Genomic DNA, 55,526 nt, shown 5'->3' with positions numbered 1-55,526 from the left:
CAAAAGACCCCGATCCAGATACGCTCGGACAACAAGAGGTTTGTACTAATTGAAGGCCTTCACCGACTAGAGGCCATTCGCGCCTTGGGCGGTGATACGGTCGAGGCCTATCTGGTACGTGCCAGACTACACTAATTGCCTATTGGAATTGGCGTTCGACAAAGCCTCAGAAAATGTCAGCAGACGTTGACTTTTTTCATCCCAAAGATGCAAGCGTGCACAATGAAAGCTCTCATATAGAGTAATACGCTGGCAATTTTCCAACTCAGAATGGTCGCGCAAAACCTCGTTTAGCCGATAAAACGGTATGCGGCTGGCCAGGTGGTGAACATGGTGTACGCCGATATTAGCAGAGAACCACCGAAGGATGCCTGGTAGGGCATAGTGAGAACTTCCATAGAATGCGGCGTTCTGAAGGTTCCACCCCTCTTCCCGTTCCCAGGTCGTGTGTTCAAACTGGTGTTGAATATAGAAAAGCCAAATACCAATCGATGATGCGACAATCATGGTTGGTAGGAAAACATACGCTAAAACCTCAATGCCTCCGGCCCAAAAAACTAGGGCCAATATCCCTGCAATTGCAGCGTTTGTTCCCATCGCACTTGCCCAGTACAGCCAGCCCGAACGCATGAAACCAAGAGGTAAACGGTTTTGAATAAAGAACGTATAGATCGGCGCAACACCGAACAGGAAGACGGGGTTCCGGGTCAGACGATACGCGGCACGCCCGAACCACTTCCGCTTCAGGTATTCTTCAGTGGTCAATGTAGGGATGTCACCCATACCACGCCGATCAAGGTTACCGGTTGAGGCGTGGTGAATCGCATGGCTTTGTCGCCAAACGTCATAGGGTGTCAGGGCAAGTACACCTAGAACCCGGCCGGTCCAATTGCAAACAGTGCGACTTCTAAAGAAAGATCCATGACCGCAATCATGCATAATGATGAAGATACGCACCAGAAATGCGGCATTCAGGATGGCCAGTAATATTGCGATCCAGACACTAATAGATAAAGCCATCCACGCTAGAGCCCATAGCGCGAATAAGGGGACAACGGTGATCGCAATTTCATAAACACTGCGCTTTGCATCGGGCACACGGTATTGCGCGAGCGCCCGCGTCCAGTCTTTTGGTTGCAACTTACTTGTTCTCCAACGGCGTATAGTAGCCCAGTGTGCAAACGGGCACCCAGAAAGGGTGCCCGTAAAAGGTCAGGCGAGTGCCAGATTGGCGGCGCTGTCGCGCCCGTCACGGCCGGCTTCTACGTCAAAAGTAACCTTCTGACCGTCTTTCAATTCGCTTAGGCCGGAACGTTCAAGTGCTGAGATATGTACGAACACGTCGCGCTTGCCATCTTCAGGCTCGATAAAGCCAAAACCTTTGGTTGAGTTGAACCATTTTACTGTGCCATTTGCCATGGTGGAAGTCTCCTAAATCTTGCCGCCCGCATTATCGCGGCGACTCGGCGTGGTCGGTCTGAATCGAAAGACTGAACGCCGGATTTAGGAGACAGCAGGTCGAAAAAGAAAAACGTAAGCCTCGTGTATATGGACTTCGACTACGCACGATACAAGCCTTGATGCTTTGGCGGACAACAGAGAATTTGAGCCCGCCTAGCTTAGAACTAGGCAAGTAGAGGTGAAACCGTTGCTCTTCGGTCCAAACTTGAAGGTGGCTTGGGTCAGCGGCACAGAAGACTAACGATCATTTTTGGGAAATTATCCTGCTGCATACGAGACAGCGATAAGCGTCCGTCTTGGTGCCTTGGCGAAACTTTGCAAAATCCGCTTTCTGCGCATTGCGGACCTTCGCGCACGGCATAACACCCAACATTAGAGAGTGCATCATCCCAGAACTTTTAGATCTTTTGGTGCGAGCCGACTTTTCTCCGGCAATGTCCCAAATTTAATTCCTTCGATTTCGAGTTTGTCTCGTATCGCTACAAGTTCACCCAGTTTGTACTCAGATTGCTCAGGAACAACGTATAGTACTTGAGGAACCTTTCTCAAAAGAAGTGCTGCTCTTGCCAGTTGGTCAATCAAGTAGCCAGGATCAATTCTATTCCTCGGGCCTTTGATCTCAATCGCCGCAAAAGGCTCCGAGCCTTTGTATACGATTAAGTCTGTGGCAAGAGGCTCGAACGTTCTGCCTTCTCGAACAGTCAAATTTTCCACATTGAAGATGTCACTAGTGTTCTGTTTGAAAAGCATTTTTGCGTTTACTTCGAAGTCTCGGGCTCTTCGCTGGCCGCCAAAACCACCTCTAGCAATCACGACCGCAGGCTTCTCCGCCAATCGAACTTCATCAAGAATAGACTTAGTTTCCGCCTGAGATAACTCCCCTGAAAGAACGGCATCAGCTATCTCTTTGGATTTCCTAGGGTCATACCGATCTATCCTTGAAAGCAAAATAACTTGCATCATGGCCAGCCAGTCGGGCTCACCAGTCTCATAGTCAAAACAATACTCTTGGCCACAAATCTCTAGGACCTGTCCCAGGGGTATCAACTCTGAAACAGTTGCACCGCAGTGATCGCATACGCCATTATGCAAAGCATCTTTCAGCTCAGGCAATTCCACCGTTCTTTGAAACTTGCATTCTCTTGCACTCATAACCGAACCAAAATTCCACTCTTCCGAACAAAAGGTTAGTTTGGTGATGAAAGAGATCAAGATATCGCGACTTTGCCTTTTGCGTGACAACGGTTGAATATAACCAACCAACAATGCATCCTTGGTAATGAAGCAGTTGTTCGATCAGTATGAGGTGTTCAGCCAAACGAACGCGCGATGCTGCGAAACATCCGGGCGACTTGGCCAGGAAGCTCACTTTCGTCATCTTGGGCAAAAACCGCATACGCTGCGAAGGCGAACCGAGGGGCTTCCTTTATCAAGCTTAGTTGACCACTCCTAAGTTCCGCTTCTACGACCCGTTTTGGAAAGTAGCCGGCGGATGGAATGGATTTCAAATACTGAAGGCCCAGGGTCCCGATACCCAATTGAAGACGAGGTGCATCAAGCTCTGGAAAATTCAATAAATGCTCAGCCTTAAATTCAGGGCCCCAATCTATGAGAACGTACGCATCTCCCAGCTTGTTCGGCAGACCGATGGGACCGCTGCTTACAAGAACAAATTCATCTTGGAATAGTTGGAGGGCAGACAATCCCGACGCCCGTCGGGGCTGGTACATTATGGCCAAGTCGAGGTCGCCCTCTTCGATCTCCTGCGACAGAGCCTCGGAAGAAGCTGCGGAAGCCCGTATTGCAACGTCTGGCAGCGTTTCCATCAATTCAGGTAAAGCACCCATAAGATATCCATCCCAAAGGCTGGGGGCGGCGCCAATCTCTAGTGCTGCTCTTATTGGAACAGGGAGACCAACATCCAACTTCGCTTGTGCCCAGGTTCGCACAAGCAACTGTGCGTGCTTGAGAAAGTGCTGTCCCGCGTTCGTCAGCGATGCGCCAGATTTACTGCGGTCGAAAAGCACTTGCCCAAGTTGCTGCTCTAAAGTCCGAATTCTCATGCTCACCGTAGATTGGGTGACATGGACCTTTTTCGCAGCATCAAAGAAAGTGCCCGTTTCAACAACGGCCAGAAAGGTTCGAGCTTGTTCGATATCCAAGGATTATCTATTCCATTTTTCGATATCATCCGAGAATAAAATTCGTTTTTCAACACAAAAATTTCGTGCGATATACCGAGTGTAGCGCGAAAGTGCCCCCACCAGATCGGAACGCTAATCAACATTTCTCATTTTGTAGTGGAGATCCCGAGCTGAGAAATCGTTGCAATCTGACCCCTGTGGATTTGCCACCAACACCGGAGCGCTGCACCAACCCCACAATGGGCAAGAAGCCCATTTTCTCATGGAGAAAACAAAATGAGTCGAGTTTCTATTGTTGCTCTTCTCTCTTCGCTGTTTGCTGTTCCGGCATTCGCCATGCCCGCTGATCTTGACATGGACGGTGATGGCCTGGCGTCGCTGGCAGAGCTTCAGACAAGGTATCCTGAAGTCTCGGATGATCTCTTTCTGGAGATCGACGCGAATGCTGATGGTTTCATCAATGACGACGAATTGGTTGCCGCCGTTGACGCAGAACTTCTCCGTGGTCCCACAGGTGATCAGTAAGCAAAGGTTGTCACGGCTATGAGGAAGCCAATCCCGCCCCACAAATGGCTGCTTGCCGCGATGGGTATTTGGTTGGTTTTGTCCCCCTTTGTCCTGTTTCGTGAGGAAACACTGTTGCAGGGCATGGCTGAACTTGAAGCAATCGCCTTCATGGCAACTGGCATTGTTGTTCTGGTCATGTCCGGCGCCGACGGCCGGAGCCACCTTCTCGCACGGGTGGCTCCGGTATCGGCACTGGGGTTCCTGTTGATCGTGGCGCCGGCGGCGTTGAACTTCACGGGCCATATTGTGGCGACGGCTAATGCATGGATAGCGGGATCGGCGCTGATCGGGCTTGCCGCTTGGGAGGTGCTGGAGAGCCGCGGATTGCGTGCAATCCAGTAAATTGGTGCGGGGCGGGAAATCGCCCCGCGTCGTGCTATGATCCAAATAGCATTGGGCATATTTTAAGGAGTCTACTCAGTGACTGTCGCTAAAGTAGTTGAAGCTCAGAAATTTAAACAACGCCCATTCTGTAGTGCCGACACGACAGTCTTTGACGCGGCCGTAACCATCGCTTTGTTGGATGTGAATGCGCTCGCTGTTCTCGAAGATGACAAGCTAGTTGGGATTATCACTGATCATGATATTCTGCTGTGTCTCGCCGACTCCGGCTCTTCATTTTATGAACAAACTGTTAGCGATTGGATGACCGAAAAGCCTGTCACTTGCACTTCAGGATCCAGCCTGTCAAAGGCTCTTAGCCTTATGGCAAAACACGGCTTCAGGAACCTTGTTGTCACACGCCGAGGGGATCCGTTTGCGGTCGTCAGCAGCAAAGAAATCCTCGCGCGTATTCACGACGACGATAAAGCTGAACTGGAAGCGCTGAGGGAAATGACCCATCACACATCGGATTGATCGGATACCTGATACCTTTCAAAAGATGAACGCACCTTGGTATTCTTAGTGTTCAAAGCGCCTAGTTTTGCCAGTAACCAATAGTGGCATAGGTCGCTAAACCATTTATGGTCTGTCCAGTTTAGGGGACAGTCCGAGCGCAATCTTTGGTATGCATTGGCTTCCCAATCGACGCAAAATAGGATTGCCAATGAACACCCAAATAGTCACTCCCATCTGCGCGTTCGATATAGTAGCCGGCCAAGCAGTCCCCGTCTGTTCAGATTGGCCAGAACCCTTTGCAAGGCAGCAAAACGGTTACCGCTGGATTCATTTCGACCTCGCCGACAGCGGCTTAAAGCAATGGGCATCCGAACAACTTCCAAACATAGCCGCGCAAGCATTGCTTCAATCGGAAACGCGACCACGATGTGATATGCACGACGATGGCATCATTTTGAACCTACGCGGCGTTAACCTGAACCCTGATGCGTCTCCGGAGGATATGGTTTCTCTAAGGCTCTGGGCCACGGAAAGAACCATCGTATCTGCCCGTGTGCGCAAAGTCTGGGTAGCAGACAGTCTTCGTCTAAAAGCCGAAAGCGGTATCGGGCCAGAAAGTGTTGGTGCATTTTTGGCAGAACTTGCTGCGGGGCTCACAAAGCGGATTGAGGCTGTCTCGCTTGAACTTGAAGACGAGACAGACTCTCTCGAAGAGATCGGGCTTACAGGAAATGAAATCAAACCAGAGCGCATTGCGCGATTGCGGCAAACGGTGATCAAACTTCGGCGCTATATCAGTCCGCAACGCGATGCGCTCGATGCTTTAGCCTCATTGAGAAGTAGCGTAATTCACAGCGACGCATCTGTATTGGTCAATGAAACCGCGAACCGCACTCGCCGTACGCTTGAGGAACTGGATGCAAGCCGGGACCGGTTGACAGCGCTTCAGGAGCAAATGAACGCCGAGCACGCGAATGCGCTTGCTCGAAACGGCTATCTTTTGTCTGTCGTCGCAGCAATCTTTCTACCACTTGGATTTCTGACTGGTCTATTTGGCGTGAATATTGCTGGCATGCCCGGCTTGAGTGCTCCCTTTGCGTTTTGGGCGCTGACACTGGCTTCGGCTGCCATCGGAATTGCACTTTACGTCGTGTTCAAACTCTCAAAGTGGTTGTAGCAAAAGTAGGTTGCCAAAGGTTGACCAAGCTGCTGCACAGAAAGCGTTGATCACCTTCGCGAATACCCGATTGCGCGCAAAATAGCTTCTCATTTCCCAGTTTGACATTAGGCTGGAACCGATGTTCCGACAGCTCTTACCGATATCAGCGCTGCTTCTTGGATCAGGGCTTCTTCTGTTCGCAGGTGGTGTCCACGGTCTGATACTTCCCGTTCGTGGATCCTTCGAGGGTTTTTCCGCCAGCTCTCTCGGCCTTTTAGGAACAGGGTGGGCAGTTGGCTATGTAGCAGGATGCCTTGTTGCACCACGGCTTGTTGGGGCAGTAGGGCATATTCGAACCTTCGGCGTAATGTGTGCTCTCGCCGCCGTAACGATCCTTTTCCAGGCCGTTGTAGTGGATACGTGGGCTTGGATACCGTCGCGCGCAGTTTCCGGATTTTGTTTTGCTGGCGCAGCAATGATCGTCGAATCTTGGCTCAACGATAAGGTTGAACCCAATACGCGTGGTACAGTCTTTGGCGTCTACACGATGGTCAACCTGGGTGCGGTGACGGCTGGTCAGATGGCTATCTCACTGGGAGATGCAACGGGTTTCATCTTCTTTGCCATTGGCGCGATGGTGTATTGCTTGGCGCTTATACCAACAGCCCTGTCAACTTCGGCATCGCCAGCACCCCTGACATCTGTGCGTCTCGACCTACCGGCATTGTGGCGAAACTCACCAGTTGCGGTCGCCGCGGTCTTTCTTGTCGGCATTTCAAATGCAGCTTTTGGGACTCTTGCTGCGGTGTATGCGGATCGCGTTGGGCTATCACTTACTGCAATTGCTTTGTTCGCGAGTATTCCGGTTTTGGCCGGAGCTTTTGCGCAAGTTCCAATTGGATTTGCAAGTGATCGAATGGACCGGCGTAAAGTCTTACTATTTACAGCGGTCGTAGCTCTTGCTTCGGATCTGGCTTTTGTCCTTCTTGCGCCGGAGTCGCGCGTCATGAACCTTGCTTTGGTCGGGATGTTCGGCGCTGCAATTTTTGCGATGTATCCAATCATCGTTGCGCACGCGAACGACCATGCACCACCTGGCACGTCCATCCAAGTCTCAGGCGGCCTTTTGATGGTTTTCGGCTTAGGTTCAATTGTAGGGCCGTTGATCGCTGGTTTCGCCATGGCAGCACTCGGGCCGCAGGGTTTGTTTCTCACAACCGTCGCAGCGCATTGCCTGATGATCCTATTTACGATTTGGCGAATTCTTTCTAAGTCCGCAGTTCCCGAGGGCGAGAAGACGGCATTTAGGGTCAGCGCTCCTGCAAGGGTGGTTACGCCTGAAACTGCCGTCCTTGCTGTCGGTGAAGATGAGGCAATCTCCCTTGCTGACGCTGAGAGCGAGTTGGGCGCCAGTCCCGATGTGAAGGAGAGTCTGGCGCTAAGAACTAATTCTAATGACAGCCCTTCCTAATCTTCCCCAATGTGTTCGCGGCGCGCTATACTGGTCAACTGCCGGCGCGAAGGTGCGAGTTGAACAACACCCTGATTAAAAAGGGTTTTCGAACATGGCTCTGTGAATGTTCCTGTCACTCATCCACAACACGAAACTCACCGGAAGGCGCATCAGTAGGTGGTTCTTCGAACTCATTGGAAATCAGACCGCGACGGATGAGTTCTCGAATGGCGGCCGCTCTGGATGGCAGTCTGTTCTCGAACCGCCAATCATCAATGGCTTTAAGCTCTTCGAGGTCGAGCATCAGTTGCAGTTTTTCCGTGCGCTTTGGCGGTCGATTTTGATCAGACACTGGCATGACCTCAGTAGCTTACGTCAGTTACTCCAAGCATGTATGGCATTGGGCCTGCGTGTCTACATCAATCTTGGCATGTTGTGCCGGATACCCAGGATCATGAAGCGCCCCATGATGTGTCGGATACCTATATTAAGTATATGATTTTATTTGAAATTTTATGAATCGCTCTTAGGTTTTACTCCGCAAGCAACGAAACGGAGTGAAAATGATACAGCAAGTCTTGAAGTCTGAAGTTCAGGAAGAAACCAACGACACAGGCATCGACAAAAACGCCTGGATCGCCAACGCGGTGACGGAAGTACTGGCCGATACCATGGTCCTGATGGTGAAAACGCAAGGCACACACTGGAATGTCGTGGGCCCACTATTCCTGCCGATCCATGAACTGACAGAGCGTCAGTATCGCGACCTCTTCGAAGCTTCGGATGAATTGGCCGAGCGTGTGCGTGCGTTGGGGCAGGTGGCACCGATCTCGTTCACTGACATGGTTAGCCAAGCCAAGCTGACCGAAGAAGAAACCGTCAAAGATGCAGAGGGCATGATCAAACAATTGGTCGCAGACCATGAAGCGATTGCCCGGAACCTGCGTGAGACTGCTGCGACCGCAGCCCGTTATGGCGATGGAGCTTCAGAGGATCTGATGAACGCCAGGATGGCGAAGCATGAGGAAGCGGTCTGGATGCTCAAGGCAATTGTTGCGGCCTAATGGGCGTCTCCCATTGATCTGAAGCACAGTTTGAGAAGAAAGGAAAAATGATGACACGTGTTGGGTACGAGAAAAAAGCACAGCTGCAACTGGATAGTTGGAATGCCCAGATTGATGTTCTCGAAGCCAAGCTGAAGGTGGCTGAAGCAGATGCCAAGCTCGAGCTCGAGGAACAGCTCAGCAAGCTCTACAAGGTAAGGTCCGATGCAAAAACGCAGCTGGAAGAGTTGAAGTCGACCAGCGACGAGGCCTGGGAAGATGTCAAAGAGGGCTACGAGGCAGCTTGGGGCGATATGCAGAGTGCTTTGAAAGAAGCGGCCGACCGGTTCGCGTAAAGCTTCAAGCTGGGTTCGTCAAAAAAGCTTGTGTCGTGAATGGGGACCGGAATGCAAACACCTAGAGAATTAGTGAGGTACTTTCGCGGGTTCCTAACCATCCCTGCCGCCATAAGTCTTTCAGGGCTTTTGGTGGCTGGGATTGTCTTCAAGACGGAGCAGGCGCTCGTGGGTTGGGGTTGGTCCGCTTCCGATTGGCTGAGCGTTTCTAATCGTACTGCGAGCGATGTACTAAGCGCAATCTCGGCAGCATCCATGTCCGCGTTGGTCATGGTCTATTCCATTGTTTTGCTGGTCTACACCTTGGCGGCAGGATCTATCGGGCCCAGGCTCTTGCAGCGCTTTGGCGAAGACAGAGTAAATCAGGTTGCAGTTGGCTCACTTGGAGCAACGTTTTTGTACAGCTTGATGACCTTGTGGCTGATACGCGATGACACATCAGTCAATTTGGCCGTTGCGATTGGAATAGTCTATTCGATCATCTCAGTTCTTTTGCTGTTGCTCTTCGTTCATACAGTATCAACGCGCGTAACCATTGATCAGGAGGCGGCGCGGATTTCGGAAGCCTTGGATCGCCAAGTGAGCACCGCAATCGAAAACAGTGCAGATATCCCATCTTCAAAGGCAGTCCCTGAGGTGGATGACATGCGCCAAGTATTGGCTTCGGGCACTGGATATGTGAACTCCATCAATACCGAAGGTCTGGTGAGTGCGGCCAAGAAGGCAGGAGCAGTCGTCGCTTTTGATGTGCAGCCAGGTGACTTCATGGTTCCAACGGACACTTTGGCCAATGTTTATGGTGATAGTGACGAAAGTCTTAATGATCTGGTGCAAGCGGCTGCTCCGTTGATCCCCGCGCGAGATCCTAATGGAGATATCCGCTTTTCTGTCCACCTCCTCGTTGAAATCGCACTTCGGGCTTTGTCGCCGGGTGTCAACGACACGTTTACCGCAATAGTCTGCATCGACCGACTGTCGGCGTCTCTGGCCCGTGCGTGGTCGTCAAAGCTCTGCACGGGTGTGCATCGGGATGATGACGGAAACGTGCGGGTGATTTACCCGTCCATCACGGCTGAGGCACTGTTTCACGACTCGATGCCAGCTCTGCGACGCGCTGCCCGGGGTAATGGCCTCGTAACGGCCGCCCTTATTCGAGCTTTGGTACGCATCGCGGAGGCAGCTCCAGAAGAAGATTTGCGAGCTGTTGTAGATGAACTGGCCGCGGTCAGAGATGAGACCCGAGAAAGCGATATGCTAAAGCGCGATATTGATAAGTTTTGCGGCCAAGTGGAAACCGCAATTGAACGATTTTAGTCAACCGTCCTGGACAATTGTAGTCCAGTGCGGCTGGGGGGTGGTTTGTGAGTGGGCCATCCCCCAACTAATGGGAAAGTGCTTTTCTATTGGTCTTAGTTTCATTTCATCGAAAGGTAGTCATTGGGTGGTGAAACCAAACGGCTACTTTGCCCGCGTTAACGTCATTCGAGAGCGCTTCAGCTACGGCAGACAACATGTTTTCCCGAACGGCGCGCATGTCCTAGTGAATGGCTTGGTGCAAAACTGAAAAGCCTGATTGTGAATGTCTGCTTCGGGCTGGTTGCGGTCAACCATGCTTATCGTAGAGACTGGTAGTACATGGTTCCGCAGAGCAGTGTTGGGGAAATGCTTATCCGGGGCGCTTTGGTTCCTAGCAGGAGAGGCGCTAAGAAGAAGCGCGCACTACTACAACGACAGTCGCCATAGACTTCTTATGTTAAATTTTGGGTAATGGCGGCAGGTAAGCTGTACTAGCGGTCTGGGTCTGTATCGAGTTTGCCCCAGAGATCATCAACCAGATCTGAGAAGCCATCATTCGAGGCCTCCTTGTGCAGTAGACCAGCTCTTCGCCGGCGTTCGACCTCGGCCATTAGTTCTTCCTGTGTGGCTGTCTCAACCACATCACATCGAAGAGCTTCAATCTCGTCCGCTGTCCACGACTCAAATTTGTCAGCGTAGAAGCCCAGGGAATACGGCTCGTCATCAGAAATCTGCTTGATCACAGCATTCCAGTCTTCGCTCTGGTTCGATTCCTTTTCGACCCTCTCATCTAGTTCGCGGATAGACTTGCGGATCATCGGCAGCAGCTCTGCCTCAACGCTTTCTTCGCCCGCGCCGGTCCCCGCAAGCCAAAGGTCTGCGATCTTGCGGACGAGCCTCCAGACCGTCTGATTTCGAGGGTGGCCTTTAATCCGGCCGCCGAGACCTTTTTCTTGAATGCCAAACCGCTCGGCAGCACGTTCGTTCATCCGGATATTGTAATCGGACACGTCCGCGAGTTCTGAATCGTTCTCAGCCACAGCTCGGGCGACCTCTTGATCACCTACATAGACAACCAACTTCAACATCCCGCTACCGCTTCCTTCGCCGGTTCATCACTCGGTCCAGGTGGCTGTAGTCCCGATCTCGCATGATCCTTTGCACTCGCTCTGGATCGACTTCGCGATCTTCTCCAGCGGTGTAGACGATGTGTCTGACGTAGATCGCCAATGCGACAATGATCACAGCGGATAAGATCAAGCTGATATGCTCCGCCCCCATCACTAAGACTCATTCCTGGGGTCTTCGATCCCGAGGTCGTCAAAAACGTTGCCACTGCCTTCAGTGATTTCGACATCATCGTCGTCAGTCACTAAATTCCAGTTGTTCTCTTTGACCCACTCGTCCCGCCACTTTGGCGCATCCGGCGGACGTTTTGCAAAATCGGCGATTTGCTCGAAAATCAATTTGCGCAATGCTAGCCAGACTTCCGGCCCCTCTTTACGACGGGCTTGAAGTTCCGCAATCAAGTCATCCAGAGGAACATCCTGTAACGGGCGCCCGAAGATCTCTTCTTCCGAAAAATCATCTGTCATCGCTCAACATCCTCGACACTGATCGTCAAGACAAAGATCTTGTTTGGTTTTACAGTGATCTCTTTTCCTTCAATCTCTCGAAGTTGGCCGTTCACCGAAGTCTCGCAGATTACGAAAATTGGGATTTCCTCTTCTGTAGTCTCGTCACTCATCTGGCTTACCCTTCGGATCAGGCACCTTTCGCGACCGGATCTCATCCGCAGAGATCGGCTTGGTTAGTTTTGCTCGACCGGCCGCAATTCAGCCTCCTGAAGCCTAAGCAAACGCAAGGTTTGTTCATCCAGCTCAACGTCGTCGTCATCACCCATCAGACTTCTCCCGAGTACAGTAACAGTGAGAACAGAGCACCTGAGACCTGTCGGCTGTCCGAACGATGTCACCAACGTGGCCACACTCTTCACACGTCACACCGCATCGAAATTTCATCCAGTCAGCGTACTCCTGAATGAGATCGTGGTATCGACTGAAACCGATGCAAATCTTGCCATCCTGGCCTTTCTTAATGTCCGAGATCTGGATAGTTTCAGGGTCCAGTGCCCTGAAATCCTGACTGAAGGAAAGCTTGTGGAGTGCTTGCGAAATCATCACGAGCCAGCCCTTTCCGACAGCAGGAACAAGAGATGCGCAATCCGGAGAAACGAGGTCTGGATAGTTTTTCACAATGTCCAGCCTCAGGCTGTCGGGCCAGGATTCTTCGGCGCCCTCAAATCGCCGCCGCAGAGCATCATTGTAGCACCAGCTGCAAAGCGTCGTCACAAACCCAAGGATGGTCTGGCGTTGGGCAGAATTAGAACAACCTTCACAGGTTTGCTCAATCTGAGCGACACGCCATTGAATCTCTTCACTCGTAGCCTGGTTGCAGCCCGGGCCCTCATAGACGCGCATGCCTCCCAATTTCTGTTTGATCTGAACGATGGACGGGTGTTCATCACCAAACAGGTCGGGCTGCTCGTCGATCAACCTCTTCACTTTCTCAAGTGCAAGCGTAAGCTGCTCCACCCACCCGGCACGATACTCACCAAGCTGCTTGAAGACGCTTCCATGAATATCATTCCAGTCGACAACACTGCCCATCACTGACCTCCGGGCCCGCGCCTCTTTGAGATCGTGTGAAACCTCCGCCATAGCATTCATCATACGGTCGACCACTTCGCGGTCTTCACACTCGACATGCAGACACTCCGCCGACCATGTGACGTCAGAGACGTGCGGAGCTGGGTAGTTGTGCGCCATCACCAAACGCATCTCTTCGGCGTACCAGGCGTCAAATGAGCGGAGATCATCTGGAGCTCCATGCTCCTCGATCACACCTCGAACCTTTTCCCGGAATTCCTTCCAACTCTTTTCGACATCATCCATCAGTCACATTCTCCAGAACTTGGTCTTGTTGAGATGGAAGACCCCTCTCGAGATCTGGCAAAGGGCAATCAGCGGGACATGACCGGTGGCCAGTGAGCCCGTATTCATGAGCGTCCGGGCGTAGTTCTCATCATCGTAGTCTTCCATAATCTTATTGAAGGTCACTTGTTGTTCGGCGGTCATCACCAGTCCTTCTTCACGCACGCAGGGCACCGATTACGGTCATCCGTTCGGTCGATCTGACCGAAATAGCCACAAACTGAGCAGGTCATTCGATCTCGAGCAGGCTTTTTTCGAACGCCAAAAAGCCTCTTCCTTTTAGGGTGGCGCTTGCTCGCGACATCATGCGCGCACCAGCAACAAAGTGTCTTGTACCAGCCGTCCAGAAGTTGGGTCTCGGCACTATTCCCGCATCGTTCACAGCTGTGATTTGCACGCGCAATCGTCGCAGCGATCATCGACTGAATGTGTCGATCATCACACCGGTGGTAGATGCGGAGCTCGCCGATTTTCTCTTTGATCTGAAGGACAAAGGGGTAGGTGGCACCCTTCAGATCGCAGTATTCCTTAACCTCTGTGAAGAGCACCGTGACCAAGCCGGACCAGCCTTCGGGTGTGCGGCCGAGGTTCTCCTCGACCGATTGCTTGATGTCGTTGAAATCAATTGCGTTCGTGACGTCGTCCGCCATGTTGGACACCTCCTGAGAATGGTAGGAGGCGTCGGAATCGAACCGACTCGTGCACTCTAATCTGGAGCAATTACAAGGATATAAGCCTCGCCCGCATACCAATGCTGCCTCCCACGGATTTTGCGTGGGTTATCGACCTCAGGCCGATATTCGATGGCAGTGGATGCGTGTGAACGTCATGTCCGCAAGCTGAACCAGTTCGTATAACCATGTCAAGACGGAGCGTGCTGTACTTAGAAATTCACCGCGTAGTTCTGGGAACCTTCTAGCTTAGCGTGTGCCCGATACACTGATGCATGTTATTTTGCGGGTCAGTACAGCATCGAGTAGCTCTCAGACAGCGAAGCGATTCGATACCCTGTGATCCGGAATCGAACTCAGAAACTCCGTCGATAGTTCGCTCTGAACCGACGCGCGTCTTTTTATCTGCGTCTAATGCGCTCCGTTCTGGAGAAATACAAAAGTCTTGATCTGACCAAACCTCAGCGGCAGCATTGACCTGCATCTTTCGAAAATGGAGATCCCGGTTGCAAGACCTTGTAAGTCTCATTCCATTTAGCGTCTCGAGTCATTTGTGATGATACGTTCCTCACCTGAACTGCTGGCAGTTTCGAGGCGTTGGTATGAAATACTCAGAACCAAAAAGAATACTGACGAGTTGCAGGATTTTCTGTCGAAGGCAGATGAACTACGGTTTGTTGGGACAGGCGAAGGAGAGTTTTGGAGTGGGCAAGCAGTTCGCGATGGGGTTAGCGGCTTTTTCGCGGAGATCCCTGCTCCCGTCGTTTTCGAAGAAGTTGAAGCTGAGGCCTTCGAAAACGGAGACACGGGATGGTCATCCTTCGTCCATAAGATTCAGTTTGTCGGCTTTGATGAAGCCGTATTTTACCGCACCGTCCTGATTTTTGTCCTGGAGGGAGCGGCCTGGAAGATCATCAATCGCCACGCTTCAGTGCCCACTCCAAATATTGAACTCGTGGGTAAGGAACAGCTAGCCATCCAAAAATTGGTTGATGCTGCGCGTGAAGATGGACCCGAGCTGGTCCAAACCGAAGGTTTGGCTTCGGTACTTTTCACTGATGTGGAGGGCAGCACAACGTTGGCGGAGGCGTTGGGCGATCAGCGTTGGTCGGTGCTGATCGAAAACCACTTCCAAGTCTTGGCGGCGATCATCGAAAAGTATCATGGCCAGTTCGTGAAATCCCTTGGAGACGGAACGTTGTCCGTCTTTCCGTCCGCGAAAGAAGCACTAACGGCCGCTATCAAGATTCAGGGGGCCATTGCATCGGCTTCCGAGGAGCCATCTTTCGGTGTCCGGATTGGGATTCATACTGGTGATGTCGTGCAATCTCGTGGAGATTTTTTCGGTACGGTGGTCAATAAAGCGTCACGCATAACGACCGTTGGTGCGGCGGGCGAGATACTCGTTTCAGATGCGACTCGCGCCATGGTCGGAGGACGAACCGATTTCTCTTTTTCTGAAATAGAACCCAGACTCCTGAAAGGTCTACGCGGTCACCACGTCTTGTATCGGTTGGAGTGGCAAGATTGAGTTTGCGGCTGCTCTGACACCGAAGACTCACACAGATATCCAGTAGAGCAAAGTCGAAAAACGTCTTTTGGGTCGCAGCACACCTCACATCGCCAGCAGTTCCCGGTGAATTGCGACCATCGCCCAGGTGTCGCGCGTGCAATACGCCACAAGATCAGAATAGACCTTCTCGCGCTCTGGATCATCCGGTTCGGTCAGTGTTACGTCCTTCCAAAGGCGAGACGCGCTCGCCCCCTCTTTGATGTCCAGAATATCGTATGAAAGTTCTGGCAAAAACGCTGGAAGAACGGCCTTGATAGAGGCGCTTCCTTTGAACGCAGGATCGTTGATCACTTCATCCGCAAACGGCTTCATCAGATCTACAACGCGTGCATTTAGGCCTTCCAGGAACTCTGCATGCTCTGGATAAGTTTCCGCCATTTCCGTATTGCGCGATTTCTCGAACGGCGCATACCAAACCACTAAAGAGCCAACGTCTCCTATGTCCTCACGAAGCCTTTTCAGCAAGGCTGGCATCGGGTTACTGGCGTCTCGGTGGAGATACTCCCTGTGCTCAATTTCTCCGCCAGGCTCATGCTGGACATGCAAGGAATACTGGAAAGCCACTTGCTGATAGGGACGCGTTCCGTCCCAGGGTGGCAGCAAACTCTGAGACGTCTCGTAGTCAAAATAATAAACCGGATAGACAATCTCGCTCAGAAACCTGCTCAACTCCTGATGATCGATTGTGCGCCCACCATTCGCCGTGGCTCTCAAGTAGCGTTGCGTCGACTTGCCCAATACAGATGGATCGCTGATCTCGTCTATCTTTGTGATCCCATTTGCGATGAGTTCCGAGGCTTTTTCCGCATTCATGAACGGAAGGCGGTGGATACTGTCCTGCGCGAGAGGTGGGTCGAGTTTTTCGCGAATGTCCAGCCATTCACCGTAGGATTTAAGGCGCGCACGTTCGAGGGACGGGTCAGGCATCGTACCAGTGGCAACGATGCTCAATGCTTGATCGATACGCGTGCGCGTTTTTTCGAGCTGCTCAGTCACCGCATCCGTGATGTCAGTGATGCTGACAAGCTCTTGCGGGTTGATTTCGCCGTTTCTGATGTAATCACGGTTCACATGTGCGACTTCGCATCGCGCAATGGGGAACCCGGCAGCCTCAAGCACGACACGCTGGAAAGCGAGATCAAAAGTGTGTTCGGGCTTTGCAGACGTCCCGCTCTTGATCTCTGTCAGAACGTACCCATCGCCACTGCGGCTCACGATGTCGGAGATGCAAGTTATGGTTCCATCTTCATAGCGTCCCTGAGCCACGGCGTTCGCACCATCTCTCCAAGCATCCAGAGTGCGTGCAGGCATAGCTTGGTATTCAGAAAAATCTGAAAAACCGAGGCGAACAAGATCACCAAAAAGCTCCTCTGCAAAAGGCGCAAACGCGTGCCCCTCGTCAAAGCGTGCTTGCAATGAGGGGTCAATTGGCGGCAACAGATGCCTGGCGTGTTTTTTGATCCATAGCCAGGCAGGGTGCCTGAGAAACATCATGTAATCTGATTTGGATAGCATCGTGTAATTTGCTTCCCAGAATTGATGAAACCAGTGGAAGACCATCATGGTCAGCTATTGAGAGCAGCTTTTCTTTGATGCAGTCGGCTTCACCAATCTATCAAAGCCTCATGTAAATCGTACCGATAGCTCGGTGTCCATCACGCCACCAAAACCAGCTGACCATTGTTCGCCCGGCGACACTGGCCATGCGTCCGTCAATGTGCCAGTTGTAACCAGCTCGCCTGCTTGAAGCTGGTCGGCTTCGGAGAGCAGAGACACAAGATGAGCCAGGACTTCAATTGGGCCGCCGAGCGCGTTTTCACCCTTGCCGGACTCGATAGCCTCGGTGCCCTTGAACAATGCTAGTGGCACTTCGGCCAAGCCGATCAAAACATCATGCGTCGCCGCGATTTTGTCGCCAAGAACAAGGCAGCCGTGCAATCCTTGTGCTGCGATTGAGTCTTCGACCGAGAATTTCCAGTTGGGATAAATCGATTGAACAATTTCAAATCCCGGGGCCACCCACTCCACGCAACCTGCCAACTGCTCATTGTTCATTTCAGCCGTCGGGGCATAGCCAAGGCCTAGTACGATTTCTGGTTCGATTCTCGGTTCTGAATACCTTGCCAAGTTTACCGGCTGATCAGTCGAAAACAGCCCATCTGCGTAGACCTCTCCCCAAATGGGTTGATCTACACCATAAACAGGCCAAATCGTGCGGTTCGTGAAGCCGACCTTGCGGCCAACTCTCTTTTTGCCCTGTAGCTCTCGGACGCGACTTGCAATCGAATAAGCGTCATCCAGCGTTAGCTGTTCGGCCTCTGAGGACAGTTTAGATATCTGCTGGGCAGAGGTCAGGGCATCAGCGATTGACTTAGCGCTTGCTTCAATATCTCTTGTCATATTCGCATTATACGCGCCTACGGCTGGATTGCGATGCAATCAAGGTATTGAAGAACTAGGCTCCTCAATTCACAGGTATGAAAAACGATGCTAACTATTGGCCCATTCCCTTGGAGACCTGACATGACCAAACTTCGCCTTTTTGGTATCGTCATCCTTTTCCTTGCAGCACTAAGTGGGCTTTCAGAGCACCTGTTTTATGGCGGTGTCGACCCAAACGGCGTTCTGCAAGAAAGCTTCTTTTTGCCGCTGACTTTCATTCTCGCAGCAATTGGCGTCGTTGTGCTCGTAGTTTCGTTGTTCCAATCACCGCGTGACTGAGACGCGTCCGTCAGTTAGAACGCTGTTCCAAAACGCAAATCGGGTAATCTCCAGGATGGCGACCTCCGCCCAAATCTAGGCAGGCCTCCTCATATTGGTAACGTTCGACCGCACGTCCCGCTAGGAACATGCATAATCCGACCGTCAATACGGTGAGCGCCAACAGTATCTTCGTACTCCGTGTCATTGCTCAGTTTATTGTTTCATTCTCTTGGTGTCAGTCAACCAGCTTTCAGATCTTGTCGAAAATTGGCAAACTCTGAAACTCAAACTTCAAATTGGTTTCGTCGAGTTTCTGAATAAGGGACGCGCCCTCGATCAGATCAATCTCGGTCCAGAAGTTTTGGCCTACTAGCTTGAGAAGGTGCGTATCGGCGGAGCGGTGAGCATCTGCATTGATCTTAGCTATCGACTCCTAAATCCAATGATCCATGCCTATACTCAATGGTGCTGTTCAGCGCCCATCAAGCTAGGGAAAATCGTTTCAAGGCTTGACCTTTTGCGATTGCTTTTACGCAAAGGTGGGTATGGTCGGAATGTAAAACCCGGCTTGTCTTGCCTCGCAGTAAATGCACGAGCAGGTCTGCATTGCGCAGACCTTCCCGTGTTGTGAGCTTGCTCATATGCCACAACAAAAAATCCAAAATGATAAACTTTGTTTTTCAAGTCCTAAGTTGAGGTAGCTTCGCTTGTACCGCGAGAGGAGAAAGTTGGTGACAAACAATAGGCCGTTCCCACTAAGTCGAATTGCTCAGCGCATCACTCTGGCGAATATCGCATTCTTAATCTTGGCTTATTTGATGTCGCCAACCAAAGTACAAGCCCAAAGCTCACAGGCCTGCGTAGAATTAGGTTCTCCTCGAATTGAGTACTCTTCTGGATCTGAAAGCACTCGCATCAATCAAACAATCTCAACGACGGAACGCACGTGTCTGCCGATCCCAAACGGACCCATAACAGGACTTACAATTGGTAACTCCTCTATCACGTCCTCAGGTGAAATTGAGTTGTATGTTCCTGGCCAAAATACCGTTCCAAGCAATGCTTCAGTTTTAACTCTTCTGAATGTTGATGTCGCCGCAGGCAGCGGAGACTTTGTATCCCGGGAAGCGTTGGCAACAAACATCAACGGGAAGCTCAGAGTGAACCTCATTGGAACTTCGATTGGTTCCGGCAGATCAATGACGTTCGTTCCGTTCAACGGCGCGAATATCGACCCCACTGAAGTTTACTTCCAGTCAGACCGACCGTTAACCTACGACAACCTTACCGTTATGGGGGCTACCGAAGTGGTTTTCGGGGCGTACTATATCCAAACCCGGGTTGCCGAGGCTTCTGATTTCACACTGACGAATAGTTCGATTTCTTCAACCAGTGACATGGCGATAGCGGCGGGCACGACCGTTCGGCTGGATGCAGCAAGTAATTTGAACACCGTAAACTTTGAGAATTTTGGCACGCTGGCCGGAACGGGAACCGTGAACGCATTCAACTTCACAGTTAAGAACGGAGGGGTGCTTTCGCCGGGCTTTTCAATTGGTACGCTTAACAATAGTGGCGGTATCGCATTTGAAACTGGGTCAAGGATCTTAAGTGAAGTCGATCCGACGGCCGGTCAGAAAGCCGATTTGGTGTCATCCAGCGGGCCCGTTACAGGGATTAACCGCGCCACTATACAAGTCGAAGCCGCTCTTCCCGGCCTGACTGCGCAGGACTATGCTGCTGGCAACGACTACACGGTTTTTCAAGCCTCGCGCTTCGATGGAAACTCCCCAACTCTTGTTGCCGGAGGATCTCTGCCCGCCCTATCCAGTCTGAGTATCTCAAACACGCCAACCGCGGACGGTAGAATCGACATAGCGTTTTCGACCCTCCCCGTCTCGAGTTTACCACAACATCCATCAGTTGTTGGATCTCCCAATGCAAGCAACCTTGCTGGTGCGGTGGCTAACACCACAAACACGTCACCTGGAGCTTATCTGACCAATGGCTCAACCCTGGGTAATACCGTTAACACGCTTACCAATTCAGGTTTGGCTGGGTTTAATCGTGTGCACGCAGAACCCTATTCCTCCAATTTGACCGTTGGGCTTGAGCAACTTGACCTGATAACAAACACTGTGCTGAGCCATGCTGACTGCCGCAAGTATCAAGCGGTTGGCTTCAGCAATGCGGATCAACCCGTTGCAGAAGGCGACATCGACTCGGCCCAGAGCCCTAGTGGCGCAATAGACTGCTCTGATCGGCGCTGGTGGATCGACACGGCCTATGTGAGCGGGGACGTTGATGGAAGCAATGGCCTTGGGACATTCGACTATTCGCTGGGCACCATTTTGGTCGGAGCGGATGTCGCAAGCACCGATAGAGGTGTGGTCGGCGTGTACGCAGGTTTTGGGACATCCTCCATGGATGAACACGATCAAGTCAATCAGGACTTTTCGACCGACAGCTATCATGTGGGCGTCTATGGGCGTACAACAACCGGAACTTGGGAGTTCTCCGGACTGATCGGTTACATGTTCGGTGAAACCGACGCCAAGCGGAATAACCCTTCTGTTGATGGCTTTACCGGAGGCGAGGCAAAGTCCGATTTGGACCAAGAGGGAATCCACGCCGGTATCCAGGCACGAAAGCTGTTTAACCTGGACAGCGGTGCAAGGGTTTCTACGGTTTTTGGACTGAACTACGGGCGTATTCAACAAGGTTCAGGCACAGAAACCGGCGGCGGCGATTTCAACTACTCTATTGAAAAAGCGAACGCAGAGTCTCTGGTCGCTTCCATTGGAGTTGACTACCAGCGGGATTTCTTGACAGAGAATGGTGTGCTAACCCCAATCGCCTTTGCTCGTTACGAGTACGATTTTTTTGCCAACAAGGACAGTGAACACGAAATCACTGTCACGAGCCCGATATTTGGGACATTCACGCAAGTCGGTCAAAACCGAGGAGCAAATGGCTTCGTTCTTGGCCTGGGGCTAGGGTATCAGATCTCTGATCTGGCCAGACTAACGGCAGGATATGGCTATTCAGTTCGCTCCAACGGCCAAGAGCATGGCCTCGGTGCAAACTTAAGTGTTCGGTTCTGATTAGGGCGCACCAACGAAGAGGAGTAGTAATCTAGCTGCAACAACTTGCGGAAGCTATTGTGGCGATGTGAGCTTCATTCCCCAGCGATCAAAATTTGGGGATATTAAAAACATAGAGCCGCGATTTCTTGGCATCGTCTGTCAGGATGTAGAGAAGCCCTTTGGTCTCATCGAGAGCGATCCCTTCGGGATGTTTAACTTCCTTTTGTTTGCCATCTTCTGAGAACGTCAAACTGATAGACTTTACTGACTTGGATTTTGGATTGTAGACGAAGATCTGACGGCTTTTGTCACTCACAATCCAAAGTGAACGCGAGGACCGAGACCATGCCAGGCCACTCAAATCCAGTTCATTATCATCTACACGTTCGGAGATAAAACCTGCATCGCGGGCTAAAGGAATAATCTCAACAATTTCGTCTAGTTCTGGCGATAACACCATTAACAACCTTGGTTGTCCCTCAATGCCAACAAAGACCAGCCCAGATTCCGGGTCAACGGCGATGCCTTCGGGTCCCTTGTTCAAAGGGTTGCCGACGAGAAATTCAGAGGCGTCCGAGTAGCCTTTGAGAGATGTGAGAGGGATTGTAGTTAGTTGAATGGGGTCTGTCGGGTGAACGACTAGAATTGATCGATCAGTTTCCTGAAGTACTAAAACAGACCCATCTTTTCGTGATGCGACGCCCTCCAGATCTGATCCCGCCAATGAAGGCAGCTTGAATGAGTTTCCTAATGCCCCGTCGATTCCAAGTAGGTGCAGTTTAGGTTCAGCGTCGCTTACTGACCATAAGAAGCCTTCCGCGTTGGACAGAGACAATCCGGAAGGCTCCGAGAAGCCTTCCGATTTATCCGCCACCTTGAATGAGTCGATGAGAGTCAAACCGGGACTCTCGGCGTGGGCGAGCTCGATCCATGCCAGAAATGCAACAGTAGCGCTTGCAAAAGAAGCTAGTGTTCCAAGCTTGGGGAAGCACCGTGAAAACCCAAGTTTCGACCGAAGCAGCTTGTGTTCTGACATTGGGTTTTCTCGCGCTTGGACCATATCCTTGTATCAGCGTTCGTATCACAGTCCGGACGCGATGTCCGAAGAATGCACGGTAATCTCTTTACCTGATCCCGCCTGTTGCGATTGAATTGAATAGGGCACGATGTGCCTTTGGTGAAGCGTAAGCCTTTGGCGTGAGCAGGAAGGAAGACAAGTTGAATACGACCCTCACATTTGTGACCGTGTTGTTGATGCTGCTGTTGCCAGGTGCTGCGGTGTCACAAGTCGACCCTGCGACGATGCTGGCCGGGGCTTCGGGGTCGGAAATCGTTATCGAACGCCGGTGGACGCAGTTTCGTGGCAAACAGGAACTGTATTTCTTCACGCTCGATGTGATCGTCACGATCATTCTGGCTGGCTTGATCGTCTATCATCCGGTGAGACGTAAAGCCCGTAGAAGCGTCCGCGACATAGTTATGCCAAGGCTTTTCTTCCTGTATGCGCTTATCGGTATGGCGGTTGGTTTTCTGGTAGTTCAGCACGGTTCAATGATCGGTTTCGTTATCTTTGGCATCGGCGCGTTGCTCAGGTTCCGCTCCAATCTCGATGATCCGGTGGACACTGTCGAAATGATAATCGTGACCGTTCTTGGTCTTGCGGTCGGTCTGGGCTTGCCGCTGATGGCCACACTGGTGGCGGTTGTATGTTGGTGTTTCATTTGGCTTGGTGGAAGAAACAAGGGTGTAGAGATTTCCCTCAAGGCCTCAGACGAAGAGCACTCGTTGAATGTCAGCGGCGCCATTGAAGCTATGGCCGCAGACGCTGGATGGAAGCTGGTCAGAAAACACCACGTCCCCGGAAAATCTCGCGTTTCATTGCTGTTCATCACCTCGGGTGGACTTTCAGAAGCTCGGATAGAAGAGATGATAAACGATCTGGTTCCTGAAAAAGTCGAACTGAAACTCAACCTTTAGTCATTTAACAAGGTCTAAGCGTTTCAACACCGCATTCGGGGATCTGATCTCTTTCGGGAGCGACTTGAAATTTACCGACCTTTCGAAATCAGGTCCTCGATATACTGCTATCCCAAATTCTCCGTTTGGCTGGAATGTAACATGAGTGAAGCTATGAGGTGATCTGGCGTTATCGCCAATAAGCCGCCGCGGGCCACCGCCCAAGCAAGCCTGGGAGACATAAGCCACGCCGTCTTTCCAACCTGGATAGAAGGCATGATGGTGGCCTGAAAGGTGCAGAACGACACCGCTTTCCAGGTAGATCTTTTCAAGTGTTGGGTCACCGATGATTTCGCGTTCGCGCTGAATCGCGAAGGGCCAGAGTGGGAGGTGACTGAAAGTGACAATCGGGTCTCCATTTGCGCCCAGTTCCTCAAGCCTGTCCTGCTGGTCGCCGGATAGAGGTCCCAAGGTCGTAGCGTCCAAAGACGCAAACGTTACGCCCTGCATCTCAAAAGCGTAGAAGAACGGGTAGTCATCCGAAACCAGAAAATCGACGTCTGGTTTTCTCGGTGTCCATTCCTCTGCGTATATTTTTCTTTCACGCTCGAACCCACGGTAGGCGGAGGCATCATGGTTTCCTGGCGTGACCGCAAATGGAATGCCGGCAGCCTCTAAAGGATCTGATACGGCCTCGTGAAACGCCTTCCACATCTCCCTGACCTGTTTGTCGGATAAGTTGGGGATGCGCTGTCCCGCAACCATATCTCCGGTCGAAATAACCAGATCTGGATCAATCTCGACTATCCGCTCAATCGCTTTGTCGACGCGGGCATCGTATCTTACCGAACCGTAGCTTCCGTTCAAATCCGATATGACGATGACATCCAATGCCGCCCCTTTGCTGGCGAGCAGATTGGTCCAAATGATCACCGCAACAAGGGCAGAACGCTTAAGGGTCATTACAATCCACAACCTCTACCTCGGTGTCGTTTCTCAAAAAGAATGCGACAGGATCCAAGTCGAACATCAAATCACCACTAGAACAATTGCTCTGGAGGATGGACGTTGCCAGCGCAGTGTTTTTGACAACTTGTGCAATCTGACTGCCTGACAACCCTAAGCTTTGCGATAGCCAGTCATAAACCGGGCCTTGCGTTTGCAGGTCACTATTCAATGTAACCAAGCGCCGGTACGTGCTTGGAGAAAAGTGGCGCATTTTCTCCAGCATTTGAGTAGATTTCGCGAAGTTGGCATACTCGACCCGCCCCCCAGCATCGTTGTCGTTTAGATTGCTTCGACGGATCAAAAGCGCGTTGGCAGGAACATCTCCATCCTTTGGCTGATGGTGCTTCGCTTTCTTATGCTTCAGCTTTCCGTCTTCGACCCAATACCAATAGGGTGTGAAGTCTATGTTTCCTACGCGGTCCTGCTGGCTAAAGATGAAATCGAGGAGAACAATCTCGGTAAGTTCTTTCATCCAAAATGCCATCTGTTGGTCGCTAACATCGGGACCGAGATCCTTGTTGATCATCCGGTCTTTTCTGCCTTCTCCGACGCCCTCTGCGATTGCCTCTAACAATGGATTTGAAGAACGCAAAGCCAAGAAAGCGGGGGTTTCCTGAAAATCACGGTTTTGTCCTTTTCCCCAACCAGATTTTCGGGTGCCGTTGATTTCCGAGCCGTATCGATGTCCAGGGCTATCAAGCAGAACACCGTATATTTGCTTTCGATCTGCGGTGAATAGATCATCGGTCGGTTGGTATGAGTTCGGGTCAGCATCCGCTGCTGCGAAGACCCGCCAGCCTTCGTGATTCATGCGCCCACCATGCGAACCACCAGAGATCGCCAGGCCAGGCTCTGCGACTTCGGAAAAATGCGCCTGGGCGTCCATGCTACGCCAAACGGCGACTGGAACTCTGACAGTCGTGTCGAAATATCTGGAGAAATGATAGTAAAGCAACGACGAGGTGGAAAACGTTCCGCTGGTGCCTTTTTGGTTCATGGTGGACTTGAATTTTGCCACCCTGTCCTTGGCTAGATCTTTTGCTGCCTTCCCCTCTTTGCAAGCGTTTCTCTCGAATTCAGAACGGTTCCCCGTGTAGGGTCCTCCCGAAATATCGTAGACGGCCATTCCTGGACTGGTGCTCCAGGTTTTTGGGCAAATAGCAATTTCGGAGGCATAGAAATCGATCTCGCAATAGGCCCTTTCTTCCTCAAGATCGCTTTTTCGATACTCGCCCGTTGGAACTTTTTCGATCCGAATGCAGCGTTCCGTAACACCATTGGGACTAACAAATGTCATGGCTTCACCGAGAACATCGTCGCTCGCCCACAAGGCAGTGGGTGCAATGAAAGCAAGTGACCCCAGAAGATTGAACTTCATTTAGATAGTCCTCCCGGTATCATTTAGGGCAAATCGCTGCCTGTTGTTCGGTGGAGATTTTCAACTTTGGGTCGACACTGAAGTTGGAGAACTTTGTGTCAATCCACTTGTCGCACCCGCCTGAACATGGGGCCCCGTTTCGGGCATCATTCCAATAATCCTTGGCCCTTTCTTCCGTCCAACCGCAAAACTGAACGAGCGCCATTGCAGACAACGCACCCGAGGAATGAACGCCCCACATGCAGTGTACCAGGACGGGGCCCTTTCCAGGGTTTTCAATCACCTCGTGTATGGACGCCATGACAGCACCGGGTCTGGAGGATCTGGCGCTTTGATAGTCAAAGGACCCGTTTCCGCAACTGGTGCGACCGTATTCAGTGTTTTTGCCAAAGTCGGCATAAAACCCGGTTGAAAATCCTTCACCGCACAGAGTTTCGAGTTGACCTTCACTCAGGCCAGTTCGATCCTTGTCGCCGCCCTTGAAACCGGATCGATACAACACTCCGCTTAAGACTGGGCGAAAGAAAGCGACACCATCAACGCCTCCGTCACCCCCCTTTAAAAGCATTTGACTGTTGGTTGGACCGCCATTTCGACTGGTCACGTCAGAACTCGCAGCGGTTGCGAGAACACCAATGAATATGAGGGACGCAAATAACCGCATGCCAACTCCTTTCTATTCTTGAACCTCTGATGGTTACACTCTTCCGACCTGATAAACTCTCGAAAGGGCTGGTTCACGATAACCATTTCAAGTGGGCGGTTAACTTAACGTTATGAAACTTTAGATGGGCCACACGAGATTGATGATAACGACGACTACGAAGTAGGCTAGAACAACTTTCCAGTTCCATTGGTGCTTGTTTTCTTCGTTGATCACGCCAGCCGATTTCAATGCCAGGTTAGTGATGATTAAGGCGACAACGATGACCGCCGCGTGTGCCAGGTCGAATTGCAAGTTTGGGCTCCTTCTCTCGGATTTGGGATTGATGGAAATTTGTCAGCAGTCACCTGATGGCAGCATAGCTACATCTGAGTACCTTCCCTCAGACGTCGTGATCTGAGCACATGCACCTGTATCCTTGTTAAACCAGTACGAGGTCAGCCCTTCGCTTCGGATGAGTTCAAATCCGAGACTTTGGATGCCCATTTCAGCTTGGCCCGCTCTTGCCCCTTCAAATGGCGAAAGATCGCTAGAACTGCCCACAGTTGGTGCACTTGCATCCACCGATCCGCCACTCTCATCGCATGCTGCCAGCGCAGAAATAGATACCGCGCCGATCACCATTAGGACATTGGTTCTCATGTGTTTTTTCCTGGCTGTTTTGGGAACGTGTTCAAGGGCTTCTGGTCGATCACCTATTCAATTCCGAAAATTACGTAGTAGCCGACGGAAGAGTTGCTGCGATTGATAACCTCCACAACATGATCACCAGATTGCCAAAGCTGCCCTCGATAATCCTTGTCCGCCGACATTAATCCCAACAGTTCAGAACCATCGGGGTTACGAATAACGTAGTCTAAGGAGCCATTTCGCGGAGCAACGCGGACGTAAAGAAACTGTTCGTTTTTTGCCCCGAGAACATATTGCTGTGACGCTCCGGGCGCGAGTTCACCAACGAGTTCGGCGCCGGTGGAACCAGCATCGAATTTGACACGTTGGCTACCAGTAGACCCGGCGGCGCCTGCCATGGCTCCACCACCATCATCCATTGCTTCGACAACCGACATCTCGCCGATGCTACCATCCTTGTACGCGATGCAGCGCCAAAGTGTTCCGCCTGCGTCTCGTAGCATGACGAGCGTGCCCGCTTCTGAGAACTCTGAGCTTTCAATCGTACCGGATTGACCGTCTGGTCCACCAACCTGCCGCAAATGATCGATACACGCGTCGTCTGCTTCAGACATTGCAAAAGAAGCCGTGCCTGAGATTGCGATCATCGGTGCGAGGAATTTGAGTACAGCGAATTTCATCAGATGGTCCCTTGCTGGCTGATCCTTAGAGTTTTGTTCCGTACAAAGCGGAACCTCACTTCGCGTCTCGTAACTTTGACAGAAATTCATCGCATGCCTGCGCGCTGCCGACGATCTCGTCCGTCGTTTCAATTCCTTGCAGTGACGCCATTTCGGAATTTACGCGGTTGAGGATCTGATCCGCTTGCTCGGCGGTGATAAGGTTCTCAGCTTGTGCTCCTTTCAATGTGGTGCAGACACCGGCGGACAAGCCTGTCGCAACGCCGACACCCACCGCGGCCCCGCCACCCAAGGTCATCGCCCCAACCACGCCGAAGACGAGCCCGATCACAATTCCCAAGATTACTTTTCCCATGTTTTCCTCCCTTTTGGTGAGAAAGAGTTCAGCCACCACTACTGGCGCAATCTGCGTGCCTATCTGCAAATCAAAACCAGCGCTAACAGGTTGAGCGCCGGAGCAATCGCCGCGAACCACGGCTTGGCGGAATCCGAAAATAAGTCCGCCACAAGTATCCAAGGTAGTCCCAACGGCAGCAGGAACACTCCGGACAAAGGGTCTCGTTCCTGTCCCAACCAGCCAAATGTGCCCGTCAAGAATGCAACCAACGCCAACAGGTACATGACCGCGAATACGATGATGGTGGTTCTACAAACCAAGTCGAGCCTCAGCAGATCAAGCCAGTGCTGCGCAGCCGTATTCAGCTGCGCACCAAACTGGTCACAATGCGCCTTCGTCGCCCAGGAACTCGATACCAGCTGTTGCGCCATCACTGTAAGCAATGCAATTCCAAGGAGCACGATCCTCGCCTACGCCGACTGTGACCTGTGTTCCCGCCTCGCTAAACGCGGATGAGAGCACCACGACTTGCGAATTGTTCGTCGTGTCGGCTACATCTCGCAAACACGCCTGCTGAGCCGGCGTGAGTTCGGCGGACGCACTTGATGTACTCGTATCGTCGCAGGCCGCAAGCAGTGCGAAACATGTCGCGCCCGCAATCATCACCATCTTGTTGGTCATCTTCTTCTCCCTCTGGTTCCCTTGAAATTAGTGAAATTGGATGCGCTTGTTTGAAGCTCTCGCGTCTGTGCAGCCAATTGAACATACCTTGATCCTGTGACTACCTTTCCCAAAACTTGCCGCGGTGGGCTTGGTCGGCGGGACGATATTTCGTTGACTATCGGGGCCGACATTAACGTGTGAAGGCCGAATGAAGTCGCTAGCAAATGCTAGAGCAAACTCTGGAAAGAGAGCGAGTACCTTAAGTCTGAGCATCGCGTCCTCCCAGCGCTCAATCATTGTAAAGTGCCTTCCGACCGCTAGCACTCACTCCAGCAGTCGAAAGGGCTCGGCACAGCGAGCAGCAACGACAACAACGGAGGTAAAATAAAGTTGTGTCGAATTCGCATGTTTGAATCTAATTTTTAATAAATCAATATTTTTTCCGCGCGTAAATTTCTCTACGCTCTCGTACGATAGGCCTCTGCGTTCAAACAAAAAAGTAAGTGGGAGCTAAGAGTGTGTTCCCCTGAGCGGCGAAGCGGTTTGAGGCCGCACAAAAACAATGAAGGGATTGAAAGATGGGATTTGGTGAAGCCGTTAAAACGTGTTTCTCGAAATACTTCCAGTTCTCCGGTCGGGCTATACGCTCAGAATACTGGTGGTTCTTCTTGTTTGTGGTTCTCGTGAGTGCTGCTTTGGCTGTGCTGGATACGACCATATTCGGGACCAACCCCGAAACAGGCCAGGGATCTCGGGTCCTGTCCTCTGTTTTCCAGCTGGCTGTTCTCATACCTATGCTGGCCGCCGGTTGGCGAAGGCTACATGATACAGGACGACCTGGCTGGTATTTGCTGCTGCCGATGGCGCTCAGCATTACAACGCTTTTTGTTATGCTGGGTGGGGTGGCGTTCTTCTCGGTATTGGAGCAAGGGACCGAGAACCCTGACGCATTGCGAGGACCTGCGGCCGTCCTGGGCGTGACCGGCATTGTTGTTGTCTCAATTCTTCAATTGGTTCTGTCCATCCTGATGATCTGGTGGTTGACGCGACCTTCCCAAGAAGGCGCAAATGAATACGGCGCACCTGTTTCCTGACCTGGTTGTCCGGGCAACGGGCCGGAAACTCTGGCTGAATGACAGTTCGAACCACAACACCATGGAGAGAGAAAATGAGTTTCAAAACGATTTCCATTGGAACGCTGATGATGACAATGGCGACCACAGCGTCAGCGGAGTGGTCGTTCAGTTCCGGGCCCAACCCCAATGCTTTTATTCAGACCGGTAACATGACGCTGGAACTTCAGTGTAATCGTATCCGCTTTGCTCCGGTTGGGTATGAGGATAGCCAGGATATCGTGGAAAAGCAGGGGCTCTCCATTCGATTTTTGAAGAACGGCACCACCGAAGTTGGCGCATTTCAGGTTGGCGCAGAAAACGCTGCTGTGCAGATCGTCGACAATTATCCTGTCGAAGTCAGTTTCAATAGCCAGCAGGATTATGGTTTTGTACTGGACCAGCTTGCGGCCAATGCATCCGTTAATCTGTCTATGATTGATCAAGATGTCAGCTACGGAATCTTTGACTTGAAGGGTTCCAGCGCGGCAATTCGGTCCCTTCGTTCCGCCTGCGATTCAGGTGCTAACCAAGGGGCCTCCTACGAAGCACCCGAAGGCATTGTCTATTGTGGTGGCGGAGCGATAAAACGCCAAATCGAATATGTAATTCTGGACAATCCAGAGGGGGAGTGGGACGCGCGAGTAACAGTCAACGGTGAGTCAATCAGAGCCATGACGGCCTACAGTTACTTCGGAAACTCTGAGCCGCCGGCCGGATTTGTCGTTGCCCTGCTTGGGGAGGACAGGTCCGAGTTTCTGATTTTTAGCGAAGGCTCGGCAAACTGGCTGGAATATGGGGACTACAGGTATGATCAGTGCAATTGATACCTCCTTCCAACCAGCTTCCCAAATAGCGCGTCAGATGAAATGTTTGCTCGCCGGGGTTATGCTTGCTTCGGGCCTTGTCTGGACCTCACCAGCTGTCGCGGCTGATGTATCGCAACTTCCGCCCGGTTTGCAGGCGAAGGTTGGTCTGGCGGCACGAGCCTGTGCGGAGTTCAACGACGGTCAATTTGACTTAGATTGGGGTGCGGTTGAAAGGGTCGATCTCGACGGAGATCTACAACGCGACTGGGTTTTGAATGAGGCTGGTTTTGCGTGTTCGAGCGCCGCATCTCTTTACTGCGGAACTGGCGGATGCATGTCGCACTTTTGGGTAAGCGAAGAGGTGCACTCCTTGCTCAACCAAGGCTGGACAGTCGTTGATTTTGGGCGTCAACGCGTTGTTGTTGCGGATATTCATGGATCCAATTGCGACGGAATAAACCCAACGCCTTGCGTCACGGCCAGTGTTTGGGATGCGGACGCTAAAACGTGGCGCTCGTCTGCTGGCGATTGGGAGTAAACTGCATTTGAGAATTGCAGGTAAGCCATAGGAGCTGGTTTGTTCGATGGGTTCTCTGTGGCACGCAAACTTATGGGCAAATCGTGCAAAGTTATGCGCAAATACCGCGCAGAGTTATGGGCAAGCTTCCAAGATTTTCTTCAATGAAATCAATGTTGGGAATGCAGCGTTATGAGCGCACCTACACTGGGTATGGGTTGGCCTATCTCCATCTCGTGGAAGGACAGACCGGCGGCCCGCGCGATATTCCTGAAGGTGGCGATCTAAAGGCGCTCTATGAATTGTTTGACGGTGCAAAAATGGGCAACAACGCTTATGATCGCGAAATGGCGATTGAATCGGTTGAGACCGGTGCCGTCGATCTGGTGGCTTTTGGCCGACTGTTCATTTCCAACCCGGATCTTGTCAGTCGGCTGGAGAAAAACTCCTCGCTGAATGCGCTGGATGCAACTACCCTCTACGGCGGTAACGAAAAAGGATACACCGACTACCCAGCACTAGAAGAGGAAGCGGTTGCCGCGGAGTGATGCATCACTCTTAACTCCTTGGTGACAGGCAATACCAAACAGAGTGAGCGCGCCGGTTTGGACGCGCTCACTTCGTGGGTACGGCAATACCCTTTCTTGAAGCGGGGTTCTTTCACAAGTCTACGAATGGACTGCTTCCCTCCGATTGCAGTGATTAAGAGAGGCTTTTGAGTTTATCTTCAGCGTCTCTTTGAGTTGGCGAAATCCAGGTTTCAGCAGATACCACGTCCGAGAAAACGAGCTACGTACGTCGGCCTGATGGATTTTGGCCTTATTTGCTGCGCAGAGCTGGTCCTTCGTATTTGCTGCTAGTCAGGTAACGTTAGGTTGGGAGTACAATATGGAATTACCAGCACTGACGTACGAAATGATAGCCGTATTGAGTCTATTGTCTTTTACGGTCTTACTTTTTGTTACCGAGATTATACGGATCGATGTCGCAGCAATTCTTGTAATGGTGCTGCTTGGCGCACTGAGCTATCTACCGGGGCTAGGTAATCTTGCCGATGTCTCCAGGCTCTTTGAGGGTTTTTCCTCGAACGCTGTGATGTCAATCATCGCAGTTATGGTAATTGGGGCTGGGCTTGATAAGACCGGACTTATGTCAAAGGTTGCGGCCTTGATCCTCAAGAATGGTGGCACGACAGAGGGCCGGATCATCCCAATCATATCAACAACGGTTGGTGTCATCAGCTCTTTCATGCAGAACGTTGGAGCTGCTGCGCTCTTTCTACCCGTTGTTAGCCGTATCTCAGCACGTACGGAAATCCCGATGAGTAGGTTGCTGATGCCCATGGGGTTTTGCGCGATTCTGGGTGGTACGATTACATTAGTCGGGTCGTCGCCCCTCATCCTGTTGAATGACCTGATTGTTTCAGCAAACTCATCCCTTCCGGCTGACCAACAAATGAAGACATTTGGGTTGTTTTCAGTCACGCCTATCGGTGTGATGCTGGTGCTGACAGGGGTGCTTTACTTTGTGCTCTTTGGTCGTTGGGTCCTCCCAGCGCAGCGAGAGCGCGGAGAAGACGCAAGCTCAGCTCGGTCCATGCAAACATACGTCGAAAATACCTATGGGCTTAGGGCCGATATGTTCGAGATACGTGTTCCTGAAGGCTCAATAATCATCGGGCAAACCCTCGCGGATCTAATGGTCGCCCATAACATGTACATTCTTGGTACATCCTATCGCGGCCACAAGGTCATCGCGCCGATGGCGGATACCAAGATCGAAGCCCCTGCGCGGCTCGCAGTGCTTGGCCTGCGTCGGGTGGTTGAGCATCAGTTTGCTGAGCCTTACGGATTAGAGATCCTACCCCAACTAGATGTCTTTGCGGATGATTTCGCCACGACCCAATCGGGGGTGGCCGAGGTTGTTATTCCTCCCGGTTCTTCAGTGATCGGCCAGACTCCGATTGATTTGCGTCTCCGTCAGACACATGGTTTGTCTCTTTTGGCCATTCAGCGCGGAGAAGAAACACTGAGCCACGTTGAAACCGAGGATCATTCAGCCACGCATATCGGGCAAGTCCCTTTGCAGGCCGGTGATACGTGTGTGGTTCACGTGCAGTGGGACCGTCTGACACGACTTAAGTCGGACAGGGATTTTGTCGTCGTAACTTCGGATTTTCCCCAGGAAGAGTTACGGCCACACAAGGTCGGATGGGCGCTCGCCTTCTTCCTAATAGCGTTGAGCTTAATTCTATTCTCTGATCTGCGCTTGTCATTGTGCCTGTTGATCGGCGCTATTGGGATGGTGTTGAGCCGTGTGCTCTCGATTGACGAAGCCTACGAGTCGATAAGTTGGAGTACTGTTTTTCTACTCGCTTCACTGATCCCGCTAGGTCAGGCGGTTCAGAACACCGGCACTGCGGATTGGATTGCAGCGCATGTGTTGGCCCTTCTGAAGGGGTGGCCGATCTGGTCTTTGCAAGCAGGGATCGCCGTTTTGGCAACGGCGTTCACGCTGGTCATGTCCAATGTAGGCGCAACTGTCCTGCTGGTGCCACTAGCAGTTTCTATTGCCGTATCCGCGGGTGGCAATCCGGCTGTGTTTGCTCTCACGGTGGCAATATCAACGTCCAACTCATTTTTGATCCCAACACACCAAGTGAACGCGTTGATCATGGGCCCGGCAGGCTACCGGGTGGTCGATTTCGTTCGCTCAGGTGGAATCATGACTCTACTTTTCTTGGTTGTCTCAATGACCGGACTTGCGCTCTTCTTCTGATGCGCTTCTTGGCGATCCGCATTGATGAACTCTGCTTCAGCTCAGAAGAACTGGCAAGATGAGGTCTTTGAGACCAATCCTTTTGTTGGAGCAGAAAATCCGAGATCTATACAAATGGACCTTCGCTGCGAGCAAGTGAAGAAGGGCGGCGAACAAATGCAAACCTGACGTCGACATACGCTGGTACTGGACCGTCTTTGTTTTATCGATCACTGTTGCTTGGCCAATACCGTCGGCATATTGGAGAGTTCACAATGAAGTTCCTTAGAACACCTGACCATCGGTTTGACGGGTTGCCAGATTTCGACTTTGGCCCGAACTATCTTGATGTGGATGATACCGAGGGCGGTCTTCTCCGACTGCACTATTTGGACGAGGGACCGGCGCAGGCACCGCCAGTATTGTTGATGCATGGAGAGCCAACCTGGTGCTTCCTGTATCGGCACATGATTCCGTTATTCAAAGATGCGGGTCATCGAGTTCTGGCTCCTGATTTGATTGGGTTTGGCCGGTCGGACAAGCCCACTGAGCGATCCGACTACACCTACCAACGCCATGTAGACTGGATGTCCGAGTGGTTGCGGAAAGTTGACTTGACCGGCATCACATTGGTTTGTCAGGACTGGGGCGGACTCATTGGCTTGCGGCTGGTTGCGAGTATGCCCGAGCGGTTCTCTCGTGTGGTTGTGGCGAACACGGCCCTACCTACTGGTGACGTGCCCTTGGGCAACGCATTTCTTTCATGGCGGGAATATTCACAGTCTGTGCCTGAATTTAATTCGGGACGCATCGTATTTGGCGGCACAACATCGAAGATTTCAGATGAAGAGGTTGCAGCCTATAATGCACCGTTCCCGGATGCGCGCTATCTGGCAGGCGCTCGCGAGTTTCCAATGTTGGTGCCCGACACGCCTGACAATCCAGCTTCAGAAGCCAACCGAGCCGCATGGGAAACCCTCAAGACCATTAACACTCCGTTTCTGACTGTTTTTGGAGAAGATGACAGGGTCATGGCGGGCGTAGACACACTGTTCCAAAGGTTGATCCCTGGGGCAGTTGGTCAAAATCATATCGTTGTGCCGAAAGCCGGGCATTTCATTCAAGAAGATGCTGGCAGAGAGCTAGCGCAGGCGACTTTGAAATTCATTGAGCAAGCATAGCGGCTATCAGTTAGTGTCTTCCCCTGCGGCCTCAACTCACACCAAATTTGCGACGCAGATGCTCGGCCAAGGCCGTTATGCGGCGTGGTTGGGCTCGGCTCGGCGGAAACATCATTTGCAAAGGTTTCGGGGGCGGGAGGAAGTCGCGCAAGACTGAAACAAGTCTGCCAGATCGAACATCGTCGCCGACATCCAGCTCTGACTTCAAGACGACCCCATGGCCTGTGATCGCCCAATCGCGGATCAGTGAACCATCATTGACTATTCGATTTCCCTTTACCGATACGCGCTGGGCATTTGGTCCTGACCCAAACTCCCAAACGTTGTCAATCATGTCCCCAAACCTCATGACCAAGCAGTTGTGGTTCAATAGATCTTCTGGTTTTTCAGGCGTTCCGAATGAGGCCAGATAACTTGGGGACGCACACACGAAACGTTGGTAGCTTCCTAGATTTCGCAATCTGAGCGAGCTGTCTGTTATGTTGCCGAAGCGAACGGCGAGGTCAAAACCCTGGCCTACAAGGTCGACATAGTCGTCCGAGAGGGACAGTTCGATTGAGACGGCGGGGTTCTCTTCGGTGAATTCGGCAATAACTTCGGAGACAAAGCTCCGTCCCAAATCGATAGGCGCGCTTATGCGAATTGGACCAGATAAAGTTTCGGCACCATGCCGAACAAGTGTGTCCAAGTCCGCAACCTCACTGAGTACACTTTTTGCACCGTCGGCTAGTAACCGGCCTTCTTCAGTCAGGCTGATGGAACGGGTGGTTCGGTTGAATAAAACCACTCCGTAGTGTGCTTCTAGGGCCGCGAGGCGCTCGGATACTGTCGTGCTCGACATCCCTGTCTCGCGCGCCGCGGCCACAAGACTGCCTTTCTCGGCTATGGTCAGAAACAAGCGAAGATTGTCTAAAAGCATTAAACGGAATTTCCGGATTATATGTTCGATTATACCCCGTTTATCCCGAAATGACTGCGGCGTAAATCTTGCGCATCGCTCAAGAACACAAGGGACCTATTCCAATGGCCAAGCTGACAATCGTCGCCAACATCAAAGCCAACCCTGACAAGATCGACCTCGTAAAGGGTGAGCTGATCAAGCTCATCGACATAACCCGTGCCGAAGAGGGTTGCATCAACTACGACCTTCATCAGGACAACGACAACCCGGCTCATTTCGTATTCTACGAAAACTGGGAAAGCCGGGAGCTTTGGCAAACCCACATGGGTGCTCAGCACCTTGCGGCTTACTTGGAAGCAACAGAGGGTGCCGTTGCAGAATTCACGTTGAATGAAATGACAGTCATCGGTTGATACAGAACCGAACAAAGGAGCACGTTATGAAAGCCGTGGGATACCGTGAGACAGGGTCGATTGATCGGGCGGACGCCTTAATCGACTTTGAGGCCGATAAACCGACGCCGAAGGGGCATGACTTGTTGGTGAAAGTGCAGGCCGTGTCAGTGAACCCAGTCGATACGAAAATTCGGCAAAAACGTGCTCCCGCGGGTCCAGCACCTGATATTCTGGGATGGGACGCAGTAGGGATCGTCGAAGCAATTGGCGAAACGGTTGAGACTTTCAGTCCGGGAGATACAGTTTGGTACGCCGGGGCAATAAACAGATCGGGGACCAATGCCGAGTTTCATCTGGTGGATGAACGTATTGTCGGAGCCGCGCCAGAATCCATACCGGCGAAAGCGGCTGCGGCGATGCCGCTAACGACGCTTACTGCTTTTGAGATGCTGTTCGACCGCTTGCGAGTCCAAGATGCCGTTTCCGGCGGAACCAATACGTTGCTGGTTATTGGTGGCGCTGGTGGTGTCGGGTCAATCACCATTCAATTGGCACGGGCTCTCACTGAATTGACAGTGATAGCGACGGCGTCCCGACCCGAGACACAAGACTGGGTTCGAGAGCTGGGCGCACACCATGTCATCAACCATGCGGAACCTTTTGGCACACAACTCGAGGCTCTCGGTATCGACAGCGTGGATTTCATTTATTCGACAAACCATTCCCAGCTTTATGCTTCCCAAGCTGGAGAGGTGATGACACCTCAAGGTCGCTTTGGGTTGATTGATGATCCTGAAACCTTCGACATCGCGCCGTTCAAACCCAAATCGATCTCATTGCATTGGGAGTTCATGTACACTCGGTCGCTTTTTAGGACTGGAGATATGAACCGTCAAAGCGAAATCCTGAATCAGGTCGCCGGGTTGATAGATGACGGAAAGATCAGATCCACAGCGACCGATACACTTGGTAGGATCAATGCTGCAAACTTAAAGAAAGCGCATGCTATCCTCGAAAGCGGCAAGGCCAAAGGAAAGCTGGTGCTTGAGGGTTTTTAGATGAGAATTGAGCGGCTGGATCATGTGAATATCGTGACGACTAGGTTGCCTGAGATGGTTACTTGGTATGAAGAGGTCTTGGGTTTAAAACTCGGGGCCCGCCCTGATTTTCCGTTTCCCGGAGCGTGGTTGTATGCGGGTGATCACGCCGTGGTTCACCTTGTGGGTCACGAAGGAACGCCTAATGTCGGCTCCGAAGTGAAGCTCAAGCTCGAGCATTTTGCGCTCTCAGCCACAGGGTTGAGAGCATTCGAAGAAAAACTGATCTCGTGTCAGATCCAGTATCGCAAAACTGATTTCCCGGGGGCTGGAAAGGTGCAAATCCATGTGGCCGATCCTGATGGAAATCATATTCACATAGACTTTGAAGAAACCGAATAAGTGGCTAACCCGTGAAATAGTCGCAACGCAAAATCAAGCCGGTAACTTCTTGCCGATTAGGGATTGAGGTCCTTGCCGGGTTGCTTCCAAGACTTGCGTGGGCCAACATTTTTTTGGGCGGTGCAAACGTCGATTTGGAGATCAGTATGCCGGACCTCAAAACAAACAAGAAAAATGTCATCGCTTTCTACGAAATGATGTTCAACGAGTGTCGACCTGCCGAGGCCATAGAGATCTTTGTTGGGGAAACCTATACGCAGCACAACCCGCATGTTGGCGACGGCAAGCAAGCGTTTATCGAATATTTCGAGCGCATGGCCGCCGAATACCCGGGAAAGCGTGTGGATATCAAACGTGCCTTTGCTGAAGACGACCACGTTATTCTGCATTGCCACCAAATCTGGCCCGATGGTCTCGAGTACGCAGGGATCGATATTTTTCGCCTGAATGTCGATGGGAAGGTTGTCGAGCACTGGGACGTTCTTCAGGAAGTTCCAGCAAACAGCGAGAATGACAATGGCATGTTTTGACTTCGCCGTTCTGACATCGGTGCATGGAACTTCGAAAGGCCCTGTCGGCTAAACCACGATGGTCAAAGGTTATAAGTCTGATCCATGAAACCCGTCGAAGCGTATCTATCACGAACCCTTTAGTTAGGAGATAAATATGCTCCCGAAGAGTATTCTTGCGGCGACCATTGGACTTTTCACAGCCACCTCGCTTCAAGCTGGTGTACAAATTCGCTTTATGCGTCATCGAAGTCTTGGGCACCTGAAACGCGTTTGAGAGTTGCAGCGGGGTTTCCCCTTCGGGACGCCGTACCAGATGGCCCAAAATTCCAAATTGGGTCGCCGTCATTCGACCAGGTAAGAACGCTTCAAGCTTGGTCGAGATCAACTGATTGATGATCCCGACCTCGGTGAAGAACCGGTAGACTTCGTTGGTCTCATCTTCAGGCTTCATTCAGAATTCGTGTCTCCAGCGGCCAGCGGGGTGTGGCAATCGGTTCAGACCCATACCCCAAACGCAACAACATTTGCACCGTGTGGCCCGGTGACGCAAGAAGCTCATGCGCGAGAGCGTATTCATCGGCCATCTCAGGATACTCCTGAAGGGCCTGACTGACCGGATGTACGCCCAGGCCCATTTCGGTTGTCTTCAAGTAAAACCGCATCAATTGACGACCGGCATCAAGTTGATCGCTTCGCGTGTTTGTGGCTGTCGTGAGGACTGCGTATTGCGGCGTCGCGTCGAGCATGGCGAAGTAGCCTCGCATGTGTGACTGAGTGCCTGGGTGGTCAACGTTCATCAGGGTCTCGTTGTCCAATAGGCCGGTAAGTCGCAACGTTTCCAGCATGGGATCGCGTAATTCAATCCCGTCCGGGTTGGCGTTGATTTCTGCTTTCCCGATCCGCATCAGGTCGACGGATTCTTTCAAGGTCTGCGGGGTTCGCATTTCGATTTCGAAAGCGCGTTTCGTGAGGTCTCGAATACGGGTCACCAAATCTTCATCGGTAATCAGGGTGGCGTAGTTTTCAAGGACCGACACTTCCGTCTCGGACAGCCGCTGTTCAGTGTACGGTTCCTTGTTTGAATGTCGGTTGAGGATTTGATCTGAGAGTGGATCGGGTGCTCCGCCAGGAACGAACACTGCTTCTGCGATGGGTCCGTCATCTCCATCGGGCAGTAACGTGACCTCGGTATCAAATCCCTGCGCACCTGCTGCCAGTACCATCGTCTCAACAAATGCACCGAGACCAATATAGAGCTGGCGGTGGTAAGGATCGGTTTCCGGAAGCTCGCGATCAGGATCACGGTGGATGCGCACCTTGTCTTGCCCAACGAACTCGACCAGCCAAGGTTGCAAGTTGTGTGGATTGGGGGCGAGAATCGCGTAGGACAAAGCAGCCTTGCGTGGGTCGTTATACGGTTTTGGCGTCCACGGAGCCAACGCTTCATGCGGCGTGCGTGTAGCGAGGAACGCGACCGCGCCCGTTGCCGCCAGAATTGTGCCTCCGCCTAGAATCTTGAGAAAACGTCTTCGATTTGGCATCTTGAGTCTCCGCTAGTACAATATCGAACTAAATTAATTCGAAATCGTACTATTACAACCCCAATTGATGCAGTGATTGGTCGAGTGATTTGAAAAAAGAATATTAGAGCCGCCGGACGCAACCGCCGATTACCGCGGTGGACAAGTACTGGGGGCGCCTTTGGTGCCGAAAAGAAGCAGTTATTTTAGTTGATTAACGACTGGATGCGAGAAGATCAGAGGCTGTTGAGTCGGTGCTTCTCTAGTATCCCGCAAAGCATAGCCTGTGCTTGCAGCCTGTGTGTTCGATGTCGTTCACGGGCGGCATCCGGTCGACCTTCACTAATCGCTTGGAAAACAACCCGATGATCTTCATTGGATTTGACGGGCAGGGGCCTGATGAACAACGTCGTTGCGCGTGCGCGGCGTACCTGGTCGCTCATCATGGCAACAATCGCTTCGACCCGTTTGTTGCCGCCCAACCGAACGAGCTCCTGATGAAACGACTCGTCGGCCTCGGCCCAGGCTTCAAGGTCTTCGGCTTCGATGGCTTGGTCCATCTTCGCAATTGATCCAGCGAGTACCGCCAGTTCATCTTCTGAATAACCAGCTTCGGCAGCGCGCTGTGCTGCAAGACTCTCGAGTTCCGTGAGGATGTCGTAAATTTCACGCATATCATCTGATGAAACAGGCAGAATCCGCACGCCCTTTCGGGGCCGCATTTCAAGCAAGCCCTTACTTTCCAACATTAGCGCAGCTTCCCGTATCGGGGTACGGGACATACCAAGGGTTTCCGCGAGTTCCGACTCCAGATGGTCAGTCCCCGCGGCCAGTTCGCCAGACAGGATCATCCGCCGCAAGTCCCTTACAGCGCGTTGAGTATTGGAAAGAGTTTTGTTGTCCTGATCCCTCACGGCGTCTCCAGGTTGATTTTTCGTCCCTCAGCAGCCGAAAGATAGATCTTCTCTTCGATGCGGATCACGTCCAGATAATCTCGGGCCGAGTTCTCCAATGGCGTGCCACTTAGAAGGCCTGAAACGACGTGACTTTGCAAGGCGTGTACGCAGTCTCCTCCAAATCCATCATGATCGCTCGGAGGTAGAATCTGCTGTCGCTTATGTTTTCCAAATGCGCGGAGGTCAACTGAACCGTCACCGTTAAGAACCAGTGATCCTTCCGTCCCTTCGATGAGAGCCTCGCCCATGGTCTGACGCAGGTTTTCTGCACTGTGGTCAAGGCATCTGTTGCCATCGAACAGAGCTTTCAAACCGTTGGGGTGGTCAAACAGGATGTAACCTGCATCCTCGCCCGAGATAACGGGGTTAACTTGGCGCAAGTCCGCATAAACTGCGTTGGGCGCACCAAACAAAAAACGGAATGTGTCTATCCAGTGAACCGCTGTTTCATGCACCAGAAAACGTGGCATGTCTTGAAAGTACGGCTGCCGGTCAAGGTAGGCGTGCGGTCCCTGTCCGTCGCCGGGCCGAAGCCGGAAAGTCGCTTGTAGAGGTGTTCCAATTCGACCCTCGGTCATCGCTACCTTGATCGCACGATACCAGGGCTGGAAGCGAAAATTCTCATGCACGACAATGGTTGCGCCTACTGCTTCAGCCTCGGAGACGATCTTCTTAGCTTCTTCTAATGACATGCAGAAAGGTTTTTGGCAGATCAGCCACTTTATTCCAGAGCGCAGTGCCGTTCGGATGGCATCGGCCTGCGCCACAGGTGGAAGGATGATGTCCAAGAGATCTGGTTTTTCCACTTCCAGCATTTTTGACAGATCATCGTAAGCGGCCAGTCCTGTTTCCTTCGCCTTGTTGATATCACGGTTGCAGGATGCAATCGGAACCGCTCTGGGCATTCGGGACCAACTTTCGTAGTGGAACCTACTGAAATATCCCGCACCCACACACGCGACCCTGATGGCTTGTTGAGTATTCATGCCCACAATGCTTCCAATACCGATGAGGCCGCGTCCTGCGTTCCGGCGGTGCCACCTAGGTCACGCGTTAGGTTCTGTCCGTTCGCGGTCACCTTTTCCACGGCTTCACGCAATCGTTCGCCGTCGTTGGACAGGCCTGGGTGATCATGGGTCAAACCCAACCATTCAAGCATCATTGCTGCGGACAGGATCATCGCAAAGGGGTTGGCAATACCCTGTCCTGCAATGTCTGGAGCGGAACCATGGCAGGGTTGGAATACAGCGTGATTCAACCCGATATCCGCTGACGGAGCCAGTCCAAGACCGCCCATAAGACCTGCACCAAGGTCGGAGAGGATGTCTCCGAACATGTTCTCGGTCACCAAGACATCAAACTCCCAAGGTTTTTGGACCATCCACAGTGCGGTGGCATCAACATAAGCATGGTCTGCCTGCAAATCGGGATGGTGGGCGGCTTCTGCATCAAACATCGATCTGAAGAATGCAAAGGCGCGGAATACATTGGCTTTGTCGACACATGTAACCCGTCCCCGACCACGCCTAGAATCCTTTCGGTTCTGGGCGAGTTCAAACGCGAAACGGAACAGTTTTTCGGACACCTCACGAGTGATCAGCAGTGTCTCACGCGCATCGTGTTCGGTAACTTCACCAGCGCCTTGGGTGAAGAACAGCCCTTCTGTGCTTTCGCGTATCAAGACAAAGTCGATCTCTTTTCCGGGAGGCAGCGCCAAGGGGGTCATTTGTCCACTGCTTACCTTTACTGGCCGCACCCCAGCGAAAAGTCCTAGCTGCTTTCGCAGATCAATCTGCGGTGAAATCTCAGTTCCGTCCGGGTAGCGAACATCCGGCAAACCCATTGCAGACAGCAGAATTGCGTCGGCGTTGCGAGCCATTTCAAGTGATCCCGCTGGAAACGATTCTCCAGTTTCTGCGTAGTGGGAGGCGCCTGCCGGCGCGTCCGAAAACGCCAACTCGTAGCTGGGGTTTTCGCCTGAGAGGTGGCGCAGAATTTCAAGCGTAGGGGCCATAATTTCAGGGCCGATCCCGTCGCCGTGGAAAACTGCCACATCATAATTCTTTTTCATCTTAGCCCGCTTCCTTCCCGTTTCGCATTCATAGCGCGATAGCAGCTTTCACTACAGTCCGTTGACAATGCATTCTTTAATGTATACGCAAATAAATGCAATAATAAACGCGAAGCTGTTTGGGAGGACTTGGAAATGAAACTAAAGCTAGGGCGGTTGGCGGCCGCAGCCGTGATGGCGACCGGGATCGCAGGCGCAGCTGCTGCACAGGATTATCCCTATCGCGATATCACTACAGCTGTGGTCTGGGGGGCCGGAGGTGGCACGGATACGATCAACCGAATGATCATGGCCGAGATGGAAAAACACCTTCCGGTCTCGATCAATGTGATCAATCAAACAGGTGGTGTCGCAGGCTCCAACGGGATGGTCTATGTCATGAACCAACCAGACGATGGTTATACATTGGTTGGTCTGTCAGAGTCGAACGTCACCGCTGCTGTGCAAGGTGGTTGGGATAAGAAATTTGATTTTTGGTATCCGTTCATCGTTGGCGGATCACCTGATCTGATCTCGGTTCCGGCGGAGAGTCCTTACAATACTCTGGAAGAACTGGTTGACGCTGCGAAAGCTGCTCCTGGGACTATTCCGGCTGCGGCTTCCGGCGCAGGTTCGATCCACCACTTGAACCTTCTGGCCATCGAAAAAGGATCCGGTGCAGAATTCAAGTTTGTTCCATACAAAGGCTCAGCGCCCGGGCAGGAAGCAGCGATAGCGGGTGAAGTTGCGTTGGTTGTGACTTCTCTAGCTGAACAGGCTCCGTTGATCGAAGGCGGTCAACTTAAACCGCTCGCGATGTTGACGCCCGAAGATGCGCAGATTGCAGGAGTTACGGTGCCATCTGCCTTTGGCATCTATGACGGTCTCGACCAATATTTGCCGCTCAAACAGGCCATCGGTTTTGCAGTTCACAGTTCAGCCGGGGACGACGTAAAGGCCGCGCTTGGTGATGCCTTCGAGCAGGCGATTGCGTCCGATACCGTCGCTGAATGGGCCTCTGCAAACAATTATGATGTCGGTGGTCAACACGGCGAAGAAGCTCAAGAGCTGTTTGCGAACCTCGAAGCTACCTTTGCCTATACCTTGCAAGATCTGGGCGCAGCGACCGTCGACCCGGCGTCGCTGGGTATCGAGAAGCCATAATCCGATCACTTTTGAAAGGGCGCGCCTGATCGCGCCCTTTCCGACAAGAGGCAGGCAATGGACAAACCTGACGATACACTGATCATGCGGGCGCGCGATTTTTGGGCATCGATTGGTCTGATAGCAATTTCCACCTTTTTCCTTTGGAAGACGTCGGACATCCCGCTTTGGGGTGAAAACCGCGCAGGTGTAAGTGGATCTGATTGGTACAACTCGGCTGCAATTGTACCGCTGTCCATCTTCGGTGGATTGCTTGGCTTGTCCTTCGTCTTGCTGGCTATTTCGATCCGTTCAGGTGGAGCCCAAAACGCGCTCAGTGCTTTGGGGATCGGATGGGATAAGTCGGAAGCCTATCGAGCATCAGCAATCGGCCTGATGCTTCTTGCATATGTCGTCGGACTGGTCCCCAGAGTGGACTTCATACTGTGTTCTGGGTTGCTGATTACAGCTTTGACTTACGGCTACTACGGTGGTCATGCACGGCGTGCTTTGGTGGCCTGTGTCGCAGTTGTCGTCGCCGGTTTGTTTGCGTTCGCCGCGTTTCCTGCTCAGGCGGATTGGAATGCACACGGTGATGATTGGTTCACACTGGCCTTGTGGGTCGCGTTAACACTAGTGGTGTTGACCAAAGCGGCTTCCGAACGCGTTTTGCGGTTCGTTCCATTGGTGGCAATACTTGCACCGCTCATCCTCGTTTGTGCGATGGCCTTTGTTTTTCGGCAGAACGTGCCCGCGCGCGGCGGGCTGATCTTCAAGCAAATCGAATACCACTACTACGTGACGCTTCGTCCGCTATGGAAAGATTGACCGGATGGACTTTATTCTTTCGCAACTGGCTGGATTTGGGGCTGCATTCGTGGGCCTGGCAGTGGACCCGCTGACCTATCTGTATTTGATTGCATCCGTGTTCCTGGGCATCACGTTCGGCGCATTGCCCGGCCTTACGGCAACCCTGGCCGTGACGATCCTGACGGGTTTCTTCGGCAACAAAATCCCGCTCGACTATTCTCTCATCGCATTGCTCGGGGCCTATGTCGGCGCGATTTACGGCGGCTCTTACCCGTCTATTTTGCTGAACATTCCGGGCACCGCAGCCAGCGCGGCGACGGCAATGGATGGCTACCCTCTGGCCAAAGCGGGTCGAGGGGGCGAAGCACTGGGACTGACCACGACGGCCAGTTTCATTGGCACAGTTATCGGGACCATTACGCTTTTGATTTTTGTCTGGGCGCTGCTTTTGGTTTCAAAGAACATCGCAAGCCCGGAGAAAGCACTGCTGGCCCTGTTCGGCATTCTGCTTTCTGGCACTTTGATGAGCGAAGACCTAGTGATTAAGGGATGGATCGCCGGTCTGATCGGGCTTGCGATGTCCATGGTGGGGCTTGACCCTCTGTTGTCTGAACCGCGCTATACCTTCGGCTGGTCTTACCTGATGAGCGGGTTTCAGGTCGTGCCAGTATTGATGGGGGCCTTTGCCATTCCCCAAATCATTGACGGCTTGAGGCACGTTGAGGCCGGGAAAGTTCTGGCCCTGAAAGGCCGTATTTTTCCGAACCTTAGCTCTATTCGGCGCTACCTGCCCACCATTGGCCGGTCAGCGGTGATTGGGACCGGGGTAGGAGCGCTTCCCGGCGTGGGCGAAGATGTCGCCGGTTGGGTCAGCTACGGTGTCGGCAAGACTGTATCTGCCGACGGCGACAAGTTTGGAAAAGGGTCATTGGAAGGTCTGCTGTGTTCGGAGACTGCAAACAACGCCTGTATTGGTGGCGCTCTGATCCCGCTTTTGGTTTTGGGCATTCCCGGTTCACCACCCGCTGCGGCTTTGATGGGGGCCTTCAAGATCAACAACGTGATCCCGGGCCCCACGATAGACCCCGAGATCATTCTGCGCGTGGTTGCAATCCTGGTGCTGGCGTCACTGACGATGTTCCTTATGGGGCTTTTCACTGCTCGGGTATTTATCAAAATACTTGCCATCCCGCAGACCATCTTCTTGCCCGTCGTTATGGTTCTGACAACGATTGGGTCTTTCAGCGTCGGCGGCGGCATCAATGATCTTTACCTGATGCTTGGCGTCGGCGCCGTTGCCTATTTCATGAACCTCATGAAGTACCCAATCGCGCCGTTGGTGATCGGGGTTATTCTGGGAAGTCTGTTTGACGAAACCTTCCGCCGGTCACTGTTTCTGTCGGATGGGGATCTTTCGGTCTTCTTTTCTAGGCCTGGTGCGGCCATTCTGCTGATGCTCAACATTGGTCTGATCCTCAGCCAACTGCCCGTTGCGAAACGCGTTTTCTCACGCCTAAAAGGAATTTCAGTCTGATGTTTGCGGTTACTGTCACCTTCACTCTCAAGCCCGGTAACAGAGATATCTTCTTGCCGCTTATGGTCGAAAACGCTTCAACCTCTTTACGTGAAGAAATCGGATGCCAGCAGTTTGACGTTTGTCTCGGCGACGATCCTGAGACAGTTTTTCTCTATGAGGTTTATGATGACAGCGTGGCGTTCTCTGCCCACCTAGAAAGCGCGCATTTTCAGTCCTTTGATACGGCAGTGGCTGATATGATCGCCACCAAGGTGGTTCACCAATTCTCCGAGGTCATCCGATGAACGATTGGGAAATCCATGCCGTGAAATACGCGGATCGCAACGCCCGGACTCGAGCTGACAGTTTCATCATCGATGATAATCACGACGCGCCTCATGCGATGGATTACTTCGTTTGGGTGCTCAAACGCGGCAACAAAGTCATTCTGGTCGATACTGGTTACGACTCCGATGAGGCAGCCGCTCGTGGTCGTCCCATCGCGATGGACCCTCGCGAGGCTCTAAGCCCTTTAGACATTGTGCCAGGAGCTGTGACTGAGGTCATCGTGACCCACCTTCACTATGACCATGCAGGGGGGCTGCATATGTTCCCTAACGCGAAGTTGCACATGCAGTCGGCGGAAATGGCCTTCGCTACAGGTCCATGCATGTGCCACGATCACCTGCGTGCGCCTTTCACGGCTGGCCATGTCTGCGAGGTCGTAAAGCGTCTCTATTCGGGCAAAGTCGTCTTCTACGACGGAGAAGCCGAGATTGCAGATGGGGTCACGGTGCACTGCATCGGAGGGCATTCGCGCGGGTTGCAATGCGTGCGCGTAAGAACGGCGGCCGGGTGGATGGTACTCGCCTCTGATGCTTCGCATTATTACGAGAATTTCATGGCGCGCAAAGCCTTTCCTATCGTCGTCGACCTGCAAGACATGATGGATGGTTTCGAGACACTCGAGAGGTTGGCTTCGCATCCTAGGCTTATCGTGCCCGGCCACGATCCGCTTGTGCGTGCGGTATTTCCCGTAGGCGCGGCACCGCATATCCATAGGCTGGATCCAGGGCCGATGCGGGACATTGAACTATGAAAATCGGTGTCATAGCGGACGACTTCACTGGTGCGAGTGATATTGCGAACACCTTGACGAAGGGCGTTGAGCCGGAGGGTGGATTACGAACGGCTCAGTTCCCAAGTATTCCAACGACCCCAGCCGACGATGAGATCGAAGCGGGTGTGATCTCACTCAAGAGCCGCAACGCACCGACTGAGGAAGCGGTAGCGGACAGCTTGCGGGCCCTGCGGTGGCTTAAGGATCAAGGATGCAAGCAGTTCATCTTCAAGTATTGCTCGACCTTTGATTCCACGATGGAGGGAAATATCGGTCCCGTTGCGGAAGCGTTGGCCAAAGAACTGGGCGCGCAAAAAGTGATTTTCTGCCCGACCTTTCCAACCACGGGTCGCACTGTTTATCACGGCCATCTTTTTGTGCTCGGCAAGCCGTTGAACGAGTCCGGGATGGAAAACCACCCACTTACTCCGATGACGGATCCCAATATCAGGCGATGGTTGCAGCATCAGACCGAAGAAGCGGTTGGGCTGGTGTCAATTGACTCCGTGAAGCAAGGATCGGAGGCGATTGCTGCTGCTTTGCAGAACGCCGACGAACGCTTTGTAATCGGCGATGCGATTTCGGACGAAGATTTGCTGGCCTGGGGCGAGGCTCTGAAGGATGCCAAGCTCATTACCGGGGGGTCCGGGATAGCATTGGGTCTACCCAGAAACTTCGTCAGAAAAGCTTCCTCCAAAAGAGGTGGCAGTGCGTTCACTGGTTTCGCAGGACCTGCCGCGATACTTGCAGGATCATGTTCAGGTGCGACACGCGGGCAGATCGATGTTCATGCGGAATTCAATCCAACCTTCGCCATTGATGTTCCGGCTGTCATGTCCGGGGATGTGAACACGCAAACGCTTCTGGATTTCTTTAAAAAGCATTCAGGTGAGACCCCCCTCGCTTACTCATCAGGAAGCCCGGAAGAGGTGCGCGCGATCCAAAGTCAATTCGGTCAGGAAGCTGTGGCGGAAAAGCTGGACAATCTCTTTGCTGAAACTGCCCGGGAACTTGTCCAAACGGGCTATAAGCGCCTTGTCGTTGCCGGAGGGGAGACGTCGGGAGCTGTCGCCAAGGTCGTATCTGAGGCACTGGGGTCTCCTGCCATGTCAATTGGTCCAGAGATCGACCCGGGCGTACCTGTCCTGAGCGTCGGAAAAACTGAACCCATTGCGCTGGCTCTAAAATCTGGAAACTTTGGCGCTTCGGACTTTTTCGCGAAGGCGCTCAGAATGATGGAGGCAGGCAAATGAGTTCGGATGAGTCGGCTTTGCGGCAGCAGATGTCAGAGCTATGCGCCTCGCTGTTTGTGCGTGGATTTTCCGTCGGCACTGCGGGCAATGTCTCGGCACGTCTTGATGACGGGATCCTCATGACACCAACCAACTCCACCTTGGGGAATATCGATCCCGAGCGCATCGCCAAGATTGATTTGGATGGGCACCACGTCTCCGGCGACAAGCCGACCAAGGAAGTCTTTCTGCACCAAGCCTTCTATGAGACGCGGCCAGAAGCGGGCGCCGTGGTTCATCTGCATTCGACCTGGGCCACTGCTCTGTCCTGCCTGGAAGACACCGATCCCAATGACTGTATTCCACCGCTTACGCCATACGTGGTGATGCGCGTCGACACGGTCAAACTGGTTCCATACGTCAAGCCGGGTGATCCGAAATCCGGTGATTTGATCCGCGAACTGGGCGGTAAATATGGTGCGGTTCTATTGGCCAATCACGGTCCCGTCGTGTCTGGAAAAGACCTCTTCTCAGCGGTCTGTGCAGCAGAAGAGCTGGAAGAAACGGCCAAGTTGCTCGTGGCAGTGCGTGGTATGCGAACCCGAATGTTGAATGCAGAACAAGTCGCAGACCTCAAGGGAACATTCGGAAGGATTTAATCCGGCACCGAAAATGGGAGTGTGCAAACTTTTGGGCAAATCGTGCAAAGTTGTACGCAAATATCGCGCAGAATTATGGGCAAATTTCAAGGATTTTCTTTAATGAAATCAATGTCGGTAATGCAGCGTTATGCGAGCACCTACAGACCGGTTGAAGAAGATCACGTTATTCTGCATTTGCACCAAATCTGGCCTGATGGTCTCAAGTGCGCAGGGATAGATATTTTTCGCCTGGATGCGACGGGAAGGTCGTCGAGCACTGGGACGTTCTTCAGGAAGTTCCAGCAAACGGCGAGAATGATAATAGCATGTTTTGACTTTACCTTTCTGACGGCGGTGCGTGGAACTTAGATAGGTCTTGTCGGCTGAACCACGAAAGACAAACGGGGTAAGTCTGATCCAAGAAACCCGCCGAAGCGTATCCATCAAGAACCCATTAGGAAGGAGATAAATATGCTCCCGAAGAGTATTGTTGCGGCGACCCTTGGATTATTTTCAGCCACTTCGCTTCAAGCTGGTGTACAAATTCGCTTTATAGAAGGTGCGCCCAAGGACCGTTTTGTTCTGACGAATGTCGGAACGTGCGAAGTAGAAGCCTCAACCCTCAAAATTGACTTGTCGCAATCTGCTGGACGCTTGATTTTCGATGTCACAGAAAAAGGCGCGGGTGTGGAGGTGTTCCAACCTCTTGAATTCGTTGAGGGTGCTGATGCTCTGCGGCAAATTCCTGCGGTCGTGGATGGGCAAGATACAATTGAACTTGAGATTGCCTCCCTCGCAGCCGGGGACAAACTCGCCTTTACCATCGATGTAGATGACACTATCGGGCAACGCGAAATCACCGTAACGGGGTCGGAGATCGAAGGCGCCACGGTGTCTTATACTGATGCGGATAAGACCAGTACGGCGACCTTTTCTTCTGAAGCGCTTGTTAACGTGACGACCAAGGACTGCTGAAAGCTATCCTACAATGTCGAACTGGTTGATCCGCATAGCATTCCTTGCGCTTGTGGTGGGCGGCGGCATCCTGATCGGGACACTGACTGCACCTGGCGAATGGTACGCGCAGCTTTCTAAACCGGCTTTCAATCCACCAAATTGGATTTTTGGGCCGGTTTGGTCGGTGCTATATGTTTTGATCGCTATGGTTGGTTGGCGTCAGTTTGAAACAGACCGCGGCTCGACCGCCATGAAGATGTGGTGGGCGCAGATGGGTCTGAACTTTTTGTGGTCCCCAACCTTTTTCGTACTGCAACTGCCATGGTTTGCCTTTGTCGTCATTGTCGCGTTGTTGGCTGTCATCGTCATGTTCATAGCTCAGGTCAGGACTTCAGATCGGGTTTCCGCACTGGCCTTCCTGCCGTATTTTGTATGGGTCGCATTTGCCACGGCACTGAACCTTTCCATTGCGATACTGAATTGAGAAGGATCGATATGCGTGCCAACTTCATTGGGCTTGTTTCAGGTTTTGTTATCATCGGATGCATGATGGCTCAGGCTGATGGAAAATTAACGGAAGACTTCTCCAAGTCTCCAGAGACGCGTTGGGACTACGTTGCCGACACCGTAATGGGAGGAGTTTCTTCAGGGCAGGTGCAGTTTCGTTCGGAAGGTAATGTTGCATTCGCGCGGCTGACCGGAACTGTGAGTACAGTAAACAACGGCGGCTTCATCCAGTTCCGACGCAAGTTGCCTGATCGGCCCGGTACGGGTGTATCAGGCGTCAGGCTATTGGTCCGGGGGAACGGCGAGCAATACTTCGTCCACCTTAGAACACGTGGCACGGTGCTTCCGTGGCAATACTATCAGGCCGCGTTTGCAACTTCTAACGAATGGACAGAAATCTATTTGCCTCTGTCAGGCTTCAAGGCTTCAGGTGCCATGTTACGCGCTACTCCCGTTGCAGACGCAATCACCTCAGTTGGAGTTGTAGCCTACGGGCGCGATCACGAGGCCAGCGTAGACGTCAGCGAGATTGGTTTCTACTGAAGGTCGCCCGGACGCAACGCTCCAATCTTCGTTGAACCAGCCAGATCAGGCGATCCCAAAAAAGCAAGCGACGTTGTCAATCCAATAGTCTTTGCTCATCCTTTGCAAACGATTAACTTGGGTCCATGGAAGAAGTCACTCGACTAACCGAATGGATGATTACAGAAGGTCGCCGCTCCGGCGATCCCGTAAAGGTGGTGTCACAGTTTTGTTCCTCCTTGGTCGAAGCCGGAGTTCCGCTGTGGCGAGTAAACATTGGCCAGCGCTTTGCCAATCCATTGCTTATTGCTTGGGGCGTGGTTTGGACGCCCAACGGCACCGACAGCTACGATGTCACCCATGAGACGACGTTGACGGATGGTTATGTTGGGAGCTCATTTGAGTATATTCTGGCGAATAGAAAGCCGCTTCACAAAAGTCTTCGGCAACTGGACTCAGAAACAGAGCATTCATCCTATTTGGAATTTGCAGAGCAAGGCGGCACCGACTACTACGCTACTTTGCTTTATTACGGAGATGGATCGCTGCATGGTTGCACGTTCATTACACAGGCGCCGGATGGATTCTCGCCGAAACATCTAAGGCTGATTGAAGCGGTCTTACCGGCCCTTTCTTGCGCTTTGGAACCTGTGACAATGCGAAAATCGTCTAAAGGTCTACTTCGAACCTATTTAGGAGATGGACCTTCCGAGGCAGTCTGGAGCGGCAACATCAAGCGCGGTGAGCGAACAACTCTAGATGCCGTGGTTATGTTCTCTGATCTGCGAGGCTTTACGGCACTTTCCGAAACCTCTGCGGAAGAAGAAGTCTTCGACACGCTCAGCGACTATTTTGATCTGGTGGTCAAAGCCGTAGAAGACAACGGAGGAGACGTCCTCAAGTTCATGGGTGATGGCATCCTGTCGATCTTCACTATTGAAGCTCAAAAAAACCATGCCGACCGTTGCAGAATGGCGGCTCTTGCAGCGCAGAGTGTGCTGAGTGGTTTGAACGCTCTCAACACTAGACGAGACGAGTTCCAAAAACCGCCCTTGGACATTGGAATTGGGATCAACGTTGGGCAGGTCAGCTACGGTAACATCGGTAGCCCCGGCAGGCTTGATTTTACGGTTTTGGGTGGTGCGGTGAACGTCGCGAGCCGAATTGAAAACTTAACAAAATCAATTGGTCAGAGAGTGTTGGCGACGTTAGCCATTGCAAGTGCTGCACCGAACATGTTCGTTAGCTGTGGGGATCACGAAATACGTGGCCTTGCTCAGCCTATTGAGCTGTTCTTTCTCACTGAAGGGGCGCAATAATCAAGTATAGTTTTTTAAAACAACATGCCTTTTCGGGAGCATCTTGAGTGTTTGTGAGGATCATTGCTTTATTGTTCTTTGCTGTGCCTACCTCGGCCATGGCATTGCAGCTTCGCGAAACTGGGCGCTACGAGCTCAATCAGCCCGCAAGTCTTGACTACGATCCGACGTTTTGTGGGTTGTGGATTGCGAACGAGGGGCCCGAAGCAATTCTCGTTACATTGCAAGGGGATGAGTTGCGCCGAATATCCAGCGACCTCTTTCGGATCAAAGCAATTGCTGTTGAAGGGGACCACTTGTTGCTGGGTGATGGTCTCGGCAGTCTTCAACGTGTCACCAAGGATGGATCACCCCTGGGAGCGCCTTTCGAATTGGAAGGCGGGTTCGCGGATACGGAAGGAATTGCAATCAACGCCGCAGGACAGATCGTGACTGTCGAGGATGACCCTGAACGGTTGTCCTGGTTCACCACCGAGGGCACTCTGGCGGCGAGATTGGACACCATGAAGCTCTCTCCGCCCTTGAGCGAGGCGCAGGGCATCGCGATTGACCCGCGTACCGGCCACATGTTGATTGTTGATGATTGGGAAGGGTCAAACAGCTTGTATGAGTTCACGGCAGATGGCCAACTGCTCGCTCAGCAAAGCTTGTTGGAGTTCGGAACCGACCCAGAAGGCATCGCCATTAGACCGGGATCCAACCAACTGTTCGTTGCATTCGATGGCGGCGCGAAGATTGTGACATTTGACTACACGCCCACCTTGCCAGAAGGATCACCGCCGCTGCCGCCGGGCGCGGATTGCATGATGTTCTGAGAGCTTTTCTGTTTGCTTGGGTCGACGCAGGTTTCCGCTAGTCGCGTTCACTGTCCAAAGTTTCGCGAATGAGCGCCAGATTAGGCAAAGACTCATGAAACGGTTTGGGCCCGAGTTCGGACAACATCGGACCAAGAGCTGTCGACATCCGATCCATACAAGTTTTCAGAAACTCTGCGCCATGCGGCGTCGACCGGGCAATTTTCGAACGCTTGTCCTTTGGGTTGGTCTCAAGAGTGATCAAGTTATGATTTTCAAGGCTGGCGAGCATATGCGTCATCGAAGTCTTGGGCACCTGAAACGCGTTTGAGAGTTGCAGCGGGGTTTCCCCTTCGGGACGCCGTACCAGATGGCCCAAAATTCCAAATTGGGTCGCCGTCATTCGACCAGGTAAGAACGCTTCAAGCTTGGTCGAGATCAACTGATTGATGATCCCGACCTCGGTGAAGAACCGGTAGACTTCGTTGGTCTCATCTTCAGGCTTCATTCAGAATTCGTGTCTCCAGCGGCCAGCGGGGTGTGGCAATCGGTTCAGACCCATACCCCAAACGCAACAACATTTGCACCGTGTGGCCCGGTGACGCAAGAAGCTCATGCGCGAGAGCGTATTCATCGGCCATCTCAGGATACTCCTGAAGGGCCTGACTGACCGGATGTACGCCCAGGCCCATTTCGGTTGTCTTCAAGTAAAACCGCATCAATTGACGACCGGCATCAAGTTGATCGCTTCGCGTGTTTGTGGCTGTCGTGAGGACTGCGTATTGCGGCGTCGCGTCGAGCATGGCGAAGTAGCCTCGCATGTGTGACTGAGTGCCTGGGTGGTCAACGTTCATCAGGGTCTCGTTGTCCAATAGGCCGGTAAGTCGCAACGTTTCCAGCATGGGATCGCGTAATTCAATCCCGTCCGGGTTGGCGTTGATTTCTGCTTTCCCGATCCGCATCAGGTCGACGGATTCTTTCAAGGTCTGCGGGGTTCGCATTTCGATTTCGAAAGCGCGTTTCGTGAGGTCTCGAATACGGGTCACCAAATCTTCATCGGTAATCAGGGTGGCGTAGTTTTCAAGGACCGACACTTCCGTCTCGGACAGCCGCTGTTCAGTGTACGGTTCCTTGTTTGAATGTCGGTTGAGGATTTGATCTGAGAGTGGATCGGGTGCTCCGCCAGGAACGAACACTGCTTCTGCGATGGGTCCGTCATCTCCATCGGGCAGTAACGTGACCTCGGTATCAAATCCCTGCGCACCTGCTGCCAGTACCATCGTCTCAACAAATGCACCGAGACCAATATAGAGCTGGCGGTGGTAAGGATCGGTTTCCGGAAGCTCGCGATCAGGATCACGGTGGATGCGCACCTTGTCTTGCCCAACGAACTCGACCAGCCAAGGTTGCAAGTTGTGTGGATTGGGGGCGAGAATCGCGTAGGACAAAGCAGCCTTGCGTGGGTCGTTATACGGTTTTGGCGTCCACGGAGCCAACGCTTCATGCGGCGTGCGTGTAGCGAGGAACGCGACCGCGCCCGTTGCCGCCAGAATTGTGCCTCCGCCTAGAATCTTGAGAAAACGTCTTCGATTTGGCATCTTGAGTCTCCGCTAGTACAATATCGAACTAAATTAATTCGAAATCGTACTATTACAACCCCAATTGATGCAGTGATTGGTCGAGTGATTTGAAAAAAGAATATTAGAGCCGCCGGACGCAACCGCCGATTACCGCGGTGGACAAGTACTGGGGGCGCCTTTGGTGCCGAAAAGAAGCAGTTATTTTAGTTGATTAACGACTGGATGCGAGAAGATCAGAGGCTGTTGAGTCGGTGCTTCTCTAGTATCCCGCAAAGCATAGCCTGTGCTTGCAGCCTGTGTGTTCGATGTCGTTCACGGGCGGCATCCGGTCGACCTTCACTAATCGCTTGGAAAACAACCCGATGATCTTCATTGGATTTGACGGGCAGGGGCCTGATGAACAACGTCGTTGCGCGTGCGCGGCGTACCTGGTCGCTCATCATGGCAACAATCGCTTCGACCCGTTTGTTGCCGCCCAACCGAACGAGCTCCTGATGAAACGACTCGTCGGCCTCGGCCCAGGCTTCAAGGTCTTCGGCTTCGATGGCTTGGTCCATCTTCGCAATTGATCCAGC

At 52.3% G+C, this 55,526-nt stretch carries 65 protein-coding genes and 1 tRNA gene (1 of these 66 running past the window's edge); 35 read left to right on the top strand and 31 right to left on the bottom strand.

Going from position 1 to position 55,526, the window contains the following annotated elements; translation table 11 throughout:
• Positions 1–135, top strand: partial view of a ParB N-terminal domain-containing protein gene (locus tag GOV90_RS18310; protein WP_171096488.1) — the 3' portion only. Its footprint begins 114 nt before the window's first position; 135 of the gene's 249 nt are visible here — the last part of the coding sequence; its start codon lies off the left edge, out of view; it ends in the stop codon at positions 133–135.
• On the opposite strand, the gene GOV90_RS18305 is transcribed toward GOV90_RS18310, so the two are convergent.
• The 4 genes from GOV90_RS18305 to GOV90_RS18290 form a co-directional block, all read right to left on the bottom strand.
• A complete protein-coding gene (locus GOV90_RS18305; protein WP_171096487.1) occupies positions 127–1,140 on the bottom strand; it encodes a fatty acid desaturase in 1,014 nt (337 codons plus the stop codon). The two genes, GOV90_RS18310 and GOV90_RS18305, sit on opposite strands and share 9 nt — an antisense overlap.
• Positions 1,141–1,212: 72 nt before the next feature.
• The gene (locus GOV90_RS18300) at positions 1,213–1,419 is read right to left on the bottom strand and encodes a cold-shock protein (protein ID WP_039524385.1); all 207 of its coding nucleotides are present in this window, start codon (positions 1,417–1,419) and stop codon (positions 1,213–1,215) included.
• A 426-nt stretch (positions 1,420–1,845) separates the two neighbouring features.
• The gene (locus GOV90_RS18295) at positions 1,846–2,724 is read right to left on the bottom strand and encodes a hypothetical protein (protein WP_171096485.1); all 879 of its coding nucleotides are present in this window, start codon (positions 2,722–2,724) and stop codon (positions 1,846–1,848) included.
• A 47-nt stretch (positions 2,725–2,771) separates the two neighbouring features.
• Positions 2,772–3,623: a LysR family transcriptional regulator gene (locus GOV90_RS18290; protein ID WP_171096483.1), complete on the bottom strand. Its 852-nt coding sequence runs from the start codon at positions 3,621–3,623 to the stop codon at positions 2,772–2,774.
• Between the two features lie 258 nt (positions 3,624–3,881).
• On the opposite strand from GOV90_RS18290, the gene GOV90_RS18285 reads away from it, so the two are divergent.
• From GOV90_RS18285 to GOV90_RS18265, 5 genes are all read left to right on the top strand, one after another.
• The gene (locus GOV90_RS18285) at positions 3,882–4,130 is read left to right on the top strand and encodes a hypothetical protein (protein WP_171096481.1); all 249 of its coding nucleotides are present in this window, start codon (positions 3,882–3,884) and stop codon (positions 4,128–4,130) included.
• Between the two features lie 18 nt (positions 4,131–4,148).
• Positions 4,149–4,514 carry a hypothetical protein gene (locus GOV90_RS18280; RefSeq protein WP_170332113.1) on the top strand — a complete coding sequence of 122 codons (366 nt, stop codon included), beginning with the start codon at positions 4,149–4,151 and terminating at the stop codon, positions 4,512–4,514.
• A 78-nt stretch (positions 4,515–4,592) separates the two neighbouring features.
• On the top strand, positions 4,593–5,030 hold the full coding sequence (locus GOV90_RS21425) for a CBS domain-containing protein (protein WP_170332114.1): 438 nt from the start codon (positions 4,593–4,595) through the stop codon (positions 5,028–5,030).
• A 190-nt stretch (positions 5,031–5,220) separates the two neighbouring features.
• Positions 5,221–6,189 carry a zinc transporter ZntB gene (locus GOV90_RS18270; protein ID WP_171096480.1) on the top strand — a complete coding sequence of 323 codons (969 nt, stop codon included), beginning with the start codon at positions 5,221–5,223 and terminating at the stop codon, positions 6,187–6,189.
• A gap of 121 nt (positions 6,190–6,310) precedes the next feature.
• On the top strand, positions 6,311–7,642 hold the full coding sequence (locus tag GOV90_RS18265; RefSeq protein WP_170332118.1) for an MFS transporter: 1,332 nt from the start codon (positions 6,311–6,313) through the stop codon (positions 7,640–7,642).
• Between the two features lie 115 nt (positions 7,643–7,757).
• On the opposite strand, the gene GOV90_RS18260 is transcribed toward GOV90_RS18265, so the two are convergent.
• Entirely contained in the window at positions 7,758–7,976 is a 219-nt protein-coding gene (locus GOV90_RS18260) for a hypothetical protein (RefSeq protein WP_152456637.1), read from the bottom strand.
• A gap of 211 nt (positions 7,977–8,187) precedes the next feature.
• Between GOV90_RS18260 and GOV90_RS18255 the strand changes: the two genes are divergently transcribed.
• The 3 genes from GOV90_RS18255 to GOV90_RS18245 are packed head-to-tail and all read left to right on the top strand — an operon-like array spanning position 8,188 to position 10,337.
• Positions 8,188–8,688: a Dps family protein gene (locus GOV90_RS18255; protein WP_171096477.1), complete on the top strand. Its 501-nt coding sequence runs from the start codon at positions 8,188–8,190 to the stop codon at positions 8,686–8,688.
• Between the two features lie 47 nt (positions 8,689–8,735).
• On the top strand, positions 8,736–9,023 hold the full coding sequence (locus GOV90_RS18250; protein WP_171106037.1) for a coiled coil domain-containing protein: 288 nt from the start codon (positions 8,736–8,738) through the stop codon (positions 9,021–9,023).
• A 39-nt stretch (positions 9,024–9,062) separates the two neighbouring features.
• Positions 9,063–10,337, top strand: coding sequence for a DUF2254 domain-containing protein (locus GOV90_RS18245; protein ID WP_371732521.1), 1,275 nt, complete (start codon positions 9,063–9,065; stop codon positions 10,335–10,337).
• 473 nt (positions 10,338–10,810) lie between these two features.
• Here GOV90_RS18245 and GOV90_RS18240 read toward each other — a convergent pair whose 3' ends face one another.
• The 7 genes from GOV90_RS18240 to GOV90_RS18210 all read right to left on the bottom strand — a co-directional run bounded on the left by GOV90_RS18240 (position 10,811) and on the right by GOV90_RS18210 (position 14,075).
• Complete coding sequence (locus GOV90_RS18240) at positions 10,811–11,359, bottom strand: hypothetical protein (RefSeq protein WP_171106039.1); 549 nt, start codon at positions 11,357–11,359, stop codon at positions 10,811–10,813.
• Between the two features lie 243 nt (positions 11,360–11,602).
• Positions 11,603–11,914 (bottom strand): hypothetical protein, encoded by a 312-nt coding sequence (locus GOV90_RS18235; RefSeq protein WP_171096470.1) that lies wholly within the window; start codon positions 11,912–11,914, stop codon positions 11,603–11,605.
• Complete coding sequence (locus GOV90_RS18230; RefSeq protein ID WP_165590769.1) at positions 11,911–12,066, bottom strand: hypothetical protein; 156 nt, start codon at positions 12,064–12,066, stop codon at positions 11,911–11,913. Before GOV90_RS18230 ends, GOV90_RS18235 begins: the two co-directional genes overlap by 4 nt.
• 148 nt (positions 12,067–12,214) lie before the next feature.
• Positions 12,215–13,273 carry a hypothetical protein gene (locus tag GOV90_RS18225; protein ID WP_171096468.1) on the bottom strand — a complete coding sequence of 353 codons (1,059 nt, stop codon included), beginning with the start codon at positions 13,271–13,273 and terminating at the stop codon, positions 12,215–12,217.
• A 3-nt stretch (positions 13,274–13,276) separates the two neighbouring features.
• A complete protein-coding gene (locus GOV90_RS18220) occupies positions 13,277–13,456 on the bottom strand; it encodes a hypothetical protein (RefSeq protein WP_171096466.1) in 180 nt (59 codons plus the stop codon).
• Positions 13,456–13,962, bottom strand: a complete 507-nt coding sequence (locus GOV90_RS18215) for a hypothetical protein (RefSeq protein ID WP_171096465.1) — start codon at positions 13,960–13,962, stop codon at positions 13,456–13,458. The genes GOV90_RS18220 and GOV90_RS18215 overlap by 1 nt, the downstream gene beginning before the upstream one ends.
• Positions 13,963–13,981: 19 nt before the next feature.
• Positions 13,982–14,075: transfer RNA gene (locus GOV90_RS18210), tRNA-OTHER, on the bottom strand.
• A gap of 464 nt (positions 14,076–14,539) precedes the next feature.
• Here GOV90_RS18210 and GOV90_RS18205 point away from each other — a divergent pair.
• Positions 14,540–15,514, top strand: a complete 975-nt coding sequence (locus GOV90_RS18205; RefSeq protein ID WP_171096463.1) for an adenylate/guanylate cyclase domain-containing protein — start codon at positions 14,540–14,542, stop codon at positions 15,512–15,514.
• An 84-nt stretch (positions 15,515–15,598) separates the two neighbouring features.
• On the opposite strand, the gene GOV90_RS18200 is transcribed toward GOV90_RS18205, so the two are convergent.
• A complete protein-coding gene (locus GOV90_RS18200) occupies positions 15,599–16,867 on the bottom strand; it encodes a DUF2779 domain-containing protein (RefSeq protein ID WP_171096460.1) in 1,269 nt (422 codons plus the stop codon).
• 312 nt (positions 16,868–17,179) lie between these two features.
• Positions 17,180–17,956 (bottom strand): 2-keto-4-pentenoate hydratase, encoded by a 777-nt coding sequence (locus GOV90_RS18195; protein ID WP_171096458.1) that lies wholly within the window; start codon positions 17,954–17,956, stop codon positions 17,180–17,182.
• Between the two features lie 123 nt (positions 17,957–18,079).
• Between GOV90_RS18195 and GOV90_RS18190 the strand changes: the two genes are divergently transcribed.
• A complete protein-coding gene (locus GOV90_RS18190; protein ID WP_170408632.1) occupies positions 18,080–18,277 on the top strand; it encodes a DUF3955 domain-containing protein in 198 nt (65 codons plus the stop codon).
• Positions 18,278–18,990: 713 nt separating this feature from the next.
• Positions 18,991–21,363, top strand: a complete 2,373-nt coding sequence (locus GOV90_RS18185) for an autotransporter outer membrane beta-barrel domain-containing protein (RefSeq protein ID WP_256367993.1) — start codon at positions 18,991–18,993, stop codon at positions 21,361–21,363.
• 88 nt (positions 21,364–21,451) lie between these two features.
• On the opposite strand, the gene GOV90_RS18180 is transcribed toward GOV90_RS18185, so the two are convergent.
• Entirely contained in the window at positions 21,452–22,381 is a 930-nt protein-coding gene (locus GOV90_RS18180) for an SdiA-regulated domain-containing protein (protein WP_171096457.1), read from the bottom strand.
• A gap of 182 nt (positions 22,382–22,563) precedes the next feature.
• On the opposite strand from GOV90_RS18180, the gene GOV90_RS18175 reads away from it, so the two are divergent.
• The gene (locus GOV90_RS18175; RefSeq protein ID WP_010443773.1) at positions 22,564–23,322 is read left to right on the top strand and encodes a hypothetical protein; all 759 of its coding nucleotides are present in this window, start codon (positions 22,564–22,566) and stop codon (positions 23,320–23,322) included.
• Here the strand turns inward: GOV90_RS18175 and GOV90_RS18170 are convergent, their stop codons facing one another.
• The 8 genes from GOV90_RS18170 to GOV90_RS18135 form a co-directional block, all read right to left on the bottom strand.
• Entirely contained in the window at positions 23,323–24,264 is a 942-nt protein-coding gene (locus tag GOV90_RS18170; RefSeq protein ID WP_171096455.1) for a metallophosphoesterase, read from the bottom strand. It lies immediately after the preceding gene.
• Entirely contained in the window at positions 24,254–25,687 is a 1,434-nt protein-coding gene (locus GOV90_RS18165) for a hypothetical protein (protein ID WP_171096453.1), read from the bottom strand. Before GOV90_RS18165 ends, GOV90_RS18170 begins: the two co-directional genes overlap by 11 nt.
• A 784-nt stretch (positions 25,688–26,471) precedes the next feature.
• Positions 26,472–26,645: a hypothetical protein gene (locus GOV90_RS18160; RefSeq protein ID WP_157054209.1), complete on the bottom strand. Its 174-nt coding sequence runs from the start codon at positions 26,643–26,645 to the stop codon at positions 26,472–26,474.
• Between the two features lie 42 nt (positions 26,646–26,687).
• A complete protein-coding gene (locus GOV90_RS18155) occupies positions 26,688–26,993 on the bottom strand; it encodes a hypothetical protein (RefSeq protein ID WP_171096451.1) in 306 nt (101 codons plus the stop codon).
• A 53-nt stretch (positions 26,994–27,046) separates the two neighbouring features.
• Positions 27,047–27,661 (bottom strand): hypothetical protein, encoded by a 615-nt coding sequence (locus GOV90_RS18150; protein WP_171096450.1) that lies wholly within the window; start codon positions 27,659–27,661, stop codon positions 27,047–27,049.
• 55 nt (positions 27,662–27,716) lie between these two features.
• A complete protein-coding gene (locus GOV90_RS18145; RefSeq protein ID WP_171096448.1) occupies positions 27,717–28,016 on the bottom strand; it encodes a hypothetical protein in 300 nt (99 codons plus the stop codon).
• 59 nt (positions 28,017–28,075) lie between these two features.
• On the bottom strand, positions 28,076–28,429 hold the full coding sequence (locus tag GOV90_RS18140) for a hypothetical protein (RefSeq protein ID WP_171096446.1): 354 nt from the start codon (positions 28,427–28,429) through the stop codon (positions 28,076–28,078).
• Positions 28,380–28,679 carry a hypothetical protein gene (locus GOV90_RS18135; RefSeq protein ID WP_171096445.1) on the bottom strand — a complete coding sequence of 100 codons (300 nt, stop codon included), beginning with the start codon at positions 28,677–28,679 and terminating at the stop codon, positions 28,380–28,382. The genes GOV90_RS18140 and GOV90_RS18135 overlap by 50 nt, the downstream gene beginning before the upstream one ends.
• A 560-nt stretch (positions 28,680–29,239) precedes the next feature.
• Between GOV90_RS18135 and GOV90_RS18130 the strand changes: the two genes are divergently transcribed.
• The 6 genes from GOV90_RS18130 (at position 29,240) to GOV90_RS18105 (ending at position 35,037) form a co-directional block, all read left to right on the top strand.
• Complete coding sequence (locus tag GOV90_RS18130; protein ID WP_171096443.1) at positions 29,240–29,755, top strand: DUF805 domain-containing protein; 516 nt, start codon at positions 29,240–29,242, stop codon at positions 29,753–29,755.
• A gap of 74 nt (positions 29,756–29,829) precedes the next feature.
• Positions 29,830–30,600, top strand: coding sequence for a hypothetical protein (locus GOV90_RS18125; RefSeq protein ID WP_171096441.1), 771 nt, complete (start codon positions 29,830–29,832; stop codon positions 30,598–30,600).
• Positions 30,584–31,120, top strand: coding sequence for a hypothetical protein (locus GOV90_RS18120; protein WP_171096439.1), 537 nt, complete (start codon positions 30,584–30,586; stop codon positions 31,118–31,120). Before GOV90_RS18125 ends, GOV90_RS18120 begins: the two co-directional genes overlap by 17 nt.
• A 143-nt stretch (positions 31,121–31,263) precedes the next feature.
• A complete protein-coding gene (locus GOV90_RS18115) occupies positions 31,264–31,647 on the top strand; it encodes a hypothetical protein (RefSeq protein ID WP_371808855.1) in 384 nt (127 codons plus the stop codon).
• A gap of 340 nt (positions 31,648–31,987) precedes the next feature.
• On the top strand, positions 31,988–33,877 hold the full coding sequence (locus GOV90_RS18110; protein WP_171096437.1) for an SLC13 family permease: 1,890 nt from the start codon (positions 31,988–31,990) through the stop codon (positions 33,875–33,877).
• A 254-nt stretch (positions 33,878–34,131) separates the two neighbouring features.
• Positions 34,132–35,037 (top strand): haloalkane dehalogenase, encoded by a 906-nt coding sequence (locus GOV90_RS18105; protein WP_171096436.1) that lies wholly within the window; start codon positions 34,132–34,134, stop codon positions 35,035–35,037.
• A gap of 31 nt (positions 35,038–35,068) precedes the next feature.
• On the opposite strand, the gene GOV90_RS18100 is transcribed toward GOV90_RS18105, so the two are convergent.
• Positions 35,069–35,956, bottom strand: a complete 888-nt coding sequence (locus GOV90_RS18100; protein WP_171096435.1) for a LysR family transcriptional regulator — start codon at positions 35,954–35,956, stop codon at positions 35,069–35,071.
• Between the two features lie 104 nt (positions 35,957–36,060).
• On the opposite strand from GOV90_RS18100, the gene GOV90_RS18095 reads away from it, so the two are divergent.
• The 4 genes from GOV90_RS18095 (at position 36,061) to GOV90_RS18080 (ending at position 38,302) form a co-directional block, all read left to right on the top strand.
• Positions 36,061–36,351: a putative quinol monooxygenase gene (locus tag GOV90_RS18095; protein WP_170682726.1), complete on the top strand. Its 291-nt coding sequence runs from the start codon at positions 36,061–36,063 to the stop codon at positions 36,349–36,351.
• A gap of 26 nt (positions 36,352–36,377) precedes the next feature.
• Positions 36,378–37,391 carry a zinc-binding alcohol dehydrogenase family protein gene (locus tag GOV90_RS18090; RefSeq protein ID WP_171096433.1) on the top strand — a complete coding sequence of 338 codons (1,014 nt, stop codon included), beginning with the start codon at positions 36,378–36,380 and terminating at the stop codon, positions 37,389–37,391.
• On the top strand, positions 37,392–37,772 hold the full coding sequence (locus GOV90_RS18085; RefSeq protein ID WP_171096431.1) for a VOC family protein: 381 nt from the start codon (positions 37,392–37,394) through the stop codon (positions 37,770–37,772).
• 146 nt (positions 37,773–37,918) lie between these two features.
• The gene (locus GOV90_RS18080) at positions 37,919–38,302 is read left to right on the top strand and encodes a nuclear transport factor 2 family protein (protein WP_171096429.1); all 384 of its coding nucleotides are present in this window, start codon (positions 37,919–37,921) and stop codon (positions 38,300–38,302) included.
• 422 nt (positions 38,303–38,724) lie between these two features.
• On the opposite strand, the gene GOV90_RS18075 is transcribed toward GOV90_RS18080, so the two are convergent.
• From GOV90_RS18075 to GOV90_RS18060, 4 genes are all read right to left on the bottom strand, one after another.
• Complete coding sequence (locus GOV90_RS18075) at positions 38,725–39,825, bottom strand: nitroreductase family protein (protein ID WP_171096398.1); 1,101 nt, start codon at positions 39,823–39,825, stop codon at positions 38,725–38,727.
• 215 nt (positions 39,826–40,040) lie between these two features.
• Positions 40,041–40,718 carry a GntR family transcriptional regulator gene (locus tag GOV90_RS21420; protein WP_256367981.1) on the bottom strand — a complete coding sequence of 226 codons (678 nt, stop codon included), beginning with the start codon at positions 40,716–40,718 and terminating at the stop codon, positions 40,041–40,043.
• Positions 40,715–41,746 carry a Gfo/Idh/MocA family protein gene (locus tag GOV90_RS18065; RefSeq protein ID WP_171096425.1) on the bottom strand — a complete coding sequence of 344 codons (1,032 nt, stop codon included), beginning with the start codon at positions 41,744–41,746 and terminating at the stop codon, positions 40,715–40,717. Before GOV90_RS18065 ends, GOV90_RS21420 begins: the two co-directional genes overlap by 4 nt.
• Entirely contained in the window at positions 41,743–42,831 is a 1,089-nt protein-coding gene (locus GOV90_RS18060) for an isocitrate/isopropylmalate dehydrogenase family protein (RefSeq protein WP_171096423.1), read from the bottom strand. Before GOV90_RS18060 ends, GOV90_RS18065 begins: the two co-directional genes overlap by 4 nt.
• A 135-nt stretch (positions 42,832–42,966) precedes the next feature.
• Here GOV90_RS18060 and GOV90_RS18055 point away from each other — a divergent pair, with 135 nt between their 5' ends.
• The 12 genes from GOV90_RS18055 (at position 42,967) to GOV90_RS18000 (ending at position 53,392) form a co-directional block, all read left to right on the top strand.
• Positions 42,967–43,974, top strand: a complete 1,008-nt coding sequence (locus tag GOV90_RS18055) for a tripartite tricarboxylate transporter substrate binding protein (protein WP_171096422.1) — start codon at positions 42,967–42,969, stop codon at positions 43,972–43,974.
• A 57-nt stretch (positions 43,975–44,031) separates the two neighbouring features.
• A complete protein-coding gene (locus GOV90_RS18050; RefSeq protein ID WP_171096420.1) occupies positions 44,032–44,781 on the top strand; it encodes a hypothetical protein in 750 nt (249 codons plus the stop codon).
• A 4-nt stretch (positions 44,782–44,785) separates the two neighbouring features.
• Positions 44,786–46,297, top strand: a complete 1,512-nt coding sequence (locus GOV90_RS18045) for a tripartite tricarboxylate transporter permease (RefSeq protein ID WP_171096419.1) — start codon at positions 44,786–44,788, stop codon at positions 46,295–46,297.
• On the top strand, positions 46,297–46,584 hold the full coding sequence (locus GOV90_RS18040) for a putative quinol monooxygenase (RefSeq protein ID WP_171096416.1): 288 nt from the start codon (positions 46,297–46,299) through the stop codon (positions 46,582–46,584). The genes GOV90_RS18045 and GOV90_RS18040 overlap by 1 nt, the downstream gene beginning before the upstream one ends.
• On the top strand, positions 46,581–47,378 hold the full coding sequence (locus GOV90_RS18035; RefSeq protein WP_171096414.1) for an N-acyl homoserine lactonase family protein: 798 nt from the start codon (positions 46,581–46,583) through the stop codon (positions 47,376–47,378). Before GOV90_RS18040 ends, GOV90_RS18035 begins: the two co-directional genes overlap by 4 nt.
• Complete coding sequence (gene otnK / locus GOV90_RS18030; RefSeq protein ID WP_171096412.1) at positions 47,375–48,652, top strand: 3-oxo-tetronate kinase; 1,278 nt, start codon at positions 47,375–47,377, stop codon at positions 48,650–48,652. Before GOV90_RS18035 ends, otnK begins: the two co-directional genes overlap by 4 nt.
• Positions 48,649–49,290, top strand: coding sequence for a 3-oxo-tetronate 4-phosphate decarboxylase (gene otnC, locus GOV90_RS18025; RefSeq protein WP_171096410.1), 642 nt, complete (start codon positions 48,649–48,651; stop codon positions 49,288–49,290). The genes otnK and otnC overlap by 4 nt, the downstream gene beginning before the upstream one ends.
• A 453-nt stretch (positions 49,291–49,743) precedes the next feature.
• Positions 49,744–50,247 (top strand): aggregation factor core, encoded by a 504-nt coding sequence (locus GOV90_RS18020; protein ID WP_171096408.1) that lies wholly within the window; start codon positions 49,744–49,746, stop codon positions 50,245–50,247.
• A gap of 13 nt (positions 50,248–50,260) precedes the next feature.
• Positions 50,261–50,713, top strand: a complete 453-nt coding sequence (locus tag GOV90_RS18015; protein WP_171096406.1) for a TspO/MBR family protein — start codon at positions 50,261–50,263, stop codon at positions 50,711–50,713.
• An 11-nt stretch (positions 50,714–50,724) separates the two neighbouring features.
• Entirely contained in the window at positions 50,725–51,279 is a 555-nt protein-coding gene (locus GOV90_RS18010; RefSeq protein ID WP_171096404.1) for a CIA30 family protein, read from the top strand.
• Between the two features lie 125 nt (positions 51,280–51,404).
• Positions 51,405–52,577: an adenylate/guanylate cyclase domain-containing protein gene (locus GOV90_RS18005; protein ID WP_171096402.1), complete on the top strand. Its 1,173-nt coding sequence runs from the start codon at positions 51,405–51,407 to the stop codon at positions 52,575–52,577.
• 47 nt (positions 52,578–52,624) lie between these two features.
• Positions 52,625–53,392 (top strand): hypothetical protein, encoded by a 768-nt coding sequence (locus tag GOV90_RS18000; RefSeq protein ID WP_256367982.1) that lies wholly within the window; start codon positions 52,625–52,627, stop codon positions 53,390–53,392.
• Positions 53,393–53,429: 37 nt separating this feature from the next.
• Here GOV90_RS18000 and GOV90_RS17995 read toward each other — a convergent pair whose 3' ends face one another.
• The 3 genes from GOV90_RS17995 to GOV90_RS17985 all read right to left on the bottom strand — a co-directional run.
• On the bottom strand, positions 53,430–53,879 hold the full coding sequence (locus GOV90_RS17995) for a MarR family winged helix-turn-helix transcriptional regulator (protein WP_171096400.1): 450 nt from the start codon (positions 53,877–53,879) through the stop codon (positions 53,430–53,432).
• Positions 53,869–54,969: a nitroreductase family protein gene (locus tag GOV90_RS17990; protein WP_171096398.1), complete on the bottom strand. Its 1,101-nt coding sequence runs from the start codon at positions 54,967–54,969 to the stop codon at positions 53,869–53,871. The genes GOV90_RS17995 and GOV90_RS17990 overlap by 11 nt, the downstream gene beginning before the upstream one ends.
• Positions 54,970–55,184: 215 nt before the next feature.
• Positions 55,185–55,526: FCD domain-containing protein (locus GOV90_RS17985; RefSeq protein ID WP_171096396.1), on the bottom strand; the 342-nt coding region annotated here is incomplete at its 5' end.

Source organism: Ruegeria sp. HKCCA5929 (genome assembly GCF_013034525.1).
In the GTDB taxonomy this organism is placed as follows: Bacteria; Pseudomonadota; Alphaproteobacteria; order Rhodobacterales; family Rhodobacteraceae; genus Ruegeria.
This window is presented reverse-complemented; position numbering and strand designations above follow the sequence as displayed.

Coding starts and splice junctions, on each gene's coding strand:
- GOV90_RS18155 (WP_171096451.1), bottom strand. CDS start 26,993: ATGAGAACCAATGTCCTAATGGTGATCGGCGCGGTATCTATTTCTGCG.
- GOV90_RS18100 (WP_171096435.1), bottom strand. CDS start 35,956: ATGCTTTTAGACAATCTTCGCTTGTTTCTGACCATAGCCGAGAAAGGC.
- GOV90_RS18140 (WP_171096446.1), bottom strand. CDS start 28,429: ATGGCGCAACAGCTGGTATCGAGTTCCTGGGCGACGAAGGCGCATTGT.
- GOV90_RS18150 (WP_171096450.1), bottom strand. CDS start 27,661: ATGAAATTCGCTGTACTCAAATTCCTCGCACCGATGATCGCAATCTCA.
- GOV90_RS18300 (WP_039524385.1), bottom strand. CDS start 1,419: ATGGCAAATGGCACAGTAAAATGGTTCAACTCAACCAAAGGTTTTGGC.
- GOV90_RS18165 (WP_171096453.1), bottom strand. CDS start 25,687: ATGAAGTTCAATCTTCTGGGGTCACTTGCTTTCATTGCACCCACTGCC.
- GOV90_RS18010 (WP_171096404.1), top strand. CDS start 50,725: ATGCGTGCCAACTTCATTGGGCTTGTTTCAGGTTTTGTTATCATCGGA.
- GOV90_RS18190 (WP_170408632.1), top strand. CDS start 18,080: ATGACCAAACTTCGCCTTTTTGGTATCGTCATCCTTTTCCTTGCAGCA.
- GOV90_RS18085 (WP_171096431.1), top strand. CDS start 37,392: ATGAGAATTGAGCGGCTGGATCATGTGAATATCGTGACGACTAGGTTG.
- otnK (WP_171096412.1), top strand. CDS start 47,375: ATGAAAATCGGTGTCATAGCGGACGACTTCACTGGTGCGAGTGATATT.
- otnC (WP_171096410.1), top strand. CDS start 48,649: ATGAGTTCGGATGAGTCGGCTTTGCGGCAGCAGATGTCAGAGCTATGC.
- GOV90_RS18050 (WP_171096420.1), top strand. CDS start 44,032: ATGGACAAACCTGACGATACACTGATCATGCGGGCGCGCGATTTTTGG.
- GOV90_RS18115 (WP_371808855.1), top strand. CDS start 31,264: ATGAAATCAATGTTGGGAATGCAGCGTTATGAGCGCACCTACACTGGG.
- GOV90_RS18045 (WP_171096419.1), top strand. CDS start 44,786: ATGGACTTTATTCTTTCGCAACTGGCTGGATTTGGGGCTGCATTCGTG.
- GOV90_RS18060 (WP_171096423.1), bottom strand. CDS start 42,831: ATGAAAAAGAATTATGATGTGGCAGTTTTCCACGGCGACGGGATCGGC.
- GOV90_RS18195 (WP_171096458.1), bottom strand. CDS start 17,956: ATGACAAGAGATATTGAAGCAAGCGCTAAGTCAATCGCTGATGCCCTG.
- GOV90_RS18180 (WP_171096457.1), bottom strand. CDS start 22,381: ATGTCAGAACACAAGCTGCTTCGGTCGAAACTTGGGTTTTCACGGTGC.
- GOV90_RS18120 (WP_171096439.1), top strand. CDS start 30,584: ATGATCAGTGCAATTGATACCTCCTTCCAACCAGCTTCCCAAATAGCG.
- GOV90_RS18285 (WP_171096481.1), top strand. CDS start 3,882: ATGAGTCGAGTTTCTATTGTTGCTCTTCTCTCTTCGCTGTTTGCTGTT.
- GOV90_RS18125 (WP_171096441.1), top strand. CDS start 29,830: ATGAGTTTCAAAACGATTTCCATTGGAACGCTGATGATGACAATGGCG.
- GOV90_RS18135 (WP_171096445.1), bottom strand. CDS start 28,679: ATGACCAACAAGATGGTGATGATTGCGGGCGCGACATGTTTCGCACTG.
- GOV90_RS18015 (WP_171096406.1), top strand. CDS start 50,261: ATGTCGAACTGGTTGATCCGCATAGCATTCCTTGCGCTTGTGGTGGGC.
- GOV90_RS18095 (WP_170682726.1), top strand. CDS start 36,061: ATGGCCAAGCTGACAATCGTCGCCAACATCAAAGCCAACCCTGACAAG.
- GOV90_RS17995 (WP_171096400.1), bottom strand. CDS start 53,879: ATGAAGCCTGAAGATGAGACCAACGAAGTCTACCGGTTCTTCACCGAG.
- GOV90_RS18020 (WP_171096408.1), top strand. CDS start 49,744: ATGCTCCCGAAGAGTATTGTTGCGGCGACCCTTGGATTATTTTCAGCC.
- GOV90_RS18245 (WP_371732521.1), top strand. CDS start 9,063: ATGGGGACCGGAATGCAAACACCTAGAGAATTAGTGAGGTACTTTCGC.
- GOV90_RS18250 (WP_171106037.1), top strand. CDS start 8,736: ATGATGACACGTGTTGGGTACGAGAAAAAAGCACAGCTGCAACTGGAT.
- GOV90_RS18090 (WP_171096433.1), top strand. CDS start 36,378: ATGAAAGCCGTGGGATACCGTGAGACAGGGTCGATTGATCGGGCGGAC.
- GOV90_RS18035 (WP_171096414.1), top strand. CDS start 46,581: ATGAACGATTGGGAAATCCATGCCGTGAAATACGCGGATCGCAACGCC.
- GOV90_RS18270 (WP_171096480.1), top strand. CDS start 5,221: ATGAACACCCAAATAGTCACTCCCATCTGCGCGTTCGATATAGTAGCC.
- GOV90_RS18075 (WP_171096398.1), bottom strand. CDS start 39,825: ATGCCAAATCGAAGACGTTTTCTCAAGATTCTAGGCGGAGGCACAATT.
- GOV90_RS18040 (WP_171096416.1), top strand. CDS start 46,297: ATGTTTGCGGTTACTGTCACCTTCACTCTCAAGCCCGGTAACAGAGAT.
- GOV90_RS18170 (WP_171096455.1), bottom strand. CDS start 24,264: ATGACCCTTAAGCGTTCTGCCCTTGTTGCGGTGATCATTTGGACCAAT.
- GOV90_RS18205 (WP_171096463.1), top strand. CDS start 14,540: ATGATACGTTCCTCACCTGAACTGCTGGCAGTTTCGAGGCGTTGGTAT.
- GOV90_RS18105 (WP_171096436.1), top strand. CDS start 34,132: ATGAAGTTCCTTAGAACACCTGACCATCGGTTTGACGGGTTGCCAGAT.
- GOV90_RS18220 (WP_171096466.1), bottom strand. CDS start 13,456: ATGACCGCCGAACAACAAGTGACCTTCAATAAGATTATGGAAGACTAC.
- GOV90_RS18110 (WP_171096437.1), top strand. CDS start 31,988: ATGGAATTACCAGCACTGACGTACGAAATGATAGCCGTATTGAGTCTA.
- GOV90_RS18235 (WP_171096470.1), bottom strand. CDS start 11,914: ATGACAGATGATTTTTCGGAAGAAGAGATCTTCGGGCGCCCGTTACAG.
- GOV90_RS18200 (WP_171096460.1), bottom strand. CDS start 16,867: ATGCCTGCACGCACTCTGGATGCTTGGAGAGATGGTGCGAACGCCGTG.
- GOV90_RS18280 (WP_170332113.1), top strand. CDS start 4,149: ATGAGGAAGCCAATCCCGCCCCACAAATGGCTGCTTGCCGCGATGGGT.
- GOV90_RS18005 (WP_171096402.1), top strand. CDS start 51,405: ATGGAAGAAGTCACTCGACTAACCGAATGGATGATTACAGAAGGTCGC.
- GOV90_RS18130 (WP_171096443.1), top strand. CDS start 29,240: ATGGGATTTGGTGAAGCCGTTAAAACGTGTTTCTCGAAATACTTCCAG.
- GOV90_RS18265 (WP_170332118.1), top strand. CDS start 6,311: ATGTTCCGACAGCTCTTACCGATATCAGCGCTGCTTCTTGGATCAGGG.
- GOV90_RS18215 (WP_171096465.1), bottom strand. CDS start 13,962: ATGGCGGACGACGTCACGAACGCAATTGATTTCAACGACATCAAGCAA.
- GOV90_RS18230 (WP_165590769.1), bottom strand. CDS start 12,066: ATGAGTGACGAGACTACAGAAGAGGAAATCCCAATTTTCGTAATCTGC.
- GOV90_RS18145 (WP_171096448.1), bottom strand. CDS start 28,016: ATGGGAAAAGTAATCTTGGGAATTGTGATCGGGCTCGTCTTCGGCGTG.
- GOV90_RS18225 (WP_171096468.1), bottom strand. CDS start 13,273: ATGGATGATGTCGAAAAGAGTTGGAAGGAATTCCGGGAAAAGGTTCGA.
- GOV90_RS18055 (WP_171096422.1), top strand. CDS start 42,967: ATGAAACTAAAGCTAGGGCGGTTGGCGGCCGCAGCCGTGATGGCGACC.
- GOV90_RS18065 (WP_171096425.1), bottom strand. CDS start 41,746: ATGAATACTCAACAAGCCATCAGGGTCGCGTGTGTGGGTGCGGGATAT.
- GOV90_RS18255 (WP_171096477.1), top strand. CDS start 8,188: ATGATACAGCAAGTCTTGAAGTCTGAAGTTCAGGAAGAAACCAACGAC.
- GOV90_RS18080 (WP_171096429.1), top strand. CDS start 37,919: ATGCCGGACCTCAAAACAAACAAGAAAAATGTCATCGCTTTCTACGAA.
- GOV90_RS17990 (WP_171096398.1), bottom strand. CDS start 54,969: ATGCCAAATCGAAGACGTTTTCTCAAGATTCTAGGCGGAGGCACAATT.